The following is a 57,671-nucleotide window of genomic DNA, read 5'->3' on the forward strand; positions in this document are numbered from 1 at the left end:
GCTACAGGAGCGGAGAAAGCAACACAGATCCAAGGACGCATACCTAAGCGGTAAGAAAGTTCCCATTCACGACCGAGGTAGCAAGCTACACCGATTAAGAAGTGGAATACTACCAATTGGTAAGGACCACCGTTGTACAACCACTCATCTAAGGAAGCTGCTTCCCAAATGGGGTAGAAGTGTAAACCAATTGCGTTGGAGGAAGGAACAACTGCACCAGAGATGATGTTGTTTCCGTAAAGTAGAGAACCTGCTACTGGCTCACGGATTCCGTCGATGTCTACGGGGGGAGCGGCGATGAAGGCGATGACGAAGCAAGCGATCGCAGAGAGAAGGGTGGGAATCATCAAGACTCCGAACCAACCGATGTAGATGCGATTTTCGGTGCTGGTGATCCATTCGCAGAATCTATCCCAGACGTTAGCGCTTTGGCGCTGTTGAATGGCTGTGGTCATGTGTTTATAATTGCGTTTTGGGTATGTATGTTTTGGTAGGTGTTTCTACCTCATGAATTTATATTAGGACGTTTATTGAGATTTGTAAAGAGGTTTTCGTAATATTTTTTAATAAATTTGAAAAATAGAATGATAAAGCAGACACAGCAAGGGTTTTAGGCGTTAATTCTTTTGTAACAATTTCTATAATAATTTTCTTGTAGGGTGGGTAAAGTCCTTGCATGGCTACGCTAAAGCCCAGAAAGTAAGCCACCAGACACATTAAACACTCGAAGTGAAAACCATTGGTACGTTAGCTTTTGGCATAACACTCCCCATGAAAAATCCGTTACTTATATATGTCCTCATTTAGTCAAAATATTGTTACATATAGCCCTGCTTACACCATCGTCCCGACTTATGAATGCTTTAACCGCTGTTCCTACTGCAATTTCCGCACAGATCCGGGTCAAAGTCCTTGGCTGACTCTTGCAGAAGCTAAAGGCATTTTGCAACAACTGCAAAGTCAGAATGTCTGTGAAATCCTCATCCTCAGTGGTGAAGTTCATCCCCATTCCTCAAAGCGTGAGGCATGGTTAGAGCGAATTTATGATTTGTGTGCATTAGCACTAAAGATGGGATTTTTACCACATACCAACGTCGGTCCCCTCAACTTTGAGGAAATGCGAAAGCTGAAAAATGTAAATGTGTCGATGGGGTTGATGTTAGAACAGTTAACACCACAATTACTAGATACAGTCCATCGCCACGCGCCTAGTAAAATACCAGAAGTCAGGTTGCAACAATTGAAATGGGCAGGAGAGTTGCAAATTCCTTTTACTACCGGACTGCTTTTGGGAATAGGCGAAACTGAAAATGATTGGTGGGAAACTTTAGCTGCTATCTCAGATTTGCATCAACGCTACCAGAATATACAAGAAGTAATACTGCAACCGCACAGTCCGGGAAGTCAGCAAACCTTTGATGCACCGTCTTTTGACCCTCATCAACTACCGTTCGTCATCGCCAAAGCAAGGCAGATTTTACCAATAGATATTACAATTCAAATCCCGCCCAATTTAATTCAAGATGAAGAATGGTTACTTGCTTGTATAGCTGCGGGTGCGAGAGATTTAGGAGGAATTAGCCCCAAAGATGAGGTGAATCCTGATTATCCTCATTTGCAAGAACAGACATTAAGAGAAATTTTACAGCTTGGGGGATGGGAGTTAGTACCAAGGTTGCCAGTATATCCCCAGTTTGCGAGTTGGTTGAGTGAGGAGTTGGGGGAGGGAGTGAAGAAATATCGCCTGAAAATGAATTCCAAAGATAAGTAGGTGAACAGAAAAATTTAAAGGTATGTGAAGAAAAGTAAAGAAAGCTCAAACTCTTTCCCCCTGCGCCCTGCGCCCCTGCCTTGTCCCAAAGACAATTATTTACGTTCACCTACTTATATTGGATGCTATGTTATCGGTGTTTTTTGTATAAGTCCTGATAAATGATCTAGTTTGTCCGAGAGATAAACCTTCATCTTCCTTAATTCTTCTATTCGTTCATCAATCTGTTCAAGCTTGCGTCCCAGAATATTTTGTTTTTGATCGACAGTCAGGCGATCGCTCTCAACATCTTTAATCCATACCTGAATCTCTGTGAGAGTAAATCCCAGACGTTTAGCTTGTTGAATCAATATCAACCTTTCCATACTGATCTCGGAATAGTCTCTGTAGTTATTGCTTCTACGGCTAATTAGCTCAGAGTCAATCAAACCTTTCTTCTCATAAAAACGAATCGTATCAACAGTCAGACCCGATTTTTTTGCTAGTTCACTAATGAGCATCGTCACCCCTTGACTTTGGAGTATAGTCCATAGTTTACAGTGGCATTGACTTAATTAGTAGTTTCACCCATCAGTACATATGAACAATATTTTAATTACAGGAGTCTCCTCTGGTATTGGATATGGGGCAGCAAAGGAATTTGCTCGTCAGGGTTATCAGGTCTTTGGTAGCGTTCGTACAGAAACCGATGCTAAACGCTTAAAAGCTGAAATCGGTTCTGGTTTTATTCCGCTACTGTTTGATGTGACTGACTCAAGTTCCTTACACCAAGTGGGTCAACAGGTAGCATCAATGGTACAGGGAGAGGGCTTGGCTGGGCTGATCAACAATGCGGGAATTGCTACCAGTGGTCCGTTAATTTATCAGCCATTAGATGAAATTCGCTGGCAGTTTGAAGTGAATTTAATTGCTCAAATTGCCGTAATTCAGACATTTTTACCCTTACTTACAGCCAGAAAATCAGCAACGTCAAATCCTGCCAAAATCATTAATATCAGTTCTGTTGGTGGAAAGATTGCCTCTCCTTTTATTGGTGCTTATGCGGGCAGTAAACACGCATTTGAAGGTATATCTCACAGCTTACGGCGAGAATTACAACCCCACGGTATTGATGTGATTATTATCGGACCCGGTGCTGTCAAGACGGCGATTTGGGATAAGGAATCCATTCAAGATCGCAGTAGATATACAGAAACGGAATATGCTAAACCTCTACAGGCGTTCCAACAATATTTTACTGGTATTGCTAAAGCAGGGCATTCTCCTGAATTGGTTGGACAATTTATCAGGAAGGTATTTGAGACTAAAAACCCGAAAACACGCTATGCAATTGTTCCCAATCCATTTCCTAATTGGATTCTTCCTTTAGCACTACCTGATCGTTGGTTAGACAAACTCATTGGCGGAAATCTTGGTCTGTTACCAAAACGATAATTTTCCATTGTCAAGTAGAAGTAGTGATACTCTGACGAAGGTAGCAGGCGATCGCATAGTTGCTAAAAATTTCCAGTCTTTCTAAAGACAATACACACCCTCAAATGACCAGCCAGCCCATATCTACCGCTAGGCATTCCCCAAAAGATAGACCTTGCAACTCACTCGCTGTTGTAAAATAGACAATAGAACTATTCGGGGGGGCCAGTGAACTGGTCATAAACGTCTATAGAGACCATCTTCGGTAATCTCCAAGGTTTAAAGTCCAGCCAGCTGAAACAACTACAGCGGCTGTACCACCAGCGCATATCTGGCAATCTCATCACAACATCGGAGTTTGCCCAGCGTCTGGCCGCAATTAGCACAGAACTAAATCAGCCTGTATGTGCCTACCTCAATCGTCGCGGACAAGTGATTCGGGTGGGGGTAGGCAGTCCACGTCAAACTCAAATTCCACCCCTAGAACTACCCCGTTACGGTGCAGAACGTCTGAGTGGTATTCGTTGTATAGCTACCCATCTCAAGCCAGAACCACCAAATGAGGCAGCGCTGACAGCGATGGCTCTACAACGGTTAGATGCTTTGGTAGTATTAAACATTACAAATACAGGATTTACAAAGCGAGGTGGTGGTGCGACTGGTTACGTCAAAGAAGCTTATTTGGCACATTTAGTAGCCAATAACAGCAAACAGCTAGTTTTAACTCAGTCTTCAGGAATTACTACCCCAGACGCAACCTTATATTCCAGCGTGTCGCCACCTCAGAGTTTAGATGCGATCGCCGAACAGGATTTTCTGGACTTAGTGGAAAGTCTAGAAGAAGAATTCCGGCGGGAATATATTGCTCAAGAAGTAGGCGCTGACCATGATCGTGTGGTCATCGTCGGGGTAATAACTGATAGCACCACTCCTCAACAATTCCAAGACACCATAGCGGAATTGGTGCGGTTAGTGGATACAGCTGGGGGAGATGTATTGCAGATACTCCAACAAAAGCGATCGCGTATTCATCCCCAAACCGTCATTGGTGAAGGTAAAGTTCAAGAAGTCGCCCTCACCGCCCAAACCTTGGGAGCCAATCTTGTCGTCTTTGACCGTGACCTTTCACCCGCTCAAGTCCGCAACCTAGAAGCACAAATTGGGGTCAGAGTAGTTGACCGTACAGAAGTTATATTAGATATCTTTGCTCAACGCGCCCAATCAGGTGCTGGGAAATTACAAGTCGAACTAGCACAGCTAGAATATATGATGCCACGACTCACAGGTCGAGGTCGTACCATGTCCCGACTAGGGGGCGGTATTGGGACTCGTGGACCTGGTGAAACAAAACTGGAAACTGAACGCCGAGCAATTCAGCAGCGAATTTCCCGATTACAACATGAAGTCAACCAGTTGCAAGCTCATCGCTCACGCTTACGTCAACGAAGACAACATCGTGAAGTTCCTTCGGTAGCCTTAGTGGGTTATACCAACGCGGGTAAGTCTACCTTACTCAACGCCCTCACTAACGCTGAAGTTTACACAGCCGACCAACTTTTTGCCACACTCGACCCCACCACACGTCGCTTGGTCATTCCCCACGCAGATACCAATGAACCTCAGGAAACCTTAATAACAGATACTGTAGGGTTCATTCATGAGTTACCCCCCTCTTTAATGGATGCCTTCCGCGCCACTTTGGAGGAAGTCACAGAAGCTGATGCCCTACTACATTTGGTAGATTTGTCCCATCCTGCTTGGTTGAGTCATATTCGCTCAGTTAGGGATATTCTCGCCCAAATGCCCATAACTCCTGGTCCTGCCTTGGTTGCTTTTAACAAAATTGACCAAGTTAGTAGCGAGACACTAGCTTTAGCTAAAGAAGAGTTTCCCCTAGCGATATTTATCTCCGCTAGTCAGCGTTTAGGTTTAGAAACCCTACGCTATCGTTTGTCCCAGTTGATTGAATATGCTGTTGATGATGGGTAAATACTCATAATTTAGATGAAGCTATGATCATTAAATTCCGTATTCCCAAAGAGTACGGAATTTATTTGAGATGATTGACGTAAAGAAGATAAAAATAAAAAGCCGCAACAGGTATCACCCTGTAACGACTTAAAAGTTTTAGCCTTGCGTGTAATATTTGAAATGTTTTGGGGTAGTTAGGGCTTGCTGAATAAATCTAAAACTTAGATATATCAAGAGTTTGAAGGTTAAAAAGGTGAATCAGGTGCAAGGAATAAGCGTTGGAACTACCAAAAACCTATTACTTGACCAGATTCAAGACTATTCTTCTCTTCTTCTAATTCTTCCTCCTGACTCCTGACTCCTGACTCCTGACTCCTAGCCCTAACCAAAAGACTTTTTCAGCAAGTCCTAGTTAGTTAGCCAAGGTGCGACGACGACGAGCCATTACCATGCCACTAGCTACTAAACCTAAACCTACCAAAGAGGCTGGTTCGGGAACTTTAGCAGCAGGAGGTGCAGGAGGAGTGTAGAGCGGAGCCATCCTTAATTTGTCACTAGTAGAACCATTGTACCCAGTACCACCACCAACTTGTTGGAAACGAGTTGCAGCTGATAGTGAACCATTCTGAAATCCTGTCAAGAATGAGTTTTCAACATTAGCTGCAATTAAGTTAGTGCCTTTTAGCAAAAAGCTAACGTTACTAAAGTTTCCTGCTGTTAAACCTGTTTGTGGATTACCACCACTGAAGTTTCCGTTACCTGAAGAGCGAATACCTACATCAAAAGTGCCAAAGGGTTGTAAAGAAGCATCACCTGAAACACTTGCATTCAAAGATGAATTACCGTAAAGCTTGGTAAATGAACTTGATTGAGGAGCGTAAGTAAAGGATTTTACGCCATCAATCAAATCAAAACCAAAACCAACTAAAGTTGACTGAGTAGCCCCAGAACCAAAAGCTGGGATAGTACCAGTTGTGTTTTTCAGGTTCAAATTCAACAGAACATCACTACCAGACTGAGAAAAAGTGAAGTTCACTAAAGCAGATGAGCCAGTTGCAGGGGTGTTAGAAGATTGACTATTGGCATCAAAAGAAAGACTGAAAGCTTGAGCCGAGTTTGGTGCAATCAAAGAAGAAGTGAGGGTGACTCCAGTAACGGCTGCAAGTAGTGTAGCAATGGATACTAATTTCATAAATGTAAATCCCTAAGTGTAAATTTTTTTTAGGTGTTTCTATATATCAAGAGTACAAGGACTAAAGTAAGAATGTAAATTGGGTTACGGTTTAATTCATACTATCTTCATCTTCCAGATAATTACAGTGAATTTGGTGTAAAGGCATAAATATTTTATACCTAACATGAATTGGCTGACTGGTGTCAGGGACACTACGCGGATACACACTACCCAGTTCTAAATAAATTTTGCTAACTTTAGCTTTAAAGTGCCAACTTTTCATCAGCTTCCTTTCCTACAGAACGCTACCGCGAACTGCTAAGTGACAGGTTCCTTGCTGTTTAAGCTAAAATTGAACAGTATTTTGATCTAAGTTAAAAATATTATGGCTGCAAAAGTAGAAATTTACACTTGGGCTACCTGCCCATTTTGCATAGGTGCTAAAAGCTTGCTGAAGAACAAGGAAGTTGATTTCATCGAATACAGCATCGATGGAGATGAAAACGCACGGGATAAAATGGCTCAAAGGGCAAATGGTAGACGCTCTCTACCGCAAATTTTTATCAATGATAATCATATTGGTGGTTGTGACGATATTCACGCTTTAGACCGTCAAGGCAAGTTAGATGAACTGCTCGCTGCTGATAGCATTTAAAGCAAATCCACAGAAGTAATCTCAGGGACAAGAAGTTTAGCTTCTACGTCAATCAGTGAGATCATCTAAATTGACCCATTACATTCTTGGTGATTGAGGTAAAGAGGGTGAAACTGGCTTTTATTATAGATCCCATCCATCAGCTTGATCCATGCCATGACACAAGTGTTGCTCTCATGGAAGCCGCGCAAATTCTAGGTCATGAAGTTTGGATAACTCAAGCTAACCTACTGAATGTTGTGGATAGCAAAGCTTGGGCTGCGTTACAGCAGGTAGAACTTGTACCAGTGAAGTTGCTAGAGGGACGTTGGATAGCAGCAACTCCTTGGTATAAGTTAAGTCCTAGCGTCTTAACTCCCTTAGAATCAATGGACGCTGTATTTATGCGGACAGATCCACCTGTCAACGATTCCTACCTCTATGCTACTTACATTTTGGATTATGTTGACCCAAATAAAACTTTGGTAATTAACAGTCCTAGTGGTATCAGAAGTGCAAATGAGAAAATGTATGCCCTTCAGTTCACCGAATGCATTCCTGAAACGATTGTCAGTGCTGACAAGGAAGTTATCCGCTCCTTTGTGGAAGCCAAGGGAGCAACTGTTCTCAAACCACTAGGTAACAAAGCAGGGGAGGGGATTTTATTTTTACAATCAGGCGATCGCAATTTCAATTCTATCGTCGAACTCAGTACCATCCAAGGTCGAGTACCTGTGATGGTACAAAACTATTTACCAGCAGCTAAAGAGGGAGACAAGCGGATTATTTTGCTAAACGGTGAACCTATTGGGGCGCTCAATCGCCTTTCCAATGGCAGTGATTTTCGCAATAATATGGCTACAGGCGGTACTGTGGCTCAAACCCAAATTACCCCATCAGAGCAGAAAATTTGCGCCTTGTTAGCCGAAAAACTCCGTCAAGACGGTTTAATTTTTGTCGGTATTGATGTGATTGGTGGCTACCTGACGGAAGTAAACGTTACCAGTCCAACGGGAATTCGTGAGATTGACCGTTTAGATGGAACTTATCTTGGTCATCAGGTTATTGAATGGGTTGAGCAGAAGCTAAACAGCCCCAATTATGCAGTTTCTAGTTGAGCCAGGGAAAAAGGTAATTGGTAATTGGTAAACCACGTACCAGTCACCTTTCTTTGCCCTAACTAGCAACTTCCGTTAAACAGAAAACAACTCAAATAGAATTTTGGGGTAGCAACTACATTGCTGACCCCTACCTTGTGAAATAAACCCTAAAACTAGCAAATTGTATACAGCACTCAGCCGCAACTGAGACTGCAAATTTAATCTAAAATCTCAAATCCACAATCACTTAATTTTTGGGTGGTGTGCGTCGTCGTTGGAGAAAATCAGGAATATCTAATGAAGGTTTCTCTTTAGGCTCAGGAATTGGGTTGGGTTGATTAACAGTTGGTTGTGGTGTAGGTTTTCTAGTATTGGTTGGAGTTACTATTCTTGCATTAGCTACATTTTGTTGTGGTGCAACTTGGATTTCGCCTGTAAACCCAGTAGCAATGACAGTAATTCTGACTTCTCCTTGCAGTCTGTCATCAATTACTGCACCAAAAATAATATTAGCGTTGGGATCAACTACTTCATAGATGGTTTCAGCCGCCGCATTCACTTCATGCAGGGTGAGGTCGCTGCCACCAGTGATGTTGAAGACAACTCCTCTAGCTCCTTCAATAGAACATTCTAACAAAGGTGAAGAAATTGCGGCGATCGCAGCTTCTCTAGCTCTAGATTTGCCAGAACTCACACCAATGCCCATCAATGCTGATCCTGCATCTGCCATAACTGCTCGCACATCAGCAAAGTCAACGTTGACTAACCCAGGAATCGTAATGATATCAGAAATACCTTGCACCCCTTGACGCAACACATCATCAGCATAGCGAAAAGCTTCTTGTACAGGCGTTTGTTCGGGAATAACCTCCAACAGCTTATTATTGGGGATAATTATCAAGGTATCTACCCGACTTTTCAATCCTTCAATGCCTTGCTCGGCTTGGCTGGTGCGTCGCCGTCCCTCGAACACAAATGGACGTGTCACTACACCGACAGTAAGAGCGCCCATTTCTTTAGCCACTTCTGCCACAATTGGCGCTGCACCCGTACCAGTTCCGCCGCCCATACCAGCGGTGATAAACACTAGGTCTGCACCTTCTAAAGCCGTAGCAATCTCATCACGAGATTCCTCTGCTGCCTTTTGACCAATAGCAGGATTACCCCCTGCACCTAAACCCCTTGTCAGTTTCTGTCCGATTTGCAACCGACTAGGAGCGCCAGCTAAGGTAAGAGCTTGAGCATCGGTGTTAATTGACCAAAATTCCACCCCTGAGACATCAGACTCTATCATGCGGTTAACAGCATTGCCACCGCCACCACCGACACCAATCACTTTAATGTTGGCGACTCGTCCGGGAACAATTTCACCAATGCGGCTATTTTCAGTAATTTTCTTACTATCGTGATTTTGTCCGTAGTTCAACCCAGAACTATTAAAAGGATTGCTGGCGTTAACTGCTAGAGAGAAACCTGGCTGTCCGACAGATTGCGAATTTTTATAGGTAAGCTCTTGGTTATTATCGAGTGTCATTGGATTTTTGAAAGGTAGATAAACGACTTTTTCCGGTGTTATTCACCTAAGAGTCAACTATAGTTTGACCATGCCCTAGATTGTGGCAGTGTTTTTTATTTTTCTCCACACGAACAAACCTAACCGGAGTGGACGTGCGATAATTTAGCTATAGGATAAGCTTTAAACATAGGCTATCGCACCACTAAATTTTAGAGAAGTATACTTACGTTGTTTGACAATTGGTCTATATAACTTGATCTAGACATTACTATTTTCAATGATATATTGCTGATCTGTCCTGGTATGCGTGTGGTATGTCCAATATCCTTCCCCTATTTCTGCTAAAAGTTTTATTTTGTGAGCATTCCTACAACTTACTTGGATAATTTGCGTGTTTTTTCTTAAAAAATACTCTAAACTATTGTATGATTTTAAACGATTTATTGAGTAAAATCCGTTCAAAAGTCACTCTGCTTAATTTTTGGAGTTGATTCCCCTAGAGAGTTTAAAGTAGTTCTTATACACCTTAGCAGAGTAAAAGCAACTCCACACTCCAAATTCTCACCAGACCATAAAACTTGTAAATATGGTTCACAAACAATTTTCTCTGCGTTGATCACATGATCAATAGATTTTACAATCAGAGATAGTCGCAACTTTAGACACAAACATTGCTTGCTTCATCAGTAGCATTAATAAACCAGCATAACCAGATACACTCTGCTACTCAAGAGAAGTTACCGCGCAGAAAAATCTGAACTAATCATGTCACAGGAGCAACACATAAAAAGTTAGGGCGGTATTTCCCCCTTACCGCTTTTAATTTCGAGAATCCCGATGTTAAGCTAACAATTGAGTATCTGTTAATCTCAAACGAGTTTCTATAATTTATCCTGTCATTTTAATAAAACTTAATGCCAATTTTCGTTTTGGTGGCGAAAACAGTATTATTGACTAATATCTTAATCACTAGAAAAGTTGTTTATTTACCAAGGCTTGCTGAATCAAACAGATCAAATGTTCTTAGGGGTCTGGAGACTTAATATTGGTTTTTTGGTTCACTTGTACTGATGGAAAATCGGGATTTTTGAGATCAATATACTCGATTTGACCAGGACTAAATTTTTTAGGTAAATGGCGCATTTGGACAAGTACCTTGATTTGTTCGGGTAACTGGTTACTAGGTACGCCGAGATGAACATTTCCTAGTTCTGTTTTCAAAATCAAATTAGTGGGATCTTGGTAATCAATTTCCGTGACTTTGACAGAACTTTGGCTGAGAGCTTGATACAGTTGAGTCCAGTAGGGGCGATATTGTTGCAGTGAGCCAATAACTTTGAGACTAGGTAGTTTTCCGGTGGGATTAAGTGAAGTGTATTTTTCTAAGGGCATCCAAACCCCATTAGCATCTATTAAGCCCAATTTACCCTGTTTGTTGGCAGTATTGCTATTTAGTGGACAGTTCCGTGGCTGTTCTGAGGATGGAGGGTTACTGCTACAATCAATCGTTTTTTGCTGTTTGCTCGTTTGTGCTATTGCTACTGGTACTCGTTCTTGAATTTCGATAATTAACCCAGGAGGAAACAAACGCCGACTGACAGTGGCTTGGGCAATAGTTGGTTGTTGCTTCAAAGATTCTGCGATCGCATTTGGTTGTATTCGCCACAGAGACTGAGGATAGGATAACACCAACATTGAGCGAATCGTTCGCTCTGACAATAATTGGTTACCTGATCTCATCACTATTTGTGCAGGAGCCTTTAGCATCCACATTGGTTGGATTGTTGCCCATAGCAATCCACCTGCCAGTCCACACACGGCGAAGGTTCGCCAAATAGCCTGAATAATTTTTATTTGCCGTTGCTGACGTAATTTCTTACGACGCTGGGCTAAATCCTTACGGGAAACTGAGAGTATACCAGCCATTCCAACCCCTTTTTGGTTTCAGTCTAATTCATTAGTTACGCTCTTGTGATCAATTAATTTATCAGAAAGATGCCTAAAAACCCTTGAGGATATGTCAGGCTTAGGTGATCATCTTCAGCCCACTAGAAAAGAACTATAAAAGATAACTATGTCAAGAAAATGGTATCAACCTCAAGTACTAACTTGAGAGTTGATTGCAGAGTTATAAATTTAGGAATTTAAAACTCAAAATTGCTGCCTATATTACCATTCCAAGGAGTCCTCACTGAGGAAAACATCATAAGTGCTTTTGGGCGCAGTATTTTCTGGACTAGCTGCTGCTGGCAAATTCACTAAAAAGGCTTTTAGTTGCATCCGTTCTATATAAGGCCAACCACCCTCAGCCTGAATATCTTTGAGCAGAGAGTAGAGTCTCTGACGGTTATCAGGTAGACTATCTTGAAAAATTCCATCACGAATCTCTCTATGTAATTTCTCTAACTGTCGCAGCAAAGCCAACAGAGCTATGACATCGCCTTGACAGGTTTGTGCAGCATCCTCTACCGCTGTAGCAATTACTTGTAGCTGATCAGAAATTTTTTCTAATTCAGAATTTTTATCATTATTCATGTAAATCTCTCCGTGCATACAAGGTAAACTCAAATTTACCGAAGATTTTAGATTTTTAATTGTTTCTAGAGGTTTTTAGCTCTGCTTGTCAGCGTTAGACATTGCTTTGTCAAGCGCTTGATTCAGATTAAGCTAAAGCCCAATCTAGATGAGAAAGGTAATTACCATGCCTGCGGCTCAGGGAATTGCGATCGCTTCTAAAACAGAGGAGGGAAGTGTCAGACAACCTTTAGTGGCGCTAAATGAAATCAATAAGTTCTTATTTCCCACTGGAGAGCTTTGATTTTGAGTTTAAAAAATCGTATGATCTGGCTGATTTCCCCCATCCAAACAATAGGACAAGCTGTATGTATTAATAATACATACATATTACAAAAACTTGGGTAACACTGCTTTTGCCACAAGTAAAAGCAAAACTAGCCTGATGCTCGTAAAAGTAGGCGCTTCAGTCCGCTGTATTTCTTGAGCGTCGGCCATGGGAACCCCAGAATCCTATCGCTACAAAGAACTTCAGGTTATCCAGAAATTTAAAAGAATCATGTAGCTTGCTGCCGCGCAGCGGCACTCCTGAACTCCTGATAGCGTAGCGTTAGCCATACTCCTGTATTCTTTTTGTAGACAACTTTAGATATTAATTTTTGACATTGAGGTTGACCATGAGGTATCGCGCTTTAATTGTGGCTTTCTTGGCTTTATGTTTAGGGCTAATCACTGCTTGTAGTGATGCTCCTGCTTCGAGTGGTAAAGATCTACTTACCTACGAACAAATTCGAGGTACTGGCTTGGCTAACAAGTGTCCTCAACTGACGGAAACAAGCCGTGGTTCCATTGCGCTTGATTCCAGCCAGTCCTACTCCATCAAAGAACTTTGCTTAGAACCAACCAATTTCTTTGTCAAAGAAGAACCTGCTAACAAACGCCTAGAGGCAGAATTCGTTCCCGGTCGCTTATTGACTAGGTACACATCTACCATTGACCAAGTACAAGGCAACCTAAAAATCAATTCCGACAATAGCTTGACCTTTGTAGAAGCAGACGGTCTGGATTTCCAAGCCATCACTGTTAAACTTCCTGGTGGTGAACTAGTTCCCTTCCTGTTTACCATCAAAAATTTGGTTGCTCAAACACAACCTAATTCAACCAGTATCAACACCTCTACGGACTTTGAAGGCTCTTTTAAAGTTCCTTCCTATCGTGGTGCTGCTTTCCTAGATCCTAAAGGTCGTGGTGTGGTTTCTGGTTACGATAATGCGGTAGCTCTGCCTGCTCAAGCAGATGATGAAGATTTAACTCGCACTAATGTCAAACGTGCAGAAATCCTGAGCGGCAAAATTTCTTTACGAGTAGCTAAAGTAGATAGCGCTAGTGGTGAAATAGCTGGTACGTTCGAGAGTGAACAGCCATCTGATACAGATTTAGGTGCTGGTGAACCTAAAGAAGTTAAGATTCGCGGTTTATTCTACGGTCGGGTTGAAGGTAATCGCGTCTAAATCTTCTTGTTGATAAGAGTTCGATCCTGCGGGATATCGGTTTTTGCGGTATTGTCCTACCGACGTAAATGTATTAGTTGAACCAGATGCTCTCTTTTTGAAGGGGGCATCTGGTTTTTTTAAGGAGGTTGGAAACACCTGCTCTGATGCCAAGCTTTTTTATTGTTTCAGTGAATAGACGCAAATTACATTTTTATTTCAAGATTCTATGAATCTAAACATGTTAAATACGCATTATCACTAAGGGAAACTTTTACAAATCTCAAACAATCCAGAATATTCTCACCGGATACTTATAAGTAAATCTCATATTGGATTTGTTAAATTAAGTACGATCTCCGTTTGACATTGGAGAAGTAATTGTATATTTTGATTCTATGGTAATTATTTTATAAGCTACAAAGCATACCAGACTCAGTTTGATAAAAAACAAACATAAATTTCGCTAAAAATCACGGTGGACTCTGAACCTACGGATGAAATGCTTTTTAGCAAAAACTTCTCTCTGTTATCGGGTTCTGTGGGTTCTGCACAAACGGTATGGATCTGGTTATCGTGCCATAGATTCCCTCGTACCGGGCATCAGAGCGAGATTTAAAAGAGACTACTCAACTCAATTATTTGCTTAATACCCAATGTGCCATGCATACTACCGCCACAAACGAACTAAAACATGAGATTTCGCAGTTATTGCGAGAGTATGAGCAAAATCCCTCAGAACGGCTTCGCAATCAACTGGTGAAACTAAATTTTGGACTAGTGAGAAAAGAAGCTCACTACTGGATCAATCAATGCCATGAAAGCTATGACGATTTGCTCCAGGTAGGCTGCTTAGGTTTAATCAGGGCTATTGAAAGATTTGAACTTTCTAAAGGACACGCCTTTAGTTCTTATGCAATGCCATATATTCGCGGGGAAATTCAACACTATTTGAGAGATAAGGGTGTGACTATGCGAATACCCCGACGGTGGTTGGCACTACAACAGCAAGCGATTGGAGTTTCCCGTTCTTTACGCGAAAAATATAACCGCCAACCAACTGATTCAGAAATAGCCGCAGCACTAGAAATTTCTCTGAGTGAATGGCAAGAGATTAAATTAGCATGGGTCAATCGCTCTCCTCTAAGTTTGGATGTACCAATACAAGACGGTGAAGAAGGGGCTACTTCTTTGGGTGAATTGGTTCCTGATCCTCATTACCGCAGCTTTCAACTAGCCCAAGAAGACCAAATGCGTCTGCAACAAGCATTAGTCCAGCTAGAGAACCGCACCCGCGAAGTTTTAGAGTGCGTATTTTTGCAGGATTTGACACAGAAGCAAGTGGCAGAGCATTTAGGTATTAGCGTGGTTACTGTGTCTCGTAGAGTCAAAAAAGGGCTGGATTTATTGAAAAATCTGATGGGTGCAGCAGAAGATTAACAAATCAAAATTCAAATCAAAATTTCAATCAAATTTAAGCTTTTTCGCGCCAGCTTCAGATAGTGAAGAGGGTTGTGGGTACTGGTTCGGTAAAGGATACATTCGGGCATTCAAACTCTTTAATTTCCGATCAACAGGCTCAAACTGTAGTTATGCGGGACTGACAGTGTTAAAAACAACCCTAAAAGTGTAAAAATGTAGGCTATAAAGGAAACAGTCTTCGCCTTTAATACCAATTTCGGGCGTGCTAATTTCCTCAAGTAAACCTTCCTATAGCTTTCGAGAACGGCTAATGGGTATAAAATCACAAATTACAGCTACAGCTATTTTCATGTTGGCGATCGCTGGATGTAGTTCAGGAGACACACCACAAGCTACTAATACTCCCAGCCCTGTGCCTACTCCCCAAGTTGAAGCCCAGAAACCACCAACAAATCCCACTTTTCCAAATCCTGTAGTGCCTTCTGGTGCTGTCCGACCTGTGGCTTTAAGTAATGGTGGCATCATTCAATCTACTAATGGCGATTTACAACCGGGTCTGATACCAAAAGGACGACCAGATCCCTTTGCCGAAATTGTTAAGCCGACAGTTTCCCAAATACCCGGCGATGGCAGCACAAAACTAGAAGTTCCAAAAATACCTCGTCTGCCAACTACATTCAACAATCCACAACAGACGTTAACAGCACAAAATAGAACCCCCAGAACACCAACAAATTCAGCGTTGGTAAAAAAAGGCAATCTTAATCCAAAAGTGACTGCCACTCTACCTAAGCCCAAACCTCAACTAAATTCACCGCTGCCTAAGGTTTTACCTCAAATTGTCGCCAACCAACCCATAAAGCCTGTATTACCACCACAACCACAACCTGAAGCGGCCAAAGCAGTTTTGGTGAGTGGTGTAGTTTTAATTGGGAGACAACCCCAGGCAATTATCAAAGTACCTGAGGAAAAAACTAGTCGCTATGTACAAGCGGGGCAACTATTAGGTAATGGTGTTTTGATTAAACGGATTGAAATGAACCGAGGTTCTAACCCTATTGTAATTTTGGAACAATACGGTATTGAAGTAGGCAAAGCAGTAGGTGAAAAACCTGTCAACTCTCAGCCCTCAACGACTGCTTCCGCTGGCAATCCTATTTCGATGGTAACACCGCTTTAGAATTTTGTTATACTCTCAAACCTAACAGTGATTTGAAGGCAACTATCAATCGTTTAGATCTAGTTTGGGAGTGTCTAGAACGGGTTCACAAACAACAGAAAATAAAGTTTAATGACCGGAGATTTCCGGTTTTATATTAGTTGTATGGAGCAGATTAAAGAAAAAGTTGAATTCCCGAATTTACCTTTGGCTGTATATCGAGAGATAGCGGCTCATTTGCGTCAAGTGCAAGGAATAGAGGTGGATTTAATTTCCCAGACTTCTTCGCAGTTTGATTATAGTCAAAGTCAAGTTGATGGTTTGCAGATTTCCTGGACAGCAAATGCTAAGGGAGAAAGCCGACAGAGAGTCAAACAAATTTTGGCTTACTATCAAAATCGGTATGGTGTTTGATTTTTTCAGCTTTTTGTGAAATTTAATTTCAGTTTCAACCCTAGTTTAGGGTTTTTTTGTGCCTAATAGAAGTTGTAAGTTGCTGGTGTTGAGGTTGGAGATATTTTTTCTCACGCAGAGGCGCAGAGACGCAAAGGAAGAGCTAAAAAAAGACTTTTGCAATGTCACCTAATCATCTTTTATTTACTCAAATTTGTAGGAAAAGTAACGTCTTCATAAACATCAGTTAGAGGACAAGAAAAATTCACACTGTTTAATTCTAATTCTTGATTTCCTTTAGAACTATAAAGTTCCCATCTTCCTTCAGGATTACGCCGAAAACAATCAATTCGTTGACGATTTTGACTAACTAAGACATATTCTTGTAAAGTGTCTAATTCTTGATAATCACTAAATTTATCACCTCTATCTAAGGCTTCTGTAGAAGGTGATAAAACTTCAATGATTAAACTCGGATATCGTTTAAAATATTCAAATTGTGTATCTCTTGAATCGCAAGTTACCATAATATCAGGATAATAGAAAATATCTAGAGATTCAATTCTCGCTTTCATATCAGCGACGTAAAGACGGCATCCTGTACGACGAATATGATTTCTTAAAAGGGCGACTAAGTTAGCGGTAATTGTCACATGGGCATCACTAGCACCAGCCATTGCGTAAATTTGCCCTTGGATATATTCATGTTTAATAGGGCTGGATTTTTCGGCTTCTAAATATTCTTCTTGGGAAAAATAGGGGTGAAATTGGCTAAGAGTCATATATTTTTATGGTTAACATGAGATGATTGTTTAGGAATGTTTCTAGTATAGCAATTATTAATATTTGTTATCTCACGCAGAGACGCAGAGAACGCAGAGGAAGAGAAGTGTTATAAAATATATATGGGCTAAATAGCAGAATAAATCATGAATATCCAAATTCAACCTGAATTAGAGCAAATTATTCAAGCACAAATTGCAACGGGTAGATATACAAATCCTAAAAATGTGATTAGTAAGGCTTTGAAGTTGCTTTTGGAGTGGGATAAGGGTTATCAGAATTGGGTGGAAGAAACACGGGAAAAGGTTGATATTGCTATTGAACAATTGGATAGAGGGTAAGGTATTGATAGGGATGTTGTGATTTCACAATTGCGGGATAAGTTGCGTCAAGCGAGAGAGATACAAGGATGAAAATACATATTAAAAATAATTTGAATAGTATAATTATAATTTAATCAAGGTTTAGAAAGTCTCTCGGAGTAATGATCTGATTTTGATATTCGACTAGAGTTTTGAGTGATAACAAGTCTTGATCTCCTGTGATCAAAAATTCGGCGTTGGCATCTTTCGCTAGGTCTAAAAATTTGTTATCATCTGGATCTCTACAGATATCTATTTGAGTTTTTATTTCTATAAATTGGCTATATTTTTTGACTACTTCTAAGAAATCTTGCCGTTCTTTATCTGAGATATATTTATTGAATTTAGGTTTGTAAATTCGTGTTTTTAATTCTTCATAAGTTGGTTCACTTTGTGCTATTTTGAATTGTTTATAGGCTTTATCTAGGGCTTTACGGGCTGTTCCATCTGGACTAAGTGCAGCACTAAGTAAAACGTTGGTATCAATGACAATGAGTTTATGATTCATCAGCTAATAATTCTTCTAGAACTTCTTCTGTAAGTCCTTTTGCTTTAGCATTTTTACCGATTCTATCAAAAACAGTCAGTAAATCTTCTTCTTGATTTTTGGGTGAGTTTATCTTTATTTGTTGGATAATTTCTTCTTGTTCTTGTGCGGGAAGTTGTAAAACAAGATTAAGAATTTGCTCGAAGGTTAGAGGATAGGTTTTTTGTGTCATGGTATTAATTTTAACGCATTCAAAGATTAAAGGTTGTACGCAGGTAAAGGAGCATCAAAATCATCTGGAACTGTAAACTCTCCAGCACATAAACCATAAGGTCTGAGTTGTGGAGATATGGGGGAAACTGGTTTTATTTCTGCTATTGGTTTACCTGATTCGGTAATAATTATACTTTCTCCTGCTGCTACCTGATGAAGATAGCTAGTGAGGTTTTTTTGGATTTCATCAATGGTTATGGTTAACATGAGATGATTGTGTGGGAATGTTTATATTATAGCAATTATTAATGTTTTTTATTTCGCGCAAAGATACAAAGGAGCAAAGGCGCAAAGGAAGAATCGCAAGGTTTTAAGTAATTGCAAATTCTGTATATTGTCTGATATCGGCTGGTTGGAAGGCTAAAACAATTTGATTTTTAGGAATACCAGCGTTAACAAGTTCGTTAGCTATACCGTATTCTGTTCCGTCTCTTTGAATCCAGATTTTATGGTTGATAATGTCTATATGAACTAAGCAACCATGTACTCGTTGATTATTTTCCCAGCAAGAGTGTTAGTAGTAGGTAATGGTTGGCGGTTTGGTCTATTATTAGTTGTCTTTCTAGTTCACCGTAAGCGTAGGGAAGTTGGGAATATTCGGTTAAGATTTTTTGAATGATTTGGCGATATTTATCTAAGGTATCCATTGCAGTATAATCTCTTGTTCTGAGTCGAAGACAAGTAAACAAAGGCGTTGATTTTCTAATAATTATGTTTAGATGCTATTCTAAAATCTAGAAAATCAACATAATGTATTCAATTTATTTAGCTTAACAAACCTGCTTCTTTCCATTCTTTAATCAAAACATTCTCAAAACCACTGTATGAAGCTATAAGTAAAAAATTATTCTTGAAATCTATTCTATCTTTAAAAAAAGAACTATACTCTTCTTTACTACAATCTACTATATGAACAAATCCACTAATATCAACTCTAACAGCAGGAAATAGATTTTGTTTCTCTCTCAAATGAAGTATTCTTTCACGTATCCATGTCCAATCTATGTTTTTATAGTCAGCAAGATTAGTAGAAAGTTGATCATCATGAGTAAGTGGAAGAATAATCCTATCAAGCAAATACATTAAGTTAGTATGATACAAATTCAAGTGTTTATTTTTGGGAATATTATCAATTAATATAAAAATTTGCTCTCCTACCATTTGCTTAATATTGCATTCTAGATAATCTTTTGATAAGTCATTCATAATATCACTGACTACTTCATCTGCTAAATATAATTCTTCTGACAAACAAGCTTTTACTACATTTTTTAGAAAATAAATTGAGGTATTGCAAACATTTTCTTCTAAATCTTTCCTGAGTTCATCAGACAGCACACAATCAAGATAAGAATCTAATAGCGGATGACATCGTAAACCTAACTCAAAGCAAATATTATGTATTTGATTTTTTTCCGTCAAGAAATAATTATATATCCAATCTATAAAAGATTGAATACTGGACAAAGCATCTTCAAAATTTTCTGTTGTTGTTATCTTGATTACTGGAGGAGGAATAGTAAGACTCTTTGATTTTCCATATCTTATTGACACTTCCAATAGAGTTGCCTGAATATCTAACATATACCAAGTGATAGAAGCAGGTAAATTTTTAAGTTTTCCATCTTGATTATGAATAGCTATGTTATAGAGTGTTAATAGCGTGCCTAGAGAAACACCAAGATCAAACATGATTTTACAAGTGAAGCCTCTACTCTCTAATTGATTAATGCCCGAGATAGTATCTAAAATAGGTATTCCAATAAATGGATCTTCACAACTAATAATCCTGTTAGCTACTCCAGATAAAATATTTTGTTTGACTCCAGGATGAGAAATAAATTCTCTAACAAAATCGCCTAAAGTCCCCCAAAGTTCGATATGAAACGGTAACGCACGATGACGCATTGTTAGTAATGCCGAATTAATTTCGTAAGGTTTTTCTCTTTCAAGATCCCAATAGGATAAGCCCTCTATATCAACTCTATAATACTGCTTCAAGTATGTAATACCTGTTTTCCAAATATTATCACTGGATAAGTAAGCAGAGGCAAGGTCTTCTGAATTTTCAATTAAATACTCACCTATGGGACTTTGAGAAGCATCAATCATTCCTTTATTTTGTGCAAATGGAAGAAATACATAGGGATTGATGAAACCTACAGTCAAATGAAATTTAGCAGCACCACCAACATTTTCCCATCCATCCCAGCAATCATACCAAACAAGTACAAAACCATGTGAGTTATTTCTGTCCCCTTCCCTAGCGATTAGTCGGGCTGCATTTAAAACAACAAGTTCTGTATCTTGTAAAATATCTTCATTATTTTGCTGATACAGAATAATTTGAAAAGTCGATATAGCGTTTCGGGGAAAAGTTATGTTCCCTGTAGCAGTCCATGTAGAAGGTATATGTATTTTTAGTTTTAAGTCTTGTTCATCGAAGTCTATTTTCAAGCAAAGGATTTGCTTCGATTCCCAGGTGATTAAACCTAAAACGGAATGATCTAGAAGAGCGGGATATTCAGTGGATATAATACAGAAACTAACTTCATAATTTGATAAAAATGGTAATATATTCTTCAATTCTGACTCATAAGCGATTATTTCTGTAATTGCTTCTCTCGTTGCTTGCTTACTCCTTTTTATTTCAATAATTATTAATTTACGTTGTTCTTCATTGAAAAGTATTAAATCGGGAGACAGCTTTTGCGATTGTGATCTATCTAGAGAAATACTTTTAGAGGCAGTTGTTATAATACGAGTATCTTCCAATAATTGGAGTACATTCCTGGCAGCAATTATTGCTTTTTTAGTTGATAAATAATCAATCAAAAATGATGGTAAAGAATCAGGGTCGTAGTAAGATTGATAACGGTATTCTAGTGAATTTATATCTTCATCTTCTATAAGCTCAAAAAATTTATTTTCTCGAATCGCAGTTTCTATAATTTTCTGAATTTCAATTTCTTTCATAAATTTATTACCTAATCATTTTTGAAATTTTCCTAATTCAATCAATCTTTTTTGGTGCGTTACGCTTCGCTAACACACCATATTGTCTGAATCAGGATTTCCAGGATTTAAGGATGTACAGGATTAAGAGAAAACTAATCTTTAAAATCTGAAATATTCCCAGATAAATATTCATACAAAATCCTGTAAGTCCTCTAATCCTGAGCATCCTGATTCAGACAAAAAATATTTGTAATCTAAACATACCAATTCTCATTCTATCCTCTCTCTGTGCCTCTGCGTCTCTGCGTGAGAAATAAAAAAAGGGATAAGCAAAACGCCTATCCCCAAAAAATCAACTAATCAAATTATCAAGTACCAGAAGTCCAAGAATTGATGTACTCAATTTGCTCGGCTGTCAAACTATCAATGAAAATGCCCATAGCTTGCAACTTCAAACGAGCAATTTCTTCATCCACTTCTCTAGGAATAGAGTGCAAACCAGCAGCTAATTTACCCTTATTCTTCACCAGGTATTCAACAGCCAAAGCTTGGTTAGCAAAACTCATATCCATAACCGCGCTGGGGTGTCCTTCAGCAGCAGCCAAATTAATCAAACGTCCTTGTCCGAGTACAACAACGGATTTACCATTTGTCAATTTATACTCTTGGGTGAAAGGACGGACATCCTTGATTTCCTTAGCATTAGCAGCCAAGTATTTCAAATCAAGTTCCAAATCAAAGTGACCTGAGTTACAAACGATCGCACCGTCTTTCATCACATCGAAGTGTTCACCGCGAACGACGTGCTTGTTACCAGTCACAGTAATGAAGATATCACCGTGAGGCGCTGCTTCCGCCATTGGGAGGACGCGGAAACCATCCATAACGGCTTCAATTGCCTTGATGTGGTCAATTTCGGTGACGATGACGTTTGCACCCATCCCACGGGCGCGGAGGGCTGTACCCTTACCACACCAGCCATAACCGACAACCACAACAGTTTTACCAGCTAACAAAATATTTGTAGCGCGGATAATCCCATCTAAGGTAGATTGACCTGTACCATAGCGGTTATCAAAGAAGTGCTTGGTGTCTGCGTCGTTGACGTTCATTGCGGGGAAGGTAAGAACGCCTTCTTTAAACATGGCGCGTAACCGCACGATACCGGTGGTGGTTTCTTCGGTGCTACCAATTAAATCTGCGATTTGGTGTTGACGATGTTGAACCAATTCTGCTACCACGTCGCTACCGTCATCAACAATGATGTTGGGGCGATGATCTAATGCGATTTGGACGTGGCGGTTATAGGTGGCGCTATCTTCGCCTTTTTGAGCAAATACGGAAATTTCATGATCAGCTACAAGACTTGCAGCTACGTCATCTTGAGTTGATAAAGGGTTACTAGCAATCAATACAGCATCAGCACCACCGGCTTTAAGAGCGATCGCTAAATGTGCGGTTTCTGTGGTCACGTGGGCGCAAGCGACAAGGCGCAATCCAGCAAATGGCTTTTCTTTCTCAAAGCGATCGCGGATTTGCTTCAATACGGGCATTTCCCGTCCAGCCCATTCAATCCGTTGTCTTCCCAAGGGAGCGAGAGCGAGGTCTTTAACCTCGTGCTTTAATCTGGGAGTGGTTGCGGTCATGAAAAATTATCCTCTAAAAAACAAAAAAAAGGTACTCAGACCTTTACGTACTCTAATAGATTTTTCCCTGACTGGCAATTTTTGGCTGTAATTACCAACTAGCTAGTCAATGGTACTCTACACTAGCTTGACGTTGGATTAGAGCATTGTCAATGTCTACATCCAAGTTTTCTTTTTTGACTGATATCTGTTATGAGTATTATGAACAACAAATTTGGTTATGACTATCAACAAATTTTATCTATCTCCAGATAGAAATCAAGGTAATTAACAAAAGATTCAACCTGTGATAGATAACAGCGATTATTTGTTGAAAATGACCATAGAAGTACTCAAGAGTAGATTTTGCTCAAGGAGGTGTTTGAGTGCGCTTTAAATTTTTGGGGATAACAAGCGCAGTAGCAATAGCTATTGTATCTGTACCAAAAGCTACAGCCCAGATCCCTCTTTTACCTTACTTACAAACTCCTAGCAGTGTGAGTAATGATTCAGAAAACAAAAATGTTTCGGAATGGATTTATTTAGATGGTCGCCCATTATTTCGGATAGCAGCATCGAAAAACAATATTTTCGAGCGGTCACAAAATATCCAGCAAAATTTGCAAAAAATCAGCAAAAATTACTTTCATTCACCCACACAAGCATTCAATGTACAAATCCGTACTGTCAATGGCTTGCCAGTAATTTACATCAATGAAAACTACTTGATGACTGTCAATTCTGAAGATGCTAAATTACGTCAAGTAGATACGTTGACACTGGCTAATCAGATTGCCGGAGATTTGCAGCAATACTTGGAAAGAGCCAAGGAAGAACGCCAAACTTCATCTTTAATCGACAACGGTAAAATTGCTGTTGGTATTGGATTAGGGATGATTTTACTGAGTTGGGGAATCAAACGCTGGCAAAGGCGTTTAAATCAGAAAGCAGAAAACTTTATCCCTCCAACTTCAGAAACAGATCAACCAATTACCGTTCTACTTAATCAACAACAAGAGCAGCATCTTCAAGAAGTTAAAAAACGACTATTCCAAATCGCACAAACTGGAATTTGGGGAAGTGGTAGTTTTATCATTCTCGGTCTATTTCCTTACACTAGGGCGCTGCAATTAGGAATTCTCGTAGTTGCCCAAATTCCTTTAAGATTGGCAGCTGTTGTTTTGGGAACTTACGTAGCAATTCGCTTTACCTATGCCTTAATAGATCACTCTACTTCGACTATCGTTAGCAGTGGTGCTTTATTAACCCCACAAACTTACGAACGTCTACAATTGCGAATTTCCACATTTTCCGGCGTGACGAAAAGTATTGCCACTATTCTCTGGGTGGGAACAGGCATTTTATTAGCCTTGGTTTCCTTGGGGATAGATATTATTCCGCTCCTTGCTGGTGCTGGATTAGTCGGTGTGGCTTTGTCCCTAGCTTCCCAAAACTTAATCAAAGATGCAATTAATGGTTTTCTGATTATTCTCGAAGATCAATATGCTCTTGGTGATGTCATTAATGTGGGAGATGTGGGTGGTTTGGTAGAAAATCTCAATCTGCGAATGACTCAAGTTCGGGATGCGGAAGGCCGTTTGATTACAATTCCCAATAGCGAAGTGAAAATAGTAGCTAATCTTTCTAGTCGTTGGTCACGGGCAGATTTAACAATACCAATTTCCTACCAAGCCGACATTGACAATGCTTTGAAATTAATTGAAGATGTGGCTTTGACAATGAATGAAGAACCCCTATGGCGACGGCAAATTATCGAAAAGCCCAGTGTGTTGGGAATTGATAATTTTAGCGATCGCGGTTTGATCATCCGTGTATGGATTAAAACCCAGCCTCTCAAACAATGGGATGTAGCGCGAGAATATCGTCGTCGCGTAAAAGTTGCCTTAGATAAGGCCGGAGTTTCCATTCCCGTCCCGCAACAAGCCGTTTGGATCAATCATCCTCAGTTTTTGAACTCTCAGAATAATGGCAAGTCTGAATTCCCTTCAATTACAGCACCGGAAACCTAAATACTGCAAAGTTTTCTAATCACCTAACCCTTTTCCCATTCGGGAAATAATCATGTATGGGCGTTTTATAAAGCGTCTATGCATGATTTTATTTGTATGATTAGGCATATGTAAATAATTATAGCCGTGGACAGGGTGGTTAGGACATCAATTGATAATGAAACTCCCACTACAAGAGGGTTTAACTCCTGACTCCTGACTCCTGACTCCTGACTCCTGACTCCTGCTATATTGTGGGACTAAAGCTGCTATTGCAGAAGAAAAAGAATTTTATTTTGTTGACTTACTTGTATAAAGTAGCTTGTCTGATGAGAAATAATTTTTGATTGCCCTCTTGGCAAAATAGTATATTTGTACTAAACTATAAAAATAGTCTTCAAACCTTGAAAGACTTATGGAAGATGGATTTAAAGGACTATACCTATGATGAAGCATTATATTCTCAGCCTCAATCCAACTGCCAAGCATGAATGGGATCGTTGTATTTTACGTGATCCTTTGACTGCAAAACGTCCAGATATAGCTAAATTAATTTCCGAAGCCGTAGGTGCAGAGACAGGCAATTATTTAGTAAGTGTAAATATTGAAGTCACAGTATTAGAACAAGCATCTCCATCACCAGCAGAACAACTTTCCCTACCCTTTCCCGAAGTCAACCTCCCGTCACAGCTGCGCGAAGCAGCTTAAAAAATACCAAATGTTTTAGGGCGCAGTGTCTGCGCCTTTATAGTCTTTATAAAAACTTTGTTACATCAGTTTTCTCTAACTACTGCGAAAATAGTTGATATTCTAATTACTACTAGGCTTGATTTAATTAATCCCAAACATTTAAACAAGTAGTTTACAAACCTGTAATACGCTGTAAAACTCTTGAGGCACTGGCATACTTCGACAAGCTCAGTACAAGTCTTGTTTGTTCAAATCATGTAAATTAAATAGACAATAAGTAGCTTGGCGCAATTAAATATAAAACCTCTCCCTAACCCTCTCCTACAAGGAGAGGGAAAAGGAATAACTCTTAATAATGGAGAGGCTTTGACTCCCACTTCCCTGGTAGGGGGCTGGGGGGTTAGGTCTATCTTATATTTTTTAACGCCCACCTACTTAGCTTCATCATCGTTTATGTATCTGCGAAGGACATTCAACCATGCCACATTTATTTGAACCATTGAATCAACGCAGTGTTACCTTTAGTAATCGCATTGCGGTTTCTCCCATGTGTCAATATTCCAGCGAAAATGGGTTCGCTAATGATTGGCATCTTATTCACCTTGTTAGTCGTGCCGTGGGAGGAGCAGGACTTGTAATCACTGAAGCTGCGGCAGTTGAACCCCCAGGAAGGATCACGCCGCAAGATTTAGGAATTTGGGAAGATGCCCACATTGAAATGCTGGCAAGAATTGTAGAGTCACTTCATCGTCATGGATCTGTGGCGGGAATTCAGCTTGCTCATGCGGGTCGAAAGGCTAGTACAGCCACTCCTTGGGATGGTGGTGGAGTGCTTTTGGAATCAGAAGGGGGATGGACTGCGATAGCTCCCAGTGCTATTCCATTTGAGTCAGAAAGTCCTACTCCCAAAGCATTGAGTATCGAAGAAATTCAAAACCTGATCGAATCATTTGTGAATGCTGCTAGACGTTCTCTAGAAGCAGGATTCGACGTGATTGAGATTCACTCGGCTCACGGTTATCTATTGCATGAATTTCTCTCTCCACTAAGCAATCAACGGACGGATGAATACGGTGGTAGTTTTGAAAATCGCATCCGGTTTTTATGTGAAGTTGTTCAAGGAGTAAGAAATATTTTACCGGATCAGACTCCGCTTTGGGTTCGTATTTCTGCAACTGATTGGGTCAGTAATGGCTGGGATATTGAACAAAGTATTACCCTTTGCAGTAAATTAAAATCACTGGGTGTTGATTTAATTGATTGCTCATCAGGTGGAATTGTCCCTGGCGAAAAAATTCCAGTTGGTGCTGGTTATCAAACATCATTTAGCGATCGCATTCGCCGCGAAGCCAAAATTGCTACTGGTGCTGTTGGCATGATTACAGCACCAGAACAAGCAGATCATATCATTCGTACAGGTCAAGCAGACATAGTATTAATCGGTAGAGAGATGTTGCGTGATCCTTACTGGACAAGGCGGGCAGCCAAGCAACTACGCCAATCCTTATCGGTTCCGATTCAGTACGATCGCGCCTGGAAGTAAATATATCTGCGATCAATCTATTAGTAGTCGTGCAAAATAAATTGCATATTGATCTCGTATCTCGTTCCCAGTCTCTGACTGGGAATGCTATCATAGAGGCTCTGACTCTACTGTCACACTCAGGCAAAGCCTTCTAGAATTCATTCCCATACAGAGTATAGGAACAAGAAAAATAAAAAAGAGAATATGGGTGTTATATCAATTATTAAAATAATGATTGCAGTAACTTTTGAATTTGCTGATTAATAATATTCACATCAAAACGTTCACTAGCAGTAATTCTGGCATGATTGGCGATATTCGCAGTTCTTTCAGGTTCTTGAACACAATTATTAATCACTCGTGCTAGTTCCTGCGTTTCTCCTGGTGTGACTAAAAAACCATTGATGCCATCTTCTACCAATTCCATTGCACCACCAGCTTTAGCAGCAATCACAGGTTTACCACACAGCATCCCTTCCACAATAACTCTCCCAAAAGGTTCCGGTGCGATAGAAGTATGTGTCACCAAATCACACATTGCCATCAATTGGGGAATATCTGAGCGAAAACCTAAAAACTTAACCCGATTTTCTAAACCCAGTGCGGCAACTTTTTGGTGTAAATCCTGTACATAATCTTGTTCACCAAACAAAGCATCACCAACCAGAACTGCTATCACATTTTGCGGACATTGAACAAGTGCATTAATTAAAATATGCTGTCCTTTCCAGGGAGAAAGACGGCTAAAATGTCCAACTATAAATTTTTCATCTAGTCCTAATTCATGCCTTAAGTTTTGAATATCAGCTTCACAAGTTTGATAATTATGCAATTCAAAACCATTATAAACAACCTCAATAATATTTGGTTGACCTCCCGCTTGTAAAAAAGCGGTTTTACTAGCTTCAGAATTAGCAATTACCAACGAACAAAAACGATTAACTAAACTAACAGCAACCCGCAGATTAGTTGTGCTAAAGTGTTCTTTAGAAAGAATATCATGTAAATGATAAACCAACGGACGACGCGCAAAAAAACTCGCTATTGCCCCCACAACTAAAGCTTTTTGAGTATTAGCATAGATTAAATCATATTCTCTGGCACGTTGAACAACCTTATAAATGAGGGGAGTGAGTTGTCCCAAACTACCTAAAGCTTGTAACAAACTGCTTTGTTTACGAACATTAATAACTTGAGTCGCTAAAACTTCAACAGGAATTTGATTGGTTTCTAGTAACTTCCTAAAATCACCATCTGCGAATAAACCGACAAGTGCGCTTTTTCCATATAATTTAGCAATATCAATTAAACATAATTCAGCACCACCTGGTTTTCCACTTTGATCTAAAAAAAGAATCTTCATACCATCTCCAAAACATCTGACTCTGTGTTTAAATATCGTTAATATTTTCCTCAAAATTTATCAGCTTAAGCCAAAAGAACCTGCCGCACCTTTTGAGCAATATTAGTCCAGTCATAATTGATGATTGTATAATCACGACATTCTTCTCTAGAAGGTAAATAAATTTTACCTAACAGTGCTTGTTCTAATTTTTCGGCAATGCTTTCAACAGTAGTAGAATTAGTAATTAAATCCGGTGAGAATCCCTGTAAAATTTCTGGCATACCTCCCACAGGAGTACAGACAACAGGAGTACCACAAGCTAAAGATTCAAGAATAGCTAATCCAAAACCTTCAAAAGATTGACTAGGCATAATAGTTAAATCAGCAGCTTGGTAAGCGATTGGTAACTCTTCGTCCGGTAAAAAACCTAAAAATTTAACGTTGTTTTCTAGCCCTAATTCTATAGCTTGTTGTTGAAGTAACTCTTGGATATGACCACGACCAGCTATAGCTAACCAAATATCAGGAATATGGGGTTTAATTATCGCTATAGCCTGCAATAATTTATCAATTCCCATTCGATGTACTAAGCGACGGGATGTAAATAATATTTGTCTACTACTAGGCCAACCCAGTTTTTTTCTAGCATCTTGACGTGATAAATTTGTTTGAAAATGATTAATATCCACTCCACCGGGAATGATGTGAATTTTGTGCCAGGGAATTTGGTATTTTTGATGTAAAATATGCCCAAAAGCCTTACTAAGGACAATAAAGCGATCGCAGTGATTATAAGTATTTTTTTCTATTAACTGCTGCTTTAGCCAAATACTCAGTTTCTTATTTACTACTTCCTCCTGACTTTCCGAAGCCCAAGGCCCATGAAAATTAAAAGTAATTGGTACTCCCTTAGGTAAAATATCTAAAATTGGAAAACTGTATAATGCGAAATGCAAATTAATTGCATCTGGCTTACTTAATCTTGTTTTCTTAAATTGATGACGAATTGACCAAAACCTTTGCGAAATAGGACTATCTGGGGAAGCTAAATTGGTTAACTTAATAGGTGTATCTTTTTCACCCACTGGTAGACCTACTCCACATAATTCTACTTGGTCTTGATGTGCAGCTAATTTATGAGTTAGTTCATAAATATACCTTTCCAAACCTCCAGGGGTTTTAGGAAACCAACCTGTTCCCAATGTGAGAATAGATGCAGAGGCTAATTTACAAATTTTTTGGTTATCTTCCACCTATTTATCTCCTCGGATCAATTAAGTGTGCTTTTTAGAGACAATTTAATTGTCAAAACACCAATTACATCAAACCTAAAAGCTGTCTTAAAAGCAACAATGAGTTTTGAATGAAATTACCTGTATATATAGCAGTCAAAAAACCTGTGCTAAATAATTTATTGAAATTCTCACTGATAGGGATCAGTTAGCTAGAAATATCAAAAAATCTGGGTCATTAATGAAATAATATCTTTATATATTCTGTATTTAGCTGTTTGCAACAGGATACTTTTTTATAAACTATTTTTAGCTACCTGTCAAACAATAAACTACCAAATGTTTTTTGTGAACTCAGCGCTATTACTAGAGATAAATATGTTACTTGATTCTGTTTTAGCTAAAATGATTGATAGATAAGTATTTCCAACCCTACTTTCTATCAAAAGAAACTTAATTATCAATTTTAAGGTATTAATTATTGCTATTTATTATGTCAAAAATTATATAGGTAAAACATGAAGAAGGATAATTGAAATGTAAAAAATATATTTTATTGATAAAGTTTTGATGAACATATATTATAACCACTATTTACTTGTTAATTTATATATGGAGTCTCATTGGCCATATAAACAAATTAGTACCTAAAAACTTTTTAAATATGGATGAGTAAGTATATATAAATGCATTCATATTAATTAGCCAAGTAAACTACTCCTATACACTCATCTTCGATTAATAAAAATTACCAATATTTACTTATAGTGTTTCTATGAAAAATAGATTATCGTCACTGTTCAATAGAAATTACCAAAAACTTCATCAATACCTCAATAAATTGGTTCATAAGAGATATTGGAGAAAAAAAATAGCTTTCAATATTTTACTCGCTTTAACCTGTGTATTAATGGTGACATTCGTAGGAATGTCTATGGACAGGGCTACGACTAAAACTGATAAAGAATCTGCCACACTCACCTATCAAACCTCTTGGATTGGTAATACAATTGGTAAGGAAAAATTACAGGTACAAAATAATATAGAGGCTACGACTAAAACTGATAAAAACTCTGCCACACTCACCTATCAAACCTCTTGGCTTGGTAATACAATTGGTAAGGGAAAACTGCGGGTACAAAACAATATAGAGGCGATGTATGTAACAGCAAATGGGGAGATTTATACTAATAGTCACTGGGATGAAGCTGGAGGAGAAGCGGGAATATATAAAGATGGTAAAGTAATTGCTTCCCTTGAGGATACTCACGGCTGGAGTCGTCTGGGTGGTAAAGCAGTAACAGTCGATAGCAAATATATTTATATTGCTATGAGTCAGGGAGGAATGAATAATGGAAAAGATGGTTATCCTCCAGAAGGTAAAACTTGGTATTGTGTAAGACGCTATGATTTAGCGGGAAAACCGGCACCTTTTACTGGAGGGAGCGGTTGGGATAAAAGTATGTTAATTACCAGTAATGAAAGCGAAGTTACTGGTTTAGCAATTGTAGATAATCAGTTATTTGTTAGTAATGCGGCTGCTAACAAAGTTAGTATTTTTAATACTGAAACAATGCAGGAGAAGGGCAGATTTACTGTCACCAATCCCGGTACAATAGCTATTGATGCACAAAGAAATTTGTGGATTATTCAAAATAAAAAAGGTAGCACTGCTGCTAAAATCGTGCATTATTCGCAAACGGGTAAAAAGCTACCAGAACAAATTGTAGATATTGTAGAACCAACTGCGATCGCTATTGATAATCAAGGTAGACTCTTAGTAGCCGAAAATGGAGTCCGGCAACAAATAGTAATTTATAACATCCAAAAACAGCCTCTACAAGTAGGAACTTTTGGAAATAAAAATGGCATTTATAGTGACGTGGTTGGAGAAGTTAAAAGTTTAAAATTTTATGGAATCACAGGAGTTGGTACAGATACCACTGGCAATATCTATATCAACAACAATGGTTTTAACAAATCAGGCACAGATTTAAGAAAATTTTCCTCATCGGGAAAACAACAATGGCAATTACTAGGCTTGATATTTGTAGATAATGCAGATACTGATCCTAAAAGTGATGGTGTAAATGTCTTCACCAAGCAAGAAGAATATTTGATGGATTACAGTAAACCAGCTGGTAAACAGTGGACTTATAAAGCCTACACTCTTAATCCTTTCAAATATCCTCAAGATCCACGCTTGCATACATCCCCAGATGCTACTTTTTTCCGTCGTATTCAGGGGAAGCCTTTTTTATTCCTCAAAGATATGTATGGCAGTTTTCTGCAAATTTATCGTTTTCAACCTGCTACAGACGGTAAAATTGCTATCCCTGCGGGAATGTTTGTGAATACTAATGAAAGTGGTAAATCCATTACTGGTAATTGGCCTCCCTATCAACCAGCTAAAGGGGAATGGATTTGGCGGGATAGTAATGGTAATGGTGCATTTGAGCAAAATGAATATGACAGCGGCCAAGATTATCCCTACACAGGTGGTTGGTGGGTAGATAGCAAAGGTGATGTTTGGAAAACCTTGCGAACTCAAGATGGTATTCGCCATTATCCTTTACAGGGTTTAGATAGCAAAGGGAATCCCATCTACACCTATAGTTCCATGCAAAAGGAAAAGACTCCCAACTTATTTAAAGATTTGCGGCGCATTGAATATTTTCCTCAAACAGATACCATGTACTTGTCAGGCTTCACCACAGAACATCCCGCAGTTGGTGATGACACTGGAGTTGTGGGATCGGAAATTGTCCGCTTTGATAATTGGAGTCGAGGAAATCGCACTCCTAAATGGCGAACTGTAATTCCTTACGACACCACTGGGAAACGGGAATTTTCTACCGCAGCTATGAGTGTAGCCAGCGATTATGTATTTGCAGTGACATTTAAAACCGCAGATGTGTATGTCTATAAAGCCGCCACAGGCAAAATGGTACACAAGTTCAGTCCAGGGCCAGAAGTTGGTGGAGAAAGTGGTTGGATTGATATACCCTACGGTATCCGCGCTTTTCGCCGTTCTAATGGTGAATACTTAGTGTTTGTGGAAGAAAATTGGAAAGGAAAGGTGATTATGTATCGTTTACCAATTTGATAAAAATGAGTTATTTCATGTTCGCATAATCACTCATAATATAGCGGTATGTACTCTTTGTGAGATACAGTCATGCAATCGCAAAACCTGTAGGGGCGGGGTTTCCCCGCCCTTGGGGTTTCCCCGCCCTTGGGGTTTCCCCGCCCTTGATTGTATTGCTTAATTAAAGCTACAAATAGACAACACATAGACATAAAAAAGAATGTAGAGACGATAATCTTTGCCCATAGAAAGTCTCTAGAATAGTTTTATATATCGCATTTTTAAAGCAAGACGTTGCTAAATGGAGGGATGAATTCGGATATAAAGACGTTTCCTGAAACGTCTCTACAAGGATTTTGGTATGAGATTAAATCATATTCATACATGGAATCAGCAACGCCTACAAAAATGTCAATGTCTAATCAATCTTCGCGTCTGGGCATCTCTTCTTCATCTCATTTCTGGCAAATTACTTATAATTCCCATGTTTGTGCAAATATCCGGTAAATCTCTTTTTTTATTCCCTATACTTCCTTAAGTATCGTCTTTAAACGGACATGATGTCAATCTCTTTACTTACTACCTGAAATCTTACATATATCTGATTTCATCTTCATATTTCCACTGTAAATTCACAAAAAAAATAAATAGTAGAGGTTGTAGTTAACTATGATAAAAATAATTATTGATAGCTGAATTTAAAGGAAGTTATCAAGACTTATAATCAAACAACTTTGTTGATACTTCCAAGTCTTATAATCATTAAACCTTCAATAATTAAATAAGCATTAATATTTCCATACACCAATGTACCAGTAAATATGAATCATAAAAATAGCTTAATCAAATTAGAAAAAATAATTCCCAATATTTTACTAAATCAGATTCAATATATCCATTCCTATTTACTCTCACAGTGGATTTTAAGTTGGGGAAGTAAACCACTAATCTTTAATCAAGAATTAGCAATGGTTTTTTCTCCCCATCAAGATGATGAAACATTAGGATGTGGCGGGATGATTGCACGAAAAAGGGAACAGGGTATACCAGTAGTTGTAACTTTTCTGACAGATGGAAGAGGTTCTCATGGTGTAGATCCACATATTCAAAATAAAATCATTAATATTCGCAAACAAGAATCGTTGACGGCATTAAATATTTTGGGAGTGGAACCTTCAGAAATTCACTTTTTAGACAAGCAAGATGGAACTCTAAAAGATTTAAAGTTAGAAGAAAAGCAACAGACGGTTTCCCAGATTTGTGAATTGCTTCAGCGTTATCAACCTGGAGAAGTTTATGTTCCTCATCATAAAGATTGCCATAAAGATCATGAAGCTACCTATGACTTAGTTAAGGAGGCAATTGCCCAAGCTGGAATTACAGTTGAATTATTACAATATCCTATCTGGGTATTCTGGAGAGCGCCGCTATTTATACTCTTAAAATTACAGGATATTGCAGCAGCTTATCGACTGTCAATTAAATCGGTACAAGATAAAAAAAAGAGAGCAATTGCTGCATATCCTTCCCAGCTTCAAATGTTACCACGTGGCTTTATTAAGCGATTTTTAAATTCAGAAGAAATTTTCTTTAAATCTGAATATTAATATCTGAGAATGTGAAATTATCGTTATTTCAAAACATTGCAGATTAACAACCTATCTTCCTGTGGGGAGAGGTTTGGAGAGAGTTTATTGATAAACTGTATAAATATCCAAACATTCTCTGATATCAACAGGACTTACGCAAAACCGAACGAACGTAGTGGTAATTCATGAATTACCACTACGCAAGAATCAGGTTTTCAGTTACATCTTGCGTAAGTCCTAATCAAGTCTGGTTTAAGACTTATCATTAGAACTGACGCACAAACACGGCAACGTGGTGATGCGGAGATATTTTAATAATAAGTGATTATCCAGATTGGATATGAGTAGTTATCTAAATATTTAATTAAATCAAGGTGAAATTTCTACCGGTAAGCATCATGGCAGTGAAGCTAAATTATTACCGTGGAGAAAATTTAAATGCGAATCCTTCATATTACAAATCATGTGCAAAAAATCGGTAATGGCATTGTCAATGTAGCAGTAGACTTAGCTTGTTTACAAACCAAAAAAGGTCTTGATGTTGCTGTCGCATCAGCAGGTGGAGAATACGAAGCATTATTAGCAGATCATGGTGTTTGCCACTTTCAACTAGATCAATCAAGAACGCCACTAAATATGATGAAAGCATCTTGGCGTTATCGAGAAATTATCAAAGAATTTCAACCAGACATTGTTCATGCCCATATGATGACAGGAGTCGTGCTGGCGGGAATTCTGAGAAATAGTGGTAAATATAGTTTAGTTTCTACCGTACATAATGAATTTCAACGTAGTGCCGTTCTGATGGGATTAGCAGATCGGGTAATTGCCGTTAGTCATGCAGTTGCTGATTCAATGATTCGGCGTGGTATCCCAAGCAAAAAGTTGCGTGTGGTTGCCAACGGTACTTTAGGAAGTCCTCGGCATAAAAAAATTCAAGATTACCAACCGCTACCACTGCATCATCCGGCTATTACTACTGTAGCTGGGATGTATAACCGCAAAGGGATTAGTGAGTTAATTGATGCATTCAGCATCATTGCTAAAGATTTTCCCCAAGCCCATCTTTATTTAGTAGGAGACGGTCCAGATAGGTCTATATTCGAGGCAATGGCGCAAAGTACATCTGTTGGGAATCGTATCCATTTTGAAGGTTTCCAACCAGAACCGCAACGCTATATGTTAGCAACAGATATCTTTGTTCTGGCTTCACATTGCGAATCCTTTGGTTTGGTGCTGACAGAGGCACGAGAAGCCGGTTGTGCAATTGTAGCCAGTGATGTAGATGGTATTCCTGAGACTTTGGATCATCGTCAAGCTGGTGTATTAGTACCACCCAAAGATAGCCACACCTTAGCCAGTGCTTTGACGCAATTACTCAGCAATCCTGAACTACTAGACAAGTGGAAATTCCGCGCCACACAAAACCTAGAACGCTTCAGTATAGTGCGGGTAAATGAAGAAACATTGGCTGTATACCGTGAGTTAATCAGAAAATACGATGTTCTCAGGATAATAAGAACAAGAGAATTGGTAGTCGGTAAATAGATTGCCAGATGGAAAAGAGAATTGTTTGAATAATGAATGGTGAACACATATTTGAAGAGTGGATGTTTTTTGACGACGCGGTTTGGTGATTTATTTGTAAAAGTTATCAGTTAATTACCGCGTCTAACCCAATTTACAATGTGTTCACATCTTATTTAGAATGGCGATATATCTTAATGATCATGACTGCAATCAGATAGAAGCCTTCAAGAAATATGAATCCATTCCTTTTGGCTCAGATGCATAGCAATTCCTTTTTCATAATAAGCTGCTTCATTGATAAAGACAGGATAAACAGTAGACTCTCCCTGATAAAAAATATCTTTGCCTGCAAAAGTTAGAAATAGGGGATCACCTGGATGCAAGGGTTCATAGTCTTTAAACTGAAGTTGGGGGTGAATCATCGCTTCTATTTCCCCATCTTCATTTCTAGGGTAATCGACAGAACCAATAGATTTATAAAGTGTCAGGGTGTTGTTAATTAGGGGAATTTTACCTTGGTTGCATTCTTCAAAATACTGTAATATGGCATATATAAGCTGTTCCGTTTGTTGGAATAGTTCTGCATCTAAAATACCCTGAGCTACAGCACCAACTTCTATAGCAAAACCTAATGGGCATAAAGAACGGAGAAAACCACTGCCGCTGGGTTGCTGATGACTATAAACTTTTACCAAAGGATTAATCAAACTTAGATTAGCTGCTAATTGAAGCAAAAACGGATGCATATTACCAAGAATAATACATAATCCCATGTTAGCCGTAGTGGTATGTAAATCCATAATTACATCCACGAGTTCCTGATTTTGTGGTTGCAATATTTGTTGAATTTCTTTAGCCCGTAATTCTTCGTAAATGGAGGAGGTAGGAGACTGGAAATTGTCAACAGTAAAGCAACGATTTAAATCTTTATCAATGTATCTTCTTCTAGCAGCGATAGCTTTGGGATTACCGAGTAATGCCAAAGTTTCAAAACTTGTTTTATTAATTAAATTTGGATATTGGTGAAATTTTTTAACTAGGTAAACTCCTGTTAACTCATTACCGTGACTGCCTCCAACAATTGCCACTCGGTTGATTTGATTCATAAGCGCCTCATGTATAAATTATTATATTAATGATAATAGCGGAAATTGTCTGCCAGCTTTAATTTAGAGGACATATAAAACCATAGTCCTCTGTTTTCACTCAACTACAAATTTCATGTGCATATAGCAATCCTATTGGAGTTGAGAACTTATCGGTGAGTCAAGGGAACAGGGAACAGAAGTGTTCATGAATCATTTAGGACTGCTATAGTTTTGATTTTCAGGAAAAAGCAAAAATATCGAGCGAATTGAAGTCGTACCCCAGTTCATTCAAGTAGAGACGTTGCACGCAACGTCTCTACATTGTTTCGTATTTTTTTGATTATGGGAAGTCCAAAAAATAAATTATCCCATTTCTTCTAGAATGAAAACGAATTTTCCTGCCTGTGTGCCTATGATGTGATTCTTTTGGGCATTTTTTCTAAAACAGTTGGCATCTTTGAGCGAATAACATTAATCAAGTTTTGGGCATAACGTTGTGTAGAGAATTGGAGGGCGCGTTGCCGTGCTGCTAATCCCACAGTTTGAGACAAATCTGGGTTGTTAAGATAGCACAGAATAGCTTGGGCTAATGCATCTTTATTGTCGTAAGGTGTTAACAATCCATTTACACCATCGGTAATAATCTCTGTAGGCCCCCCAGCATTGCTAGCAATAACTGGCTTACCTAAGGCCATAGCTTCAATAATCACAATCCCAAAGGGTTCTTTATCAGAGGCATGAACAAATATATCCATTGCTTGTACCCATTCCGGGACGTTACGCTGTAACCCTGCCATAATTATGCGATTGCCTCCGGCACTGCGCTCCGCGCAATCGCTCAGTCCCAAATCTGTGATTTGTTTTTTTAAGAAATCCTCATAATCTGATTCTAAATCGTGCTTACCACCGACTATCACAGCATGGGCATCGGGATATTGTTGCAAAACCTGGGGCATTGCTTCCACCAATACGTGCATTCCCTTCCAGCGTTGTAAGCGGCCGACAATGCCAATCAAAGGCCCATGCATTGGTAAACCGAGCTTTTGGCGTGCTGCTGCTGGAGTGGGCAAAACAGCAGGCTCGAATCGGTCTAGGGCGACACCGGGGTAAACTAGGGGTGTGGGTCTGTGAGGCCAAATCTGTGACTGTGCTTTTTGTCCATCTTGGGAGAGGGTAATAACTGCCTGGGCTGGGATTAAAGTGGCAAGACGCACCAACCAAGTTTTATCACTAGGTACTTCTAGTTGATACCACAAAGCCGGCAAACCTGCCAACATAGCCGCTAGTCCCCCAGTTATGTGAGTGATCCACATCCAATTGAGGATCATATCTGCACCTTCACGGCGAGCGATCGCAGCTATGCGGAAAATAGTGGCAATCAAACGATGGACTTGACGCAAACGGCCACTTTCGACAACTCTGGTATCAATGCCCAGGTTTCTCACTTGTTCCACCATCGGACCATCTTCTAAAAAGATCGCCAACCATTCCACATCGGCATTACGTCCTTGTTGCATCAAATCCAAAAACATCATTTCACCGCCGCCTCTTTGCTCGGCTAACGGCATGATCACAACTACTTTCATAATTTAAGCTTTAATTCCTTGATGTTGATAATACTTATGTGCTGCCATAGCCATAGCAAAAAATCCCCAGAGAATCATGCCTGCTATACTCAGCATTCCACTACCAATAATTAGTTGTGTACAAGAACTAAAAGCGATCGCACGGGCAGCACTGACAAAACTATCAAACTGCGCTTCAGTATATTGGCTGACGGTAAAAATCATTAAGATTAATGCACCTATATAAGGAATGGCTCCGAACCAACCCAATGTAAAAAACATATCTAAAATGCCACTATCAATGACAACTACTTCGATTTGTCCCGTTTTTTCGTTGACTTTCCAGGTATTTCCTAAACCGTTACCGAACCCATTTGTAAGGGCTAAACTGAGATTTCTGTCATAACTTCCTGATCTATCCTTTAAGCTACCATCTTCTTGCAAATTAGTAAAAGTTTCTAATCTAGAAGTCACAACTTTGCTAATTGGTTCTATAGTTAGTAAGGGTAAAACACACATTGCCATCACCAAAATGATAGTAATTAAGCGCATTTGAATTCTGGCTTTAACCGAACCCATAATCATAATTACCCCAAGTAACCAACCACCCCAATTAGTCCTTGCTTGTGCCAGCAAAAACGATAAATAGCCCACGGCTGAAGCCGGAAAAATTAAAGGTCCTGAACTGGTAAATAATAACAACAACCCAGCTTGCATGACGGCACCAAATGGACCGACTGAATGCATTGTACTCCAAACGCGCATCCCAAAAGGGACAGGATTCCCAGAACTGGTAAACATTTTTGATTCTATCAACCAGTATGTGTCCCACTCAGGAGCAACCACAAATTGATATATACCGTAAGCTCCTATGATTAATACACACCAGAGAAATGTACGCTGAATATTTTGCCGATAACTGGGATAATCTCGCCAATTTATAAATAAGTGAAAACCGAAAATAATAGGACTCACCCAGTCTAAAAAACCTCGGATCACCGGAATTGGTTGATTGTAAATTAGACCAACCAAAAAACCATAGAATACCCCAATAAAACCCAAAAGAAAAGGCAAACCCCCTTGGCGAATTGTGCTAGGAATATATTTTAAGAAAGTTGCTATGGTGACAAACACTACTAGATAAGGTGCTATAAGCATTTGACGGGTAGGGTCCCAGCCAACACGATAGTCAACTAACCGAGCCAGCAAAGGTGAAAGAAACCATATCCACCAAGTGAAGCCAATGTAGAGTAAGGGATGCCGCAAATATAAAAATATAGCTACCACCAAAGCGGTTGCCGGAAAAACCAGGCGCAACATGGCAGCACTAATAAAATAACTAGATGTTATTAAAAAAAGGAAGCCAATAATGACTACCCAAGCCTGTGCTGCTCGTTGTTGAGGATAAAAGTTTTGTCGTGAAAAACTATTAAAAAGTATTTGTTTGGAAATCACTTTATTTTTGGTGATTGGTAATTGTGAATTGAAAGCAGGAGTTTTCTGGAATTTTGTGAGCGTAGTTCCTCTCAAAGATGTATTTTGATTTAGTATTTATTAACAGCAGATTTCAGGTTGCAGGAGGCTTCCGTGAGCGTCAGCCATAGGGTAAAAAATTTAAGAACAAAGCTATATAAAAAGAGAGTTTCAACCCTATTCCCCGTTCCCTATTCCCTATTCCCTGCTGTAATTGATTTGTTTGCCATCCTTGCCAACGTCCACGCAAAGATGCCAGCATCTTTTTACTCACTAATCTGCCTTGACTGGGGAAAAATCTCAGCCATTGGACTAGTCCTAAACTATCTCTTGTGCCTACTAATACTGCCCACAATAAAAAGACAATCTGGCGAAGAGGAGAGAAATGTTCCAATAAAACTAGCGTTTCGTTATGGACTAAATTAGTGTAGGCAATTTCATTAAAATGTTGACGTTGGTCTTCATCAAATCGCTGGGCTGGATAGTGATCTACGGCAACGCTAGGATCGTAAATTATCTTCCAACCATTTCGCTTGAGAGCGAGGGTAAAAGCCATCTCAAAATGTACCTGTGCGCCCGTGCCTCGCATTCTTTCATCAAAGCATAATTTTCCTATGGCTGCTTGACGAAAACTCATGTTTACACCCTTGAGGACATCAACTTCGCGAGGTGCGCCGATTCCTAAGTGATGGTTGCCAATTACTCGTCCAAACCACTGTAAACGCCCTACTATTGAGCGTTCGCCATCTTCGATGCTGTTGCCTTGGTGTATCCAATCACGTCCGCCAACACCACCTATGCAACCATCGCTTTGAAAGTGAGCAGTGATTTTTTCTAACCAATCAGGATGGGGGGCGGCATCATCATCAGTGATAGAAACAATGTCTCCCTCGATTACTGCTAGTCCGGCGTTGAGGGCTGCTACTACTCCCGGTTGTGTGACTGTGACAACCTGTAATGGTAGGTTATGGGGGTGAAATTCGCCTAGGAATTGCCAAGTTTCCGTATCTGTATCCCTGACAACTACTATTAATTGATCAACGGGTTTAGTTTGGGCTTGAAGCGCTAAAAGGCAGCGATGGAGATCCAAAGGACGGCGATAGGTGGGGATGAGAACTGTATTCCTCATTTTTCATTAACTCTTCAAATAAATCTAGATAGGTTTGTGCCATAGTCGCCCAGCTATGTTGTTCAGCAACAGTACGAGCCGCTTTACTCATTTGCTGGCGTAGTAAGTCATCTTTTAAGGAAAACAAGGCAGTAGATAAAGCATCTATGTCGTCTGTGTCAGGTAAAATAACTCCGGCTTCTGGTGTGACTAACTCTGCACCTCCTGTAGCAGTAGCAGTGATTACTGGTAATCCTGAAGCTAATGCTTCTAACAAAACAAGGCTACAAGCTTCATATCGGGAAGGAAAGACAAATAAATCTACAGCCCGCATAATCTCGGCGATATCTCGTCGATATCCCATAAAATGCACTCGTTCAGTTATGCCCAAAGCCTCTGCTAACTCTGGAAAGGGGCTACCTTCTGTTGTTCCTACTACTGCTAGATGTAAATTAGGAACTTTTACTAAGGCTTGCAGCACCGTATCTAAGTTTTTTCTGGTGGTGCGGATGTCGCCGGCAAAAAGTGCTAAAGTTACATTTTCTGGTAGCCCCAATTTTTGGCGAGAAGTCACACCAGGAGTAAATTCTTGTAAGTCAACTCCATTGACAATGACACGAATCTTGCCAAGAGGTACGCCAATATTGACTAATTCCTCAGCTACTTTTGCAGATACGGCAACGACTACTTTGGCTTGCTGAAAAGCTTGTTTTTCCCAATAAGAATTCATGGCTGTGTAAAGCCATTGGTATAGGCCGTAAGCATCTCGACGGTTACGAGAAATATGCACAGGCGATCGCCACCATGAACTATGGACAAAATGCACAGCATTCACATCAATAGCGCCCATAGTAATGGCACCATTGGCTTTAATTAAATCAACTTCTCTACCATGTTGACGTAACCAGTCGCTGCTTTTTTTGGCAAATATGAAATTGCGAATAAATTCCGTAGGATATTCTTTCACGGGAATTGAAACCCAATTTACAGAGCTATTTTGTTCTAGCTCTGGTGCTATTTCACTTGCTAATAATGTTAGATGATGACCGCGACGAATTGCTTCTTGAACAACTTCATAATTTACTCGTCCCTGACCATCACCCTTTTTAATTTTATGGGTTACAATACAAAGTCTCACATACCACCTCACTTTTCAATGAATTGCTAACTCTATGATTTTGCTATTTTTAGTAATTGATTTGCTAATGCTTGAGGACTTAAACTGATAGTTAGTGATGCTATAGTTCGCAAATTAAATTTTTGTGCTTTCATGGCTTGCCAAAGATAAGAACGTGCTTCTACTGTCTGCTGATTTCGCATCAAGCCAATGCCTAAAGTCGTATGAGCTTCTAACCATTTCTGTTCAAAGTGAGATTTGAATTCCGCAAGGTGAGGGTCTTCCATAAATTGTTTGTAACAAAACAATTCGCTTTTAGCCTTGCGGATTTTTGCTTGAGCATCTCGACTACCACTGAGCATCGTATCACTTTGTTCATGGATACGATATCGCGTTAATTTTTCGGGTTCATAGTAAACTCCATATCCTGAGATACAGGAGAGGTATGTTAAATACAAATCCCACATACCACCAATTTCTGAGGGAATATTATCCCAATCAATAATATGATTACGAATCACACAAGCAACAGCAGTGCCGATAGTTTTATCTATTAAGCCAATTTTAGTGAAAGATTTATGCACTCCTTTTTTTAAGGTATCTCGCTTGAAAGCTTTGCTATTTTCAACAGTAGAAACATCATTAATTATCCCCTGGGAATCTATAAGATATTGATCGCAAAAAGCCAGAATTAAATCGGAATTTGCTTCTAGAGGTGGTACAAGTTTGCTTAAAAAATCTTCATTCCACATATCATCATCATGGAGACTAGCAACATATTTCCCTCGTGCCATTTTAAAAGCACTTAGCTGATTAGCCAGCATACCAATATTTTGTTGATGTCGCCAAAATTTGATGCGTGAATCCTGGAAAGATTCAATCAGAGATTGAGGATTTTCTGGACTACAATTATCAGAAACGATAATTTCAATATTTTGATAAGTTTGTTGAACCGCGCTAGAAATAGCCTGCTTTAGGTAATCGGGGCGATTATAAGTAGGAATAATTACGCTGACTAGAGGTTCGGTTAGTTTAGTATTGATAGACATAATTACGATTCCGTTATTTATTCATATTTATTCTGAAAAAGATCGAAAATCAGCAATAGTTTTGGTGTAAATTTTTTCCAATCGATGAATGTGAATATCAAGGGTAAATTCTTGCTCAAACCAATGCCGACCTTGTTCACCCATTAATCGGCTTTTCTGATAGTTTGTAGCTAGTTCGTTGATGGCATCTGCCAATTTTTGAATATGATTAGCTGGGATGAGGATTCCTGTTTGACCATCTTGCACATATTCAGGAATTCCGCCTACAGCACTGGCAATTACAGGACGATAGCGAGCATAAGCTTCTAAAGTTACCAGACCGGCAGGTTCTGGCCAAAGACTAGGAAAAACTAGCGCCAAACACTGTTGATAAAGTGCATCTAGTTTTTCTTTATGACATCGACCATGCCAAGTAATGCGATCGCTCAAACCCATTTTTACTGCTAAGTTTTCCATGTTGGTTTTAATCCAACCTTCACCAGCAATATCAAGATGAATGCGGGAGTCTGTCTTTGCTAAAGCTTTGATCAACCATTCAATTCCTTTATCTGGGACAATTCGACCCACAAACAAAATTCGCTGATTTTGATGAATTTCTTTAGTTAAAGATGCAGTGGGATATTGAGAATCTTGCACACCGCAGTGAAGTGTAATCACCTGATCGGGTGATAACCCATTACTAATAATTTGCTCCCGCACATAATTACTATTAGCAATTACAGGAATCTTGATTTTTTTGGCAGTGCTGAGAAAATTATAACCATTCTGCAAATGCCGAAATATTTTGTGCGGTCGGCGACTGCCACAACCATCTACCAAATGTCCCCAAGTACAGCCCAGGAGGTTCATATTGCGATCGCACTGTTTTTGGCGATCTGCTAAATATTTTGTCCCACTTGGACAGTAGCTACAGTGATTATGCAGTGTAAAGACTGCTGGACATTCACCACTCCATTCTGCTAAAAGTTCTGGGTCATGAAGGTGGAGTAACTGGCATTGACTTTGGTCTAAATTTTTCAAAGAATTAATATGGCGATTGCTCACCCCATCAATTGGCGCATTGATCAAAGAAGATATGTAAGTTTCTAATCCACCACCTCCTCTAATATCAACAGCAGAGCATTGGTAAAATATCTTTTCAGCTACTAATGTATGATTCATGTTGAATTGACTGGGTACTAATTAAAATCAAGTTTTTGAGAAAACCTTCTTCAGCATATATTTTAGTCAGAGCAACATTAATTTGATTATTCAAGAAATTAATTTCCCAAATTTAACCAAAATTTATGTCTGACATCATTAACATAATGTCTTAAAGCAATTTGTCTGTTATCAAACTTGTCTGAATAACTAAATTGGTCATCAACACTTAAAACAAACTTCTCTGGATTAAGTGGCTTCGCCTGGGCATTATGCATAGCTAGGTGAACTACAGTTTGATCTGTAAAATATATCGGTGAATCTACTAATTCGGCAACGCGATTTAATGAATTTAGCCAATCTATTTGCTTTTTAAGCAAGAAAAATCCTGCATTTACTGGGTTGATTTTTTCATGATCATGTAAAAGTATTCGCTCGTCCAGTGAAGCTAGACAATCAGGTAAATACCAAGGCAAACTATCATCTGACTGACATAAATTAATAATTTCATTAGCACCTGGGAAAAATAAAATATCGGCATCGGTGTAAATAGTTGGCTGTTCGATTGGAAGTGACATCAATACTGCCATTCTTCTCCACATTGCCATGACTGATTTTTGAGGATGATAAAGTGCGTAATCCCAAATATATTGAGGAATATCACCTGTTGCTAAATCTTTCCACTCAACAACATCAACACAAGAATTGATTTTACACAAAATCCTACTAGAAGTGGACGTATAGCTACCGTCAGAAATCACAGTAAATTTGTTAGGAATACCAACATGACGAATAAATGAGCGAATATTTGCTACTTGGGTAGCTAAGTCCCGTTGACAAGAGAAGGAATAGACATTGATGTTAACTTTTCGATGTTGATAAAGTGGAAAATTAACAATATTATTAATTGCTTTCGTGTATATAAAGCAATTTAATTTTCCTTGAAGTTTTGCAGAATGATAGCCGATGTTAACCATTGTTTACCCAAAAACCCTACTGACTTAAAACAATACTATTTCAGGTGTAATTAAAGTTTTGATATTTTTAATTACACCCTTAAACCCTATTTAGACTGACCTAATTCATACTGCATTTGGTGATATTCCCAAAGCTTACCCTGCTGTTCTAAAAGCTCTTGATATTTACCCTGTTCTACTATTCGTCCTTGTTCTAAAACTACTACTTTATCAGCCTTAGCAATTGTAGAAAGACGGTGAGCGATCGCAATCACAGTTCGACCAACAGCGAGCTTTTCTAATGACTCCTGAATTAATCGCTCAGACACAGAATCCAAAGCACTAGTTGCTTCATCTAAAATCAAAATTTCTGGGTTACGTAATAACGCACGCGCAATTGCAAGTCGCTGCCTTTGTCCACCAGATAACCGAATACCTCTATCTCCCAATTTTGTATCAAACCCTTCGGGCATTTCTAAAATAAATTCTTGTGCATTTGCCAGTCGAGCCGCTTCTTTAATTTCCGCTTCTGTTGCGTCTGGTATACCGTAGGCAATATTGTTCCAAACAGAAGTGTTAAAGATAAAAGTATCCTGACTAACAATCGCCATTTTGCGGCGGAGAGAGTTAATTTCAAATTGTCGCACGTCAACTTCATCGATGTAAAGATAGCCATCTGTAGCATCATAAAACCGAGGAATTAAATCGGCAATTGTGGTTTTACCAGCACCAGATGCACCGACTAAGGCTGTCATTTTACCTCGTTCAATTGTCAGAGTGATATTATGCAGGACTCGTTGATTCTGACTATAGCCGAAATCCACAGATACTAAATCAATTGATCTTTTAAAACCTGTAAATTCAATTGTGCCGTTTTGAAAGTAGGTTTTATCCTCACTTTTCAATAAAGTTTTAATATTTTCGGCTGAACCTTGAAGAGTGCTGAGAAATGCTCTTGTACCATTAATATCTTGAATAAATGGTACGAGACGAAACAGTACAAAGAAAAAGGTGAGTAAAGAACTAACTTGTAAAGCACCATTAACCACAAAGCTACTAAAAGCTAAAATAATCATACCTACCAGCACAGTAGTAGCTGCGCTTTCAGCAATTGGTCTTACCAATGTCCAAGTTAAAATAACTTTAGTTGAACTACTGACTATTTGATTACTAGCTTTGTAGTAACGCTGACGCTCGAATTCTTGAGTACCAGAGGCATGAACAGTGCGAATGCCATTTATAAATTCTAGGGCTGTTGAGGTAAAATTACCATTAGCAACTGACGTACCAAAACTAGATTCTCGCACTTTGGCATTGAGAGTTGATAAGCCCACAGCTAAGAGAGTGAATAAAAATACTGCAATTAGCGTCAGTTGCCATGAGAGCAACACCATTGTAGTTAGGTAGACAATAACCGTCAAGCCTCTAGTAAATAAAAAGGCTCCACCGCTAAAACCCTGTCTAATCCTCTCAATTTCTGTGGTGATGGTGTTAACTATTTCACCAGAACGAGTGGTACTAAAGTAACTAAGAGATAAAGATTGTAATTGCTCGAAAATTTGTTTGCGTAAGCGATCTCCAAGATATAATTGACAAAATTCTGTGTATATCTGGGCAAAGTAGTTAAATGCAGCACGTATCCAAGTACTCAATAAAATCAAAAAAGATACGCGATATAATCGGCTAACTGCTGATGTATGAATTCCCAATATGTAATGATCAAACCAGCCTATTCCTATTTGAATTGGTTGAGAATTAGGATTTGTCAGATTTTGCAAAAACGAGAGCAAAAAACCAATGCTAATACCTTCAAATGTGGCAGCTAAAAATGTAAAAACTAAGGCAAGTATAGTAATTCGACGAAAGTGTTTAAACTCTCGCAAAATTAAATAATTTTCTTGCCAAAATTTAGTACCATTGAGAAGATGGCGAAGCGGGTGAAAAATTTTCAGATTCATCTGTATTTTCTAAAAGTATTGGATCAAATTAGGTAGTCCCCCATAAATACGATGCAACCAATTTCGGATATATTTTTAGTGCGATTAATTCAGATATCGAACTATCGCACTAACGGCTAATAATCATATCCTTTAAAATTGCAATGCTATAGGCAAATCACAGTGTTTGTCTATCTAAATGCAACGCCTGAGAATCTTGATGATTTACTTACCATAGATTTGTAATTACTGATAGCTGATTTTGCTGTTCTTCATCTTCTACACTTAGCTGGACTGCATCTGCTAAAGCCCAACAATTAGAGCCAATAAAACTCATATCACCACGCAGTACATTGAATAATTTGGGTAAATTATCTAAACCATACTTACGCATCAAAAAACCTAAAAAGGTGATATTCTGTTTTCCAGTTGTACAAAATTTGATAACTTGAAAAAGTTTACCCTTTTCACCAATATGCCACTCATAAGAAAATAGTAACCCAGGCGAGTACATCTGCATAAGTACAGCCAATACCAGCATGACTGGACTAACTAATAACAGGACAAATAAAGCTAAAATCCAGTCAATTATTCTTTGTATAGTCCTCAATATTTGCTTACCTTGTTTAGGCAATTTCTTACCAGATACTGTGCTAAGGAAGATTGGCTTTTTAGCCTGTTTACAAGCATCTGCCCAAAATCGTAAGGAAGTATCACCTAGTTTTGGATCTATACTTACCAAAGTAACGGGAGAATGTTTTAAACACTCTACCAATAATTCTTTATTATCTAGTGAAGGTAAATATGGCTGTTTTAAGTTTCCAGGAAGCTTAACCAACAATTGACCCCTGCGCCATTGAAGTGTGCAGTATTGAGAGTGATAATTTTGATGCTGTTGAGGTATAGTAGAGTGATTATGTAAATTGGGGATGATTGATGTTGTCATATTTCTTTGAATGTATATAGTAGCAAATTACTGATTTGATATCTCAGGCTAGTACCGTAGAGGGTAATCACCCTATCGCCTCATCAAGACATCAATTTACTTTCACTTACTTAATTTTTAGACAATTATCACAAAACCTGTTTACTTTTACCCTTTCAGCTTTGATTTTTGTCTTCAATTTCTAGAATATAGTAATCATCAGAAATAACTAATGCTTAAATAAATTCTTTATTCACTCTTTAAATAAAGCTTGGTTTTTGGACAAAATATTAAGATAGGATAAATTTACTCACTTGAAAATGAAGCGAATGAAATTATATTTTTTATCGTAAAAACATAATTTATCATATTTATAGCCAAGAATACAAAAAATATAAACGACCCCAATATTAACAAAAGAACGGTCAAAATAGATCAGGCAGAAGGTAGTTTTTATGGAGAAAAACAGCATCTTTCTCTAGACCCTACCCCCTCCACTTAGTTTTGACTAATAACTCCTTGATGGTACAGAGCCAGCGAATTTATCCGGGGAATCAATCCAAAGTCGGATGACTGAAAGCCCAGCCCTGATCGGGCTGGGGAATGAATTAATAAACACAATACTGAAGTGGAAATCATTTAGCTATTTTTCCACAATTTGTTGTAGCGCCAATTGTTGTTGTTTGACATAAGGTAAATAAGCACTGTCAGAGTTGGATACTCCATTTGCCACAACCCCAATCAGATTTAACTTGCTCAACATAGCTGTAGCTTGGGTAAGTTGAGTTCGTGTCACTTTACCAATGCTTGCTACCATAATTACACTCCGACAAGATGATGCTGCGAGCATGGCATCTACTAAACCAAGAACTGCTGGAGCATCGATGAGTACCAAATCATAGTTTTCTTCAAATGCTGCCATCAATTGCATCATGCGTGGAGAACTCAAGAGATTAGCAGAGTCAGAGGGTATTGGTCCAGCAGTCAATATATCGATGTAGGATGAACCTGAGTATTGAATTCCTATTTGATTAGGTAGATTGACATCACTTGCTAGTAGGGTGGAAAGTCCTTGTTCATTAGGAAGATTTAGCTGTTGATGTAAACTGGGAGCGCGTAAATTAGCATCAATAAGCAGGACTTTTTTGTGTAATCGAGCCGCACTCATAGCCAAACCTAATGCCAAAGCTGACTTACCGTCATCTGGCAGTGCTGACGTTACCATCAACGACCTTAAGTCAGATACAGTATTGAGAAGTTCTATATTTTTATAAATCAGATCTAGGGATTCCCAACGAGGTGGGGATTGCAGCACCTGAATTGTCCAAGGAGCAAGAACTTCAGGCTTACCAAAAGGTAACTTGATAACTGATTCTCTGGGTTTAGCTGGTGGTAACTTGGGTGTTGTTCCTAATAATGGCAGAGAAAATTGTTTTTCCAACTCAGCAGTAGTATGTAATGAATCATCAGATACTTCTCGAATAAAGGCAGCAATACCACCTAACATTAATCCCACCACTGCACCTAACAACAGATTTTGTCTGAGGAAAGGACCAGTGAGTATGCCTTTTTGTGGTTCTTCCACTACTTCCCAATTAAAGCCACCTTTGGAAAGTTCCTGCCGCAATTGCTGTTCTGCTCTCAACAATTGCTCCATTCTTTCCCGGCTAAATTGTAATTGTGGGAGTATGCGATTGTAATAAGCTAATAGAGAAGGAAAGCGTTTAAGTTGCGATCGCAGTTCGCTCTCTTTTTGTGCCAAAGTTTGATCACGGGCAGTCAACGCAACTATATTGGTTTGGTTATCTACTAACTGACCAGTCAGGTTAAGATCTATTTCACCAAGCTGTCCTTGTTCAAGAAGAGTGTCTCTAGAACTGAATGCACCAGTGGACTGTCTACCTAAAGTTCGACTGACTTCTTTTTGTAATAGTTCTTTTTGACTTTGAAGTTGTTCGTTCAACTTCTGCACGCTGGGAGTGTCATCAGTAAAGCGTAAACGTTCCTGTGCTAAAGCTAGTTCTGTTTTCTGGATTTCATTGAGTAAGCCTTGGTAGCGCGTAGACTGACTCAAACGAGAAGAAACCAAGGCATTCTGAGGAGAACGGTTCAGCTGTTCTTGTAAAGATTTTTGCCGAGCTAAAGCCTCTTCATATTGAGAACGAGTGGTCTGCCGCTCTTTCTGAATATTGTTTAAAGTTTCCTCAATTGCTTTAGCCTGTAATTCTGGATCAATTAAATTTTGGTTTCTCCGAAACCGTTGGAGATTGGATTCAGACGCATTCACCTCATCACTGGCTTTTCTTAACTGTTCCCTGATAACTTGTAAACCTTTCTGTAACCGTATATCTTGCTGTTGTTTATTGTATTCTACATAAACTTGCCGAATGGCAGTCAGTACTTTTTGGGTTTTCTCTGGATTGGTATCCGTATAATCAACTTGAAAGATTTTAGTGGCAACATTATCTTCTTTAGTCTTAATTTGAGTTAAAACTAAGGAGGTTTTAATTTCCTTGGCAGTGATGTTTGGATATTCTGATTTCAGTTTATCAGCTGCTTTTTGGATGAGTCCAGAACTCTGCATCAGATTCAGCTGGGTTGCAGTGTCTATGACAACGTTAGTGTCGGTAAACTGATTTTCTACCCCAGCGCCTTCCTTCTTCCCTTGATAATTAGGTTCAATGAGTAGTTGCATTGTACTTTTGAAGTTGGGATTGGTCTTCAAAGTTATGATGCCTGCAAGAGCAGTAGAACTGAGAAATACTAACAAAAACCAGGGAAATCTCCGGACTAATACAGTCAGCATTTGTCCGTAGCCTGGTTCTGATTCTACTACTGAATTTAGATGGGGATTTAGGCTAGTTTGAACCACGTTTATTATTATCCTTCTCTGCGAGATGGCTTCCCTTTAGGGATACAGTTAACAAATCAAACGAATGAGTGATGCATTTTTGCAGATTGATCAATGATTTGCTCAACCTTACTAAAGAATGCTTGTTCTGAGAAATTATTGACAGCGTGATTACGAATTTTTTCGTAATTCCAAGATATTCCTTTAGCTTCTAGTAATGCGGCTTGTAGAGAATCGGGTGTTTGCCTCTTAAAAAAAACCCCGGTTTGACCAGGTATCTGAGTATCTAATACCCCACCGGCTCCATAAGCAATTACTGGTGTTCCACTAGCATTTGCTTCTACTGGAACTAATCCATAGTCTTCTAAGGCTGCAACAATAATAGACTTAGCTCTAGAAAATAAGTCTTTACGTTTGCCATCACTAACATGACCTAAGAACTCTATATTGCCTAATGCTTTGGATTTTAACCGTTCTAGTTCGGGCCCGTCACCTGATATTAATAAATGCCACCCTAACCAATTAAAAGCCTCGACAATGATATCAAGACGTTTATAACTTATCATCCGGGCAGATGCCAAGTAGTATTCCTCTTTTGTATCTGAAAATACAAAGTTACTTGTATCAATTGGATAGTTAATTACAATTGCTTGTTTGCCGTAAATTTTTTGAATACGACTGGCAACAACACTGGAATTAGCAATGTAGAGGTCGGGTTCCTGAGAATATTTCAGGTCTACATTTCTCATCATTTGAAAGACTTTTTCAATTAAGGGTGCGAAATAGCGATAGTCTCCATACTCTCGTAAATAAGTTTCTGTATCCCATAAGAACCGGGTAACATTATGGCAAAAACAAATATGACGCGCTTGTGGTTTTTTCCTAACTGCTTTAGCAAAGCTGGTGCTACTACTGATAATTAAATCGTAGTCTTGTAAATTTAAGGCACGAAAAGCAGGAAAGTAGAGGGGAGCCATCAAGCGGAAATGCTTTGCTGCACCAGGAATCTTCTGCAAAAAAGTTGTGTTAATTATACGCTCACCCAGATCAATAGTTTTTTGTGAATCATATAAAGAGGTGAAGATGTCCGCTTCTGGGTAGCGTTTACAAAGCAATTCAAACACACGCTCTGCCCCACCGCGCTGGGTTAAATAATCATGGACAAGAGCAATTTTCATGGATGATGCCTTATATTGCAATGTTGATTAAATTTGGGCTTGATGAACAAGTATGTACCGATATGTTTATATCAGTATACTGTCTAGACTAAACCCATCTAAAGAGAGTTGTAGAGATTTTGGATTTTGGATAATGCCCTTGAAAAAATATAAACTATCGAGAATATTTACTTATATTGAGATTTTTTAAGTCAAGTAAGTTACACTTAATAAATAAGTTATTTAACTTGGACAAAAACTAAGTAAATATTATCAACTAAAATTTTTACTATCTGTAAATAAGAATCAGCAGTTGAATAAGAATATCAGGAAAAATTTTAACTATTCGCTCATTTTGAACAAACCCATGCTTGCTGAAGAGGCTGCCAATTTTAAAAAACTCCCCTAAAAATCTCCCATTTGTAGGGTGCGTTATTAATGCATTGTGAATATGAAAAAGTGAAGGTGCGTTAGCGATAACGTAACGCACCCTACCTCTAGTAATATCATGTCCGGTTGTTCGCGTAGCGTCTCGTCAGAGATATACTTATCATTTGGACTGACGCGGGGACGCGGAGACAGAGAGACGCGGAGAATTTTTTTTGATAAGTGATTAGGCGGACATGATATAGTTACGAATTGCTTTGGCTATTTTGTCAGTATTAGGGTTTTGGCAGGAGCAAAGTAAATTGTTTGTTCAGATCGGAGTTTGTCGCAAAGTCTACCTTCTGGTAATTCCACATCGTCGTAGGTGAGAACTTGATCTTTGGCAAGATCACGCTTTAACCGACATCCTTCCGCTATCCCCATTGGTAGTAAGTTTTCTTGGTGGACAATTTCTGAGTTTTCACATTGACCGTAGGTCATGTAATAACCAATGCCATCAAGGGTTTCTCCGGCTTTGAGGTCAATTTTGGCAGTAGCGACGACATCGACAACAGGGCCTGCTAGGGGAGCGAGAACGGCATCATGGAATAGGACTGCACGCGCTACTGATAGGGGAACTTCAAAATGGCAGAGGTGATAGGGGGTGTAGAAGCTGTAGAGAGGGCCTTCACCGAGTTTATAGAGGTTAAGATAATGGCGTTGTTTGGGGTCGTCGTGGGTGGCAAAAACAAACACTCCTGGGCCTGGTTTTGTGCCGACGACATAATCAACGATGCCACCTAATTCTTTGAGTTGGTCAACATCGTACATTTTGGTCATTTCATCAACATGACCTGTGTAGTCATATCCCAACATCCCGCGTTTTGCTACTTTCATATCTGTAGCATTGGCAACTATTGCTTGCTCAAAAGAAATTTTTGTGCCATCTGCAAAGCTTGTCACCATGGCGGGATTTTGACCCCAGCGTTTAGCAAAGCCTTCTTGGGTGGTGGGGTTGCGGTAGGGGTCTTGTAGACCTTTGATGTTGCCGCATAATAGGGGGGTTAAACCGATGCTTTTGACGAAGCGGTACAGGTTCATTTCTACCCCTGGTTGGTCGCCGTCACAGGCGCTGAGAATGACTCCAGCGCGGTCTGCATGGACTTTGAGGATGGGGCCAATTGTACCGTCGAGTTCGGCGTTCATCAAGATGATATGCTTTTGATGAGCGATCGCACTCATAACTAAATGAGCCGCAAATTCAATTGTCCCTGTAACTTCAATGATTGCATCTATGCCTTCTGCTTCACACAGCAACATGGCATCTTCGGTAACGGCATATTGCTCTTGGGCGATCGCATCTTCTAAATCAGCTACATTAGTAACAACCTTGATATCCTCGATTCCTGCTTCTAAATAAGCTCGTTTAGCTGTATCAATGTGACGATTGAAAATAGCAACTAACTTCATTCCGGGAACAGAATTGATAATTTGATTAGCAATTCCACGTCCCATAAAACCAGCACCAATCATGGCAACTTTGACTGGCTTACCTAATGCTTCCCGCGCTTGAAGAGCTTTATCGATAATAATCATTTTAAACTCCTATCAAAATAGATTCTAGTAAAGGCCAATTCCGATCTTTATCAGATATTTCAGTAACACTCAAAGGCCAAGAAATTTCTAAAATTGGATCATCATAACGCAAACCCCTCTCATATCCAGGGGTGTAAAATTCACCAACTTGATAAACAACTTCTGCACCATCTGTCAAAGCTTGATAGCCATGAGCAAACATTTCTGGTACATATAAAGCGCGGCGATTTTCCGCAGTTAGTTCTACACCAATATGCAATAGATAAGTGGGAGATTCAGGACGCATATCAATAATTACGTCATAAATTGCTCCTTGAGTACAGCGAATCAATTTTGTTTCTGCTGCTGGGAGAACTTGATAGTGCATCCCCCGCAATGTGCCTTTTTTGTGATTAAAAGACAAGTTACATTGGGCAACTGTTGGCTTTAAACCATGGGCTGCAAATTCTTCAGCACAGAAAGTCCGAGCGAAGAAACCACGATGATCTGGTTTTTCTTCTAAGTCAATAATGAAAGCGCCAGAGAGATTAGTGGATGTAAAAATCATAATTTTTCCTAAAAGTAGTGTTCAATAAATTTCCAGTAATTTTCTATCGTTGTCCTATACCTTCAGCCATTAATTGTTGATTTAGTTTAGCAAAGGTATCATCATTATATTGTGTACAAAGTTCAGGACGTTTCGGTGATTTAGCTGTGTACGCAAAGAATAAAGTTGAACGTTCTTCAGTCCTGACAGTACCATGATGCAAAACATTTCTGGGATCTACAAAAATTACAGTTCCAGCTTTTCCAGGGCAAGATTTCCAAGCTGATTTGGGGATAAATTTGCTTAACTTTGCATCATTTATACCTAAATAATTAGATTCCCAAAGTTCATAATCAACTCGATAATAATTCAACCACTCTAAAAGATTAGAAGGTAAAGGTACATATTCAAATGGCCCGTGTTTTTCTGTCACATCATTTAAATAGATAATGACTTTAATCATGCGACGATCTTCAGAATCTTTATGCCATAGCAGTGTTTGTAATTGCTGATCATTGGGGAAATCTTTCCGCAAATGCACACCATGAAAAGCTATAGATAATCCTATATAATTTTCAATGATATTTTGCAGTCGTGCTTCACTTCCCCAGGTAAAAAATTCTGGTAAATCTGTAACTGTATAAATTTGTGGTAACTTGTAACCTGCATGAATATCCCGTGGAGTAACCATCCTGTTTACATGACTTTCAGCCCCCATCAACATTTGTGTAGTTGATGGTAATCCTAAATCTGCAAGTGTTGTCATATAAACACCTTCTCGTTTTAGAGTTTCAGCAATTATGCGATCATGTCCTGTTAATGCAGGTAATTTACTTGTATGCTGCCAAAGTTTAGTTCTATAAACTAATTCACTTTCTAATGCTGATATTTTCTCTTTAACACTATTGAACATAATAGCACACTCCCTTAAAAAATGGATATTCTAATGCACAATACATAAGAAATCATGACTCATTATTTCTTATTTGTTGAGTAGAAATTTCAGCAACTTTTTTAACTTTCAATTCTCTGATTGGCATTAATTCAAATGCTGCCAAACTAGCTAAAGCTAAAAAAGGAACTACTGTTTTAATAGCCGACACAGGCCATCTTCTAATTGCTCCTAAAAAGACTTTCAAGTCTACTTCATGATAGTTTTGTAAAAGCATCCGACAACAATATGCTTTAGAGTATCCAACTTCCTCAAGTTTTAAAATAACTTCAGGTATGTGTTGATATTGCATTAAAAGTGCAGACTTTGGCTCTTTTTGCCAATAACTTACACCAACAACACATTCTAAGTAAGTCTCTTTAGTGACAATTACTTTGCCATTAGCAGCACAATATCCTGCTAAATATGCTAAAGATATCCAATTATTACTAGCAGTTGGCCAAATTTGTAGAGCGCGTTTAACTAAGTCAGTCCGATATACTGTAGCAGTTAGAAAAATTACTGCACCTACACTTTTAGCAAAACAATGTTCAAATATTGCTTTACCATCACCTTCACCATCTTCACTATCCGCATCAAACCAGCGATTACCAACTATTTTAGGTGGATGAACTGCTTCACCAGTAATTTTATTTCTCCCAGAAAAATTGAGAAATAATAATGATAGATCCTCAATGTTTTTAATTTTGCTCATCACATAAGCAACTGCTCTTTCCTGAATTGGATCATCATCACCAATCGTCCAAACATATTTTGTTGTCGAATAACTTAGGCAATAAATAATATTTCGCATTACGCCTATGTTTTCAGGATTTTTATTTGACTTAAATGTGATATCACTCAGAATATTTTGCCATTTTTTAATGATAGATTGAGTGTGATCTGTAGAGCAGTTATCAGAAACTAGAATTTCACACTCTGATTCAAAGCCTTTAATAGCTTGAGACAACCATGTTAATTGTTTATCAAGTAGTTCGGCTCGGTTGTAAGTAGGGATAGCAATGGTCAGTATTTTAGTCATGTTCAATCAGGGTTATAAATTTATCAAATTGCCAGGATGTAACTATTAACTCTAGTCGCTTCAAGAAGTCATTAATTGCGTTTCAACATCATTATTTTTTCTCGATACTAAGATAAGTCTATAAACAGATTTACCGATTACCCCCAAGTAATAAAAAATTACCCTAAGTGCTAATAAAGGCCATCTTTTAAAAGCACCTATTAAAATTCTCCAATCATTTAAAGTGACCAGATTTTTTAAAATTTTACTTTGACAAAATCTAGAGGAATAGCCTATAGTTAAAAGCTTTAAATAAACTTCAGGTATGTGGATATATTGCATCATTAATGCTAATCTTGGATTTTCTTCCAAATAGCTGGCGTGCATTGTGCATTCTAGATAATTATCTTGAGTTACAAATACACTTCCATAAAGCGCACAAAATCCCGTCCAATATGCTTGGGATGCCAAGTTTTTCACAGAAGTTGGCCAAGTTTTTAAAGCACGTTGTACTAGTTCTGTTTTATAAACTACTGCTGTCATGAACAGCACACCACCAAAGCTTTCCTGTAAATAACGTTGAAATACGTTTTTGCTATTAGTCGCTGGCTCATCATTATTACTCTTAAACCAATGTTCGACAATGATTTTATTTGTTCGTTTATCACGACCAGAACAGTTGAGAAACATTAATGTTAAACTTGGATGCTGCTTGAGTGTAGTTACTACATAAGCAAGACTTCTTTCTTGAATGGGATCATCATCACCAACCGTCCAAATATACTGGCCACTAGCTGACTGTATACAAAAAG

The 57,671-nt window shown here is 38.9% G+C and carries 47 protein-coding genes and 2 pseudogenes (1 of these 49 running past the window's edge); 16 read left to right on the forward strand and 33 right to left on the reverse strand.

Going from position 1 to position 57,671, the window contains the following annotated elements; all coding sequences use genetic code 11:
- Positions 1 to 455, reverse strand: a 455-nt coding sequence (locus H6G68_RS08295) for a photosynthetic reaction center family protein (protein ID WP_479686159.1), incomplete at its 3' end; no start/stop codon positions are given.
- A gap of 338 nt (positions 456 to 793) precedes the next feature.
- Here H6G68_RS08295 and cofG point away from each other — a divergent pair.
- Positions 794 to 1,771 (forward strand): 7,8-didemethyl-8-hydroxy-5-deazariboflavin synthase subunit CofG, encoded by a 978-nt coding sequence (gene cofG, locus H6G68_RS08300; protein WP_190906202.1) that lies wholly within the window; start codon positions 794 to 796, stop codon positions 1,769 to 1,771.
- A 125-nt stretch (positions 1,772 to 1,896) separates the two neighbouring features.
- Here the strand turns inward: cofG and H6G68_RS08305 are convergent, their stop codons facing one another.
- A complete protein-coding gene (locus H6G68_RS08305) occupies positions 1,897 to 2,271 on the reverse strand; it encodes a MerR family transcriptional regulator (protein WP_190906203.1) in 375 nt (124 codons plus the stop codon).
- 79 nt (positions 2,272 to 2,350) lie between these two features.
- Between H6G68_RS08305 and H6G68_RS08310 the strand changes: the two genes are divergently transcribed.
- Both H6G68_RS08310 and hflX read left to right on the forward strand, forming a co-directional pair.
- On the forward strand, positions 2,351 to 3,205 hold the full coding sequence (locus H6G68_RS08310; protein ID WP_190906204.1) for an SDR family oxidoreductase: 855 nt from the start codon (positions 2,351 to 2,353) through the stop codon (positions 3,203 to 3,205).
- Between the two features lie 228 nt (positions 3,206 to 3,433).
- On the forward strand, positions 3,434 to 5,173 hold the full coding sequence (gene hflX, locus H6G68_RS08315) for a GTPase HflX (protein ID WP_190906302.1): 1,740 nt from the start codon (positions 3,434 to 3,436) through the stop codon (positions 5,171 to 5,173).
- 394 nt (positions 5,174 to 5,567) lie between these two features.
- Here the strand turns inward: hflX and H6G68_RS27130 are convergent, their stop codons facing one another.
- Together H6G68_RS27130 and H6G68_RS08325 are read right to left on the reverse strand one after the other, a co-directional pair.
- Positions 5,568 to 6,347 (reverse strand): PEP-CTERM sorting domain-containing protein, encoded by a 780-nt coding sequence (locus H6G68_RS27130; RefSeq protein WP_242045184.1) that lies wholly within the window; start codon positions 6,345 to 6,347, stop codon positions 5,568 to 5,570.
- A gap of 91 nt (positions 6,348 to 6,438) precedes the next feature.
- The gene (locus H6G68_RS08325) at positions 6,439 to 6,612 is read right to left on the reverse strand and encodes a hypothetical protein (RefSeq protein ID WP_190906205.1); all 174 of its coding nucleotides are present in this window, start codon (positions 6,610 to 6,612) and stop codon (positions 6,439 to 6,441) included.
- A gap of 102 nt (positions 6,613 to 6,714) precedes the next feature.
- Here H6G68_RS08325 and grxC point away from each other — a divergent pair, with 102 nt between their 5' ends.
- Entirely contained in the window at positions 6,715 to 6,984 is a 270-nt protein-coding gene (gene grxC / locus H6G68_RS08330) for a glutaredoxin 3 (RefSeq protein WP_190906206.1), read from the forward strand.
- Positions 6,985 to 7,091: 107 nt separating this feature from the next.
- The gene (gshB, locus tag H6G68_RS08335) at positions 7,092 to 8,081 is read left to right on the forward strand and encodes a glutathione synthase (RefSeq protein WP_190906207.1); all 990 of its coding nucleotides are present in this window, start codon (positions 7,092 to 7,094) and stop codon (positions 8,079 to 8,081) included.
- A 229-nt stretch (positions 8,082 to 8,310) separates the two neighbouring features.
- Here gshB and ftsZ read toward each other — a convergent pair whose 3' ends face one another.
- The 3 genes from ftsZ to H6G68_RS08350 all read right to left on the reverse strand — a co-directional run bounded on the left by ftsZ (position 8,311) and on the right by H6G68_RS08350 (position 12,114).
- Positions 8,311 to 9,597: a cell division protein FtsZ gene (gene ftsZ, locus H6G68_RS08340; protein ID WP_127051909.1), complete on the reverse strand. Its 1,287-nt coding sequence runs from the start codon at positions 9,595 to 9,597 to the stop codon at positions 8,311 to 8,313.
- Between the two features lie 1,005 nt (positions 9,598 to 10,602).
- Complete coding sequence (locus tag H6G68_RS08345) at positions 10,603 to 11,505, reverse strand: cell division protein FtsQ/DivIB (protein WP_190906208.1); 903 nt, start codon at positions 11,503 to 11,505, stop codon at positions 10,603 to 10,605.
- Positions 11,506 to 11,748: 243 nt separating this feature from the next.
- Entirely contained in the window at positions 11,749 to 12,114 is a 366-nt protein-coding gene (locus H6G68_RS08350) for a hypothetical protein (RefSeq protein ID WP_127051911.1), read from the reverse strand.
- Positions 12,115 to 12,770: 656 nt separating this feature from the next.
- Between H6G68_RS08350 and psbO the strand changes: the two genes are divergently transcribed.
- The 4 genes from psbO (at position 12,771) to H6G68_RS08370 (ending at position 16,578) form a co-directional block, all read left to right on the forward strand.
- Positions 12,771 to 13,604 carry a photosystem II manganese-stabilizing polypeptide gene (psbO, locus tag H6G68_RS08355; protein WP_190906209.1) on the forward strand — a complete coding sequence of 278 codons (834 nt, stop codon included), beginning with the start codon at positions 12,771 to 12,773 and terminating at the stop codon, positions 13,602 to 13,604.
- A 642-nt stretch (positions 13,605 to 14,246) separates the two neighbouring features.
- Complete coding sequence (locus H6G68_RS08360; RefSeq protein ID WP_190906303.1) at positions 14,247 to 15,023, forward strand: RNA polymerase sigma factor SigF; 777 nt, start codon at positions 14,247 to 14,249, stop codon at positions 15,021 to 15,023.
- 244 nt (positions 15,024 to 15,267) lie between these two features.
- Positions 15,268 to 16,185, forward strand: coding sequence for a hypothetical protein (locus H6G68_RS08365; protein WP_339327848.1), 918 nt, complete (start codon positions 15,268 to 15,270; stop codon positions 16,183 to 16,185).
- 111 nt (positions 16,186 to 16,296) lie between these two features.
- Complete coding sequence (locus H6G68_RS08370; RefSeq protein ID WP_242045185.1) at positions 16,297 to 16,578, forward strand: hypothetical protein; 282 nt, start codon at positions 16,297 to 16,299, stop codon at positions 16,576 to 16,578.
- Between the two features lie 179 nt (positions 16,579 to 16,757).
- Here the strand turns inward: H6G68_RS08370 and H6G68_RS08375 are convergent, their stop codons facing one another.
- The gene (locus tag H6G68_RS08375; protein ID WP_190906210.1) at positions 16,758 to 17,339 is read right to left on the reverse strand and encodes a Uma2 family endonuclease; all 582 of its coding nucleotides are present in this window, start codon (positions 17,337 to 17,339) and stop codon (positions 16,758 to 16,760) included.
- A 147-nt stretch (positions 17,340 to 17,486) separates the two neighbouring features.
- Here H6G68_RS08375 and H6G68_RS08380 point away from each other — a divergent pair.
- A pseudogene (locus H6G68_RS08380) lies at positions 17,487 to 17,753 on the forward strand (ribbon-helix-helix domain-containing protein).
- Positions 17,754 to 17,793: 40 nt separating this feature from the next.
- Here H6G68_RS08380 and H6G68_RS08385 read toward each other — a convergent pair.
- The 6 genes and pseudogenes from H6G68_RS08385 to ahcY form a co-directional block, all read right to left on the reverse strand.
- Entirely contained in the window at positions 17,794 to 18,210 is a 417-nt protein-coding gene (locus H6G68_RS08385; RefSeq protein WP_190906211.1) for a putative toxin-antitoxin system toxin component, PIN family, read from the reverse strand.
- Entirely contained in the window at positions 18,200 to 18,421 is a 222-nt protein-coding gene (locus tag H6G68_RS08390) for a hypothetical protein (protein ID WP_190906212.1), read from the reverse strand. Before H6G68_RS08390 ends, H6G68_RS08385 begins: the two co-directional genes overlap by 11 nt.
- Before the next feature lie 26 nt (positions 18,422 to 18,447).
- A complete protein-coding gene (locus H6G68_RS08395) occupies positions 18,448 to 18,669 on the reverse strand; it encodes a type II toxin-antitoxin system Phd/YefM family antitoxin (RefSeq protein ID WP_190906213.1) in 222 nt (73 codons plus the stop codon).
- Between the two features lie 103 nt (positions 18,670 to 18,772).
- Positions 18,773 to 19,109, reverse strand: a pseudogene (locus H6G68_RS08400) (element excision factor XisI family protein).
- Between the two features lie 118 nt (positions 19,110 to 19,227).
- Entirely contained in the window at positions 19,228 to 21,438 is a 2,211-nt protein-coding gene (locus H6G68_RS08405) for a hypothetical protein (RefSeq protein WP_190906214.1), read from the reverse strand.
- A gap of 350 nt (positions 21,439 to 21,788) precedes the next feature.
- Positions 21,789 to 23,066 carry an adenosylhomocysteinase gene (ahcY, locus tag H6G68_RS08410; RefSeq protein ID WP_190906215.1) on the reverse strand — a complete coding sequence of 426 codons (1,278 nt, stop codon included), beginning with the start codon at positions 23,064 to 23,066 and terminating at the stop codon, positions 21,789 to 21,791.
- Between the two features lie 365 nt (positions 23,067 to 23,431).
- Here ahcY and H6G68_RS08415 point away from each other — a divergent pair, with 365 nt between their 5' ends.
- The 3 genes from H6G68_RS08415 (at position 23,432) to namA (ending at position 27,287) form a co-directional block, all read left to right on the forward strand.
- Complete coding sequence (locus H6G68_RS08415; protein ID WP_190906216.1) at positions 23,432 to 25,075, forward strand: mechanosensitive ion channel domain-containing protein; 1,644 nt, start codon at positions 23,432 to 23,434, stop codon at positions 25,073 to 25,075.
- Positions 25,076 to 25,498: 423 nt separating this feature from the next.
- On the forward strand, positions 25,499 to 25,762 hold the full coding sequence (locus H6G68_RS08420; RefSeq protein ID WP_190906217.1) for a hypothetical protein: 264 nt from the start codon (positions 25,499 to 25,501) through the stop codon (positions 25,760 to 25,762).
- A 460-nt stretch (positions 25,763 to 26,222) separates the two neighbouring features.
- A complete protein-coding gene (namA, locus tag H6G68_RS08425) occupies positions 26,223 to 27,287 on the forward strand; it encodes an NADPH dehydrogenase NamA (RefSeq protein WP_190906218.1) in 1,065 nt (354 codons plus the stop codon).
- A gap of 205 nt (positions 27,288 to 27,492) precedes the next feature.
- Here namA and H6G68_RS08430 read toward each other — a convergent pair whose 3' ends face one another.
- Together H6G68_RS08430 and H6G68_RS08435 are read right to left on the reverse strand one after the other, a co-directional pair.
- Complete coding sequence (locus H6G68_RS08430; protein WP_190906219.1) at positions 27,493 to 28,632, reverse strand: glycosyltransferase family 4 protein; 1,140 nt, start codon at positions 28,630 to 28,632, stop codon at positions 27,493 to 27,495.
- A gap of 65 nt (positions 28,633 to 28,697) precedes the next feature.
- Complete coding sequence (locus H6G68_RS08435) at positions 28,698 to 29,867, reverse strand: glycosyltransferase (protein WP_190906220.1); 1,170 nt, start codon at positions 29,865 to 29,867, stop codon at positions 28,698 to 28,700.
- A 754-nt stretch (positions 29,868 to 30,621) separates the two neighbouring features.
- Here H6G68_RS08435 and H6G68_RS08440 point away from each other — a divergent pair.
- The 3 genes from H6G68_RS08440 to H6G68_RS08450 all read left to right on the forward strand — a co-directional run bounded on the left by H6G68_RS08440 (position 30,622) and on the right by H6G68_RS08450 (position 36,071).
- Positions 30,622 to 32,952: an NHL repeat-containing protein gene (locus H6G68_RS08440; RefSeq protein WP_190906221.1), complete on the forward strand. Its 2,331-nt coding sequence runs from the start codon at positions 30,622 to 30,624 to the stop codon at positions 32,950 to 32,952.
- Between the two features lie 803 nt (positions 32,953 to 33,755).
- Positions 33,756 to 34,541, forward strand: coding sequence for a PIG-L deacetylase family protein (locus tag H6G68_RS08445; protein WP_190906222.1), 786 nt, complete (start codon positions 33,756 to 33,758; stop codon positions 34,539 to 34,541).
- 420 nt (positions 34,542 to 34,961) lie between these two features.
- Complete coding sequence (locus H6G68_RS08450) at positions 34,962 to 36,071, forward strand: glycosyltransferase family 4 protein (protein WP_190906223.1); 1,110 nt, start codon at positions 34,962 to 34,964, stop codon at positions 36,069 to 36,071.
- A 206-nt stretch (positions 36,072 to 36,277) separates the two neighbouring features.
- On the opposite strand, the gene H6G68_RS08455 is transcribed toward H6G68_RS08450, so the two are convergent.
- The 17 genes from H6G68_RS08455 to H6G68_RS08535 all read right to left on the reverse strand — a co-directional run.
- The gene (locus H6G68_RS08455) at positions 36,278 to 37,159 is read right to left on the reverse strand and encodes an aspartoacylase (protein ID WP_190906224.1); all 882 of its coding nucleotides are present in this window, start codon (positions 37,157 to 37,159) and stop codon (positions 36,278 to 36,280) included.
- A 392-nt stretch (positions 37,160 to 37,551) separates the two neighbouring features.
- A complete protein-coding gene (locus tag H6G68_RS08460; RefSeq protein ID WP_190906225.1) occupies positions 37,552 to 38,727 on the reverse strand; it encodes a glycosyltransferase family 4 protein in 1,176 nt (391 codons plus the stop codon).
- Between the two features lie 3 nt (positions 38,728 to 38,730).
- A complete protein-coding gene (locus tag H6G68_RS08465; RefSeq protein ID WP_190906306.1) occupies positions 38,731 to 40,161 on the reverse strand; it encodes an O-antigen ligase domain-containing protein in 1,431 nt (476 codons plus the stop codon).
- Between the two features lie 139 nt (positions 40,162 to 40,300).
- The gene (locus H6G68_RS08470) at positions 40,301 to 41,308 is read right to left on the reverse strand and encodes a glycosyltransferase family 2 protein (RefSeq protein ID WP_190906226.1); all 1,008 of its coding nucleotides are present in this window, start codon (positions 41,306 to 41,308) and stop codon (positions 40,301 to 40,303) included.
- Positions 41,226 to 42,425 carry a glycosyltransferase gene (locus tag H6G68_RS08475; protein ID WP_190906227.1) on the reverse strand — a complete coding sequence of 400 codons (1,200 nt, stop codon included), beginning with the start codon at positions 42,423 to 42,425 and terminating at the stop codon, positions 41,226 to 41,228. The genes H6G68_RS08470 and H6G68_RS08475 overlap by 83 nt, the downstream gene beginning before the upstream one ends.
- Positions 42,426 to 42,457: 32 nt before the next feature.
- Positions 42,458 to 43,453 carry a glycosyltransferase family 2 protein gene (locus tag H6G68_RS08480; protein ID WP_190906228.1) on the reverse strand — a complete coding sequence of 332 codons (996 nt, stop codon included), beginning with the start codon at positions 43,451 to 43,453 and terminating at the stop codon, positions 42,458 to 42,460.
- A gap of 27 nt (positions 43,454 to 43,480) precedes the next feature.
- Positions 43,481 to 44,614, reverse strand: coding sequence for a glycosyltransferase family 4 protein (locus tag H6G68_RS08485; protein ID WP_190906229.1), 1,134 nt, complete (start codon positions 44,612 to 44,614; stop codon positions 43,481 to 43,483).
- Positions 44,615 to 44,712: 98 nt separating this feature from the next.
- Positions 44,713 to 45,570, reverse strand: coding sequence for a hypothetical protein (locus tag H6G68_RS08490; RefSeq protein ID WP_190906230.1), 858 nt, complete (start codon positions 45,568 to 45,570; stop codon positions 44,713 to 44,715).
- A gap of 86 nt (positions 45,571 to 45,656) precedes the next feature.
- The gene (gene hepA / locus H6G68_RS08495) at positions 45,657 to 47,507 is read right to left on the reverse strand and encodes a heterocyst formation ABC transporter subunit HepA (RefSeq protein WP_190906231.1); all 1,851 of its coding nucleotides are present in this window, start codon (positions 47,505 to 47,507) and stop codon (positions 45,657 to 45,659) included.
- 208 nt (positions 47,508 to 47,715) lie between these two features.
- Positions 47,716 to 48,432, reverse strand: coding sequence for a heterocyst development glycosyltransferase HepC (hepC, locus tag H6G68_RS08500; RefSeq protein ID WP_190906232.1), 717 nt, complete (start codon positions 48,430 to 48,432; stop codon positions 47,716 to 47,718).
- A 622-nt stretch (positions 48,433 to 49,054) separates the two neighbouring features.
- A complete protein-coding gene (locus tag H6G68_RS08505) occupies positions 49,055 to 51,283 on the reverse strand; it encodes a polysaccharide biosynthesis tyrosine autokinase (RefSeq protein WP_190906233.1) in 2,229 nt (742 codons plus the stop codon).
- Positions 51,284 to 51,339: 56 nt separating this feature from the next.
- Positions 51,340 to 52,440: a glycosyltransferase gene (locus tag H6G68_RS08510; protein ID WP_190906234.1), complete on the reverse strand. Its 1,101-nt coding sequence runs from the start codon at positions 52,438 to 52,440 to the stop codon at positions 51,340 to 51,342.
- Positions 52,441 to 53,067: 627 nt separating this feature from the next.
- On the reverse strand, positions 53,068 to 54,381 hold the full coding sequence (locus H6G68_RS08515) for an NAD(P)H-dependent oxidoreductase (RefSeq protein ID WP_190906235.1): 1,314 nt from the start codon (positions 54,379 to 54,381) through the stop codon (positions 53,068 to 53,070).
- Position 54,382: 1 nt separating this feature from the next.
- The gene (gene rfbC, locus H6G68_RS08520) at positions 54,383 to 54,928 is read right to left on the reverse strand and encodes a dTDP-4-dehydrorhamnose 3,5-epimerase (RefSeq protein ID WP_127051942.1); all 546 of its coding nucleotides are present in this window, start codon (positions 54,926 to 54,928) and stop codon (positions 54,383 to 54,385) included.
- A gap of 43 nt (positions 54,929 to 54,971) precedes the next feature.
- Entirely contained in the window at positions 54,972 to 55,820 is an 849-nt protein-coding gene (locus tag H6G68_RS08525; protein WP_190906236.1) for a phytanoyl-CoA dioxygenase family protein, read from the reverse strand.
- 52 nt (positions 55,821 to 55,872) lie between these two features.
- On the reverse strand, positions 55,873 to 56,880 hold the full coding sequence (locus tag H6G68_RS08530; protein WP_190906237.1) for a glycosyltransferase family 2 protein: 1,008 nt from the start codon (positions 56,878 to 56,880) through the stop codon (positions 55,873 to 55,875).
- A 60-nt stretch (positions 56,881 to 56,940) separates the two neighbouring features.
- A protein-coding gene (locus H6G68_RS08535; protein WP_190906238.1) for a glycosyltransferase family 2 protein crosses the window boundary here: on the reverse strand, positions 56,941 to 57,671 show its 3' portion. 241 nt of this gene lie beyond the right edge of the window; the window shows 731 of its 972 coding nt (coding positions 242-972); its start codon lies beyond the right edge, outside the window; the stop codon is at positions 56,941 to 56,943.

It is taken from the genome of Anabaena catenula FACHB-362, assembly GCF_014698735.1.
GTDB lineage: Bacteria > Cyanobacteriota > Cyanobacteriia > Cyanobacteriales > Nostocaceae > Anabaena > Anabaena variabilis_A.

What these genes read in the sequence shown, in the direction of transcription:
- cofG (WP_190906202.1), top strand. Translation starts at nt 794, where the DNA reads ATGTCCTCATTTAGTCAAAATATTGTTACATATAGCCCTGCTTACACC.
- H6G68_RS08305 (WP_190906203.1), bottom strand. Translation starts at nt 2,271, where the DNA reads ATGCTCATTAGTGAACTAGCAAAAAAATCGGGTCTGACTGTTGATACG.
- H6G68_RS08310 (WP_190906204.1), top strand. Translation starts at nt 2,351, where the DNA reads ATGAACAATATTTTAATTACAGGAGTCTCCTCTGGTATTGGATATGGG.
- H6G68_RS27130 (WP_242045184.1), bottom strand. Translation starts at nt 6,347, where the DNA reads ATGAAATTAGTATCCATTGCTACACTACTTGCAGCCGTTACTGGAGTC.
- H6G68_RS08325 (WP_190906205.1), bottom strand. Translation starts at nt 6,612, where the DNA reads ATGAAAAGTTGGCACTTTAAAGCTAAAGTTAGCAAAATTTATTTAGAA.
- grxC (WP_190906206.1), top strand. Translation starts at nt 6,715, where the DNA reads ATGGCTGCAAAAGTAGAAATTTACACTTGGGCTACCTGCCCATTTTGC.
- ftsZ (WP_127051909.1), bottom strand. Translation starts at nt 9,597, where the DNA reads ATGACACTCGATAATAACCAAGAGCTTACCTATAAAAATTCGCAATCT.
- H6G68_RS08345 (WP_190906208.1), bottom strand. Translation starts at nt 11,505, where the DNA reads ATGGCTGGTATACTCTCAGTTTCCCGTAAGGATTTAGCCCAGCGTCGT.
- H6G68_RS08350 (WP_127051911.1), bottom strand. Translation starts at nt 12,114, where the DNA reads ATGAATAATGATAAAAATTCTGAATTAGAAAAAATTTCTGATCAGCTA.
- psbO (WP_190906209.1), top strand. Translation starts at nt 12,771, where the DNA reads ATGAGGTATCGCGCTTTAATTGTGGCTTTCTTGGCTTTATGTTTAGGG.
- H6G68_RS08360 (WP_190906303.1), top strand. Translation starts at nt 14,247, where the DNA reads ATGCATACTACCGCCACAAACGAACTAAAACATGAGATTTCGCAGTTA.
- H6G68_RS08370 (WP_242045185.1), top strand. Translation starts at nt 16,297, where the DNA reads ATGACCGGAGATTTCCGGTTTTATATTAGTTGTATGGAGCAGATTAAA.
- H6G68_RS08375 (WP_190906210.1), bottom strand. Translation starts at nt 17,339, where the DNA reads ATGACTCTTAGCCAATTTCACCCCTATTTTTCCCAAGAAGAATATTTA.
- H6G68_RS08385 (WP_190906211.1), bottom strand. Translation starts at nt 18,210, where the DNA reads ATGAATCATAAACTCATTGTCATTGATACCAACGTTTTACTTAGTGCT.
- H6G68_RS08390 (WP_190906212.1), bottom strand. Translation starts at nt 18,421, where the DNA reads ATGACACAAAAAACCTATCCTCTAACCTTCGAGCAAATTCTTAATCTT.
- H6G68_RS08395 (WP_190906213.1), bottom strand. Translation starts at nt 18,669, where the DNA reads ATGTTAACCATAACCATTGATGAAATCCAAAAAAACCTCACTAGCTAT.
- H6G68_RS08405 (WP_190906214.1), bottom strand. Translation starts at nt 21,438, where the DNA reads ATGAAAGAAATTGAAATTCAGAAAATTATAGAAACTGCGATTCGAGAA.
- ahcY (WP_190906215.1), bottom strand. Translation starts at nt 23,066, where the DNA reads ATGACCGCAACCACTCCCAGATTAAAGCACGAGGTTAAAGACCTCGCT.
- H6G68_RS08420 (WP_190906217.1), top strand. Translation starts at nt 25,499, where the DNA reads ATGATGAAGCATTATATTCTCAGCCTCAATCCAACTGCCAAGCATGAA.
- namA (WP_190906218.1), top strand. Translation starts at nt 26,223, where the DNA reads ATGCCACATTTATTTGAACCATTGAATCAACGCAGTGTTACCTTTAGT.
- H6G68_RS08430 (WP_190906219.1), bottom strand. Translation starts at nt 28,632, where the DNA reads ATGAAGATTCTTTTTTTAGATCAAAGTGGAAAACCAGGTGGTGCTGAA.
- H6G68_RS08440 (WP_190906221.1), top strand. Translation starts at nt 30,622, where the DNA reads ATGAAAAATAGATTATCGTCACTGTTCAATAGAAATTACCAAAAACTT.
- H6G68_RS08445 (WP_190906222.1), top strand. Translation starts at nt 33,756, where the DNA reads ATGAATCATAAAAATAGCTTAATCAAATTAGAAAAAATAATTCCCAAT.
- H6G68_RS08450 (WP_190906223.1), top strand. Translation starts at nt 34,962, where the DNA reads ATGCGAATCCTTCATATTACAAATCATGTGCAAAAAATCGGTAATGGC.
- H6G68_RS08455 (WP_190906224.1), bottom strand. Translation starts at nt 37,159, where the DNA reads ATGAATCAAATCAACCGAGTGGCAATTGTTGGAGGCAGTCACGGTAAT.
- H6G68_RS08460 (WP_190906225.1), bottom strand. Translation starts at nt 38,727, where the DNA reads ATGAAAGTAGTTGTGATCATGCCGTTAGCCGAGCAAAGAGGCGGCGGT.
- H6G68_RS08470 (WP_190906226.1), bottom strand. Translation starts at nt 41,308, where the DNA reads ATGAGGAATACAGTTCTCATCCCCACCTATCGCCGTCCTTTGGATCTC.
- H6G68_RS08480 (WP_190906228.1), bottom strand. Translation starts at nt 43,453, where the DNA reads ATGTCTATCAATACTAAACTAACCGAACCTCTAGTCAGCGTAATTATT.
- H6G68_RS08485 (WP_190906229.1), bottom strand. Translation starts at nt 44,614, where the DNA reads ATGAATCATACATTAGTAGCTGAAAAGATATTTTACCAATGCTCTGCT.
- H6G68_RS08490 (WP_190906230.1), bottom strand. Translation starts at nt 45,570, where the DNA reads ATGGTTAACATCGGCTATCATTCTGCAAAACTTCAAGGAAAATTAAAT.
- hepA (WP_190906231.1), bottom strand. Translation starts at nt 47,507, where the DNA reads ATGAATCTGAAAATTTTTCACCCGCTTCGCCATCTTCTCAATGGTACT.
- hepC (WP_190906232.1), bottom strand. Translation starts at nt 48,432, where the DNA reads ATGACAACATCAATCATCCCCAATTTACATAATCACTCTACTATACCT.
- H6G68_RS08510 (WP_190906234.1), bottom strand. Translation starts at nt 52,440, where the DNA reads ATGAAAATTGCTCTTGTCCATGATTATTTAACCCAGCGCGGTGGGGCA.
- H6G68_RS08515 (WP_190906235.1), bottom strand. Translation starts at nt 54,381, where the DNA reads ATGATTATTATCGATAAAGCTCTTCAAGCGCGGGAAGCATTAGGTAAG.
- rfbC (WP_127051942.1), bottom strand. Translation starts at nt 54,928, where the DNA reads ATGATTTTTACATCCACTAATCTCTCTGGCGCTTTCATTATTGACTTA.
- H6G68_RS08525 (WP_190906236.1), bottom strand. Translation starts at nt 55,820, where the DNA reads ATGTTCAATAGTGTTAAAGAGAAAATATCAGCATTAGAAAGTGAATTA.
- H6G68_RS08530 (WP_190906237.1), bottom strand. Translation starts at nt 56,880, where the DNA reads ATGACTAAAATACTGACCATTGCTATCCCTACTTACAACCGAGCCGAA.